This window comes from Pseudomonas sp. 3A(2025), assembly GCF_054589175.1.
The window spans coordinates 56422-114092 of the sequence record NZ_BAAILM010000009.1; the positions used below are offsets into that span (position 1 = coordinate 56422).

Here is a 57671-nt window from a genome sequence, read left to right on the forward strand (position 1 = left end):
GGTGATTGAGTGTTTTGCAGAGGCGTCCTGATATTCATCTGGCTAATAGTCGATAACAGTCATTTGCTATTCATTGCTGACAGCGGGTACTCCTAGAATCGGCCTGACTTTTATCAAGCAGGTACCGCACCATGGCCCGTTCAACCGTTGCAGCCCTTCAAATCGGTTCATTGCCCAGCGGCAAGGCCGACACGCTCGCGCTGATTTTGTCCTATGAAGATGCCATCGTGGCTTCAGGCGCCTCCTTGGTGGTGATGCCCGAAGCGATTCTGGGCGGTTATCCCAAGGGTGAGATCTTTGGCACGCGCCTGGGCTATCGCTTGCCGGAAGGCCGTGAGGCTTACGCGCGTTACTTCGACAATGCGATTGATCCGGACGGCAACGAAGTCCGTGCACTCGCAGGCCTGTCCAGTCGCACAGGCGCCAATCTGGTGGTGGGCGTTATCGAGCGCTCGGGCAGTTCGCTGTTCTGCACCGCACTGTTTTTCGACCCGGCCGAAGGCTTGATCGGCAAGCACCGCAAGCTGATGCCCACCGGCACCGAGCGGCTGATCTGGGGGCAGGGCGACGGTTCGACATTGCCAGTGTTCGATGTGCCAGCCGGACGCATCGGTGCGGCGATCTGCTGGGAAAACCACATGCCGTTGCTGCGCACGGCGATGTACGCCAAGGGCGTCGAAATCTGGTGCGCGCCCACCGTGGACGAGCGCGATGTGTGGCAATGCTCGATGCGCCACATCGCCCATGAAGGGCGCTGCTTTGTGGTCAGCGCCTGTCAGGTTCAGCCGTCGCCGGCCGAGTTGGGCACCGAGGTGCCAGGCTGGGACCGCGAGCGCCCGCTGATCAACGGCGGCAGCATGATCGTGGGGCCCTTGGGCGATGTACTGGCGGGGCCATTGAAGGGGGAGGCCGGGTTATTGACCGCCGAAGTCGATACCGATGAATTGATCAAGGCCCGGTACGACTTCGACGTGGTCGGCCATTATTCGCGTCCCGATGTGTTCGAGTTGACGGTGGATGAGCGTTCGAAAGCAGGCGTTGTTTTTATCAACCGATAAGGCGGGCAGTTAAACAAAGCCCTGTGCCCCTTTTATGCCGCAATGATTCATCTACGCAGCGCACTTTTTTCCTACGCTAACGTCTGAAAAAGATTATTTTGGCAACCTTTCCTACCGACGCGTAACGCGCGCGCAGGAAAGAAGCCATTCAGATTCAATGTCAGAGAATGAGTCAGTGCCAATAATCATGCGTAGGTGGGGGCCGTGCTGAAAGATCTTACCCGGGAAGCACTGGAGGCGGAGGTTGTGCGCCTGCGTGCCTTGCTTGATGAGTCAGGCATCAATGCCGCGCCTGTTGCTGACGGCGCCATTGCCGAACCGTCCAGTGACCGCCACAAGCAATTGGCCGCGCAGACGATCCAGGAAACCCAGGAGCGCTACCGGCTGGCCGCCAAAGCCACCAATGACGCCATATGGGACTGGGACCTGATAGGCAATCACGTGCTGTGGAACGACGCACTTGAAGAAGCCTACGGTCACCGCCTGACGGCAGAGGACATGACCGGTGACTGGTGGATTTCCCAGATCCATCCCGATGACCGGATGCGTATCTACGATTCGATCCATGCGGTTATCGACGGTGATGGCAGCGCCTGGACTGATGAGTATCGTTTCCACCGTGTGGACGGTTCCTACGCCGAGGTGCTTGATCGTGGGCATGTGATTCGCAATGCCGAAGGCCGGGCCATCCGCATGATCGGCGCCATGCTTGACCTGAGCCAGGCGCGCAGTGCGGAAAAGGCGTTGCTCAAGAGTGAAGAGCTCTACAAAACCATCCTTGAAACGATCGAGGCCGCGTTCGCCATCGTCCAGGTCAAGTTCGATGACCAGGATCAGCCGGTGGACTACCGCTTTATCGAGGTCAATCAGGCGTTCGAGCGTCAGGCGGGGGTCAATCTGCGCGGCAAGTGGGTGACCGAGTTTGCCCCTGATCTTGAGTCTTTCTGGTTCAAGGCCTACGGGCATGTGGCCCGGACGGGCGAGCCTGCCAACTTCGAGAACTATGCCGAGGCCTTCGAGCGCTGGTTCGATGTACGGGCCGTGCGGGTCGGCGATCCGGCCGAGCGCAAGATCGCGATCTTCTTCAGCGATGTCACCGAGCGGCGCACTGCCCAGGAACGCTTGCGGGTCAGCGAGTCGCTGGCGCGTGAAAACGTGCAACGGGTGCAACTGGCGCTCGCCGCTGGGGCAATCATCGGCACCTGGCACTGGGACCTGCCGACTGACTGTTTCACCGTCGATGAGGGCTTTGCACTTGCCTTTGGCCTCGATCCGGCGCTTGGCCGTTCCGGGCTGAGCCTGGAGCAGGTGGCGGCGACCGTTCACCCGGATGATCGGGACGGCCTGATCGCAGCAATCAATGAAGTCATCCAGCGCGGCGGCGCTTATGCCCACCAGTACCGGGTGCGGCGCACCGATGGCAACTACTACTGGATCGAAGCCAATGGCCGTGTCGATCTGGCCGAGGATGGCACCGGCTTGAGCTTTCCGGGGGTGGTCATCGACGTTGAAGAGCGCCGTGCCGTAGAGGCAGAGCGTGACCGCGCAACAGCCGCGTTGCGCGCGATAAACGACACGCTGGAGCACCGCGTGGCGGAAAGAACGGCCGAGTTGATGCAGGCCGAAGAGAAACTTCGCCAGTCGCAGAAGATGGAAGCGGTCGGGCAGCTCACCGGCGGCCTGGCGCACGACTTCAATAACCTGCTGGCCGGCATTTCGGGCTCTCTGGAGCTGATCGACATGCGCATCAACCAGGGCCGCCTGACCGACATCGGCAAATACATCGCTGCCGCTCAGGGCGCTGCCAGGCGTGCGGCATCCCTGACCCATCGGTTGCTGGCGTTTTCCCGGCGCCAGACCCTTGATCCACGACCCACCGACGTGAACCTGCTGGTGGCCGGCATGACCGAGATGATCCAGCGCACGGTCGGCCCGGGCATTGTGGTCGAAACCGCAGGCGAGCAAGAACTCTGGCCGACGCTGGTCGATGCCAGCCAGCTTGAGAACGCGTTGTTGAACCTGTGCCTCAACGCCCGCGATGCCATGCCGGACGGCGGGAGCATTACCATCACCACCGCCAACCACTGCATGGATGCGGCGCATGCCCGCGCCTATGACCTGCCCGAGGGGCAGTACCTGTCATTGTGCGTGACCGACACCGGTACCGGCATGAGTCCGGAAGTCATTGCCAAGGCGTTCGATCCGTTCTTTACCACCAAACCGATTGGCCAGGGCACCGGCCTCGGGCTGTCGATGATTTATGGTTTTGCCAAGCAGTCCGGCGGGCAAGTGCGCATCGCTTCAGACGTCAGTCAAGGCGCGAGATTGTGCATCTACTTGCCCCGCTACTTCGGCGACGCGCCTGACCATGAAGGCAGCACGCATCAAGCGCCCACGGCGTTTGCCGAAAACGGCGAGACCATTCTGATCGTCGACGACGAGCCCACAGTGCGCATGCTGCTCGCCGATGTACTCGGTGATCTGGGCTACACCGTGATCGAGGCGGGCGACAGCATGGCCGGACTCAAGGTGCTGCGTTCCGATGTGCGCATCGACCTGCTGGTCACCGATGTCGGCTTGCCCGGCGGCATGAACGGTCGACAGATGGCCGACGCCGGGCGTGAGATTCGTGCCAGCCTCAAGACCCTGTTCATCACCGGCTATGCCGAAAGCGCAGCGCTGGGAGAAGGGCAGTTGGGGCCCGGCATGCTGGTGCTGACCAAACCGTTTACCGCCGATGCACTGGCCGGGCGCGTGCGTGAATTGATGGGGGCGTAAGCTTACGCCCCATTCTCGCGGGTTACTTGCAGTTGCCGGCCTTTCTGTATCCCGCAGCCTGAGCCTGGGATTCGGATTCGAACGCGATCTGGTTCTTCGCCGACACCTTGTCGTAGCTCGGGCAGCCGCTGGGCAGGTGGTAGATCTGGCTGGTGCGGTTGCCGATGATCGAACCGTTCGACGCTTGCGTGGTGGTGGCTGGCTGCGCCGCCGCCTGGGTCGGCGCCGGAATCGGGCTGACCAGGCCGTCGCCGACAGTCTTGTAATCCAGAGTCCAGGTGCGCGCGCCGGTCACGAATGGGTTGGTGTGGCCCATGATGGCGGCAATGCGGTTATTGCGTTCTTTCTCCCAGGCGGTCACCGGGAACTGTTTGTTCCAGGCCATCAGCACTTGCTGCTGTTGACGCGACATGCTCAGGTTATAGCGGTCGAACATATAGAACGTGGTGCGCGCCACCAGGCCTTTGACTTCATCGCGCGGTTCGGCCACGCGCTGTTCGAAGTCCACCTTGGTCTTGCATTGGCCGTATTGCGGCGCAACGCCGGAGACCATGCCGTAATTGTAATTACTGCGATCGCCATTCACTTCACCCACCGATGGGTAAAGATTGAACAGGTTGGCTTCCATGTTGCGGAACACCGGATCATCGTCGACGCAATGCTCGCGTCCGCCATTGGCCCAGCACTGGCGCTGATGGCCGAACGTCCAGGCCGGCACGATATGTTCCCACTCGGTGCGCTCGGCGCGGTTTTCCTGTTTACGGGTTTTATAACCGCACGATTCGGCATCGACCTGGCCGCCGGACTTGCCTACCCAGGCCCACTGGCAGCCGCAATACAACTCGCCCAATGGACTTTTATCCTGATCCATATAGATCTTTTGCTTGGCGATCACTTTAGCGTCGGCAAAGGTTTCTGGCGGGGCGGCAAACGCAAAGTTAGCGAATGAAAGAGACAGGAGTACAGCGAAAAACAGGTTTTTCATAAGGGAATAATGATCAAAAGGAAGGCGAGCGCATTATAGCCAGAATGGGCGCTGGACGGATGAGTGGGAAATTAATGTTGCCCCAACCAGGTGCGTCTTGCGCTGTTTCGGCGCATCAATGACAGGGGTCATGGAGCCTGCGATAAGCCCGTCTGGACACTGCAACCCTTATGTATAAAAGCCTTCAGGTCGTTTCAATGTTATCTGGCACGCCTCTCGCATAGCCCATCATGTGCAGGAGTAGCGCAAGCAGTTTGCACCACAATTTGAAAATGGTTGGCTAGGGTTCCGGCTCGCTGAAAAGCGAGTGTCTGGTCCGAGAGCTGACGACCTCCAGTTCAGGTCACACGGCGGGACAAAAGCCCGGGAGACAGACCACTTGGTCATACAAGTGTTGCGCTGCTCCTTGCCCGTCCACCCTCAACTGGAGTCTTACCATGAGAAAGTCCCTTCTATCCGCTTTCCTCGCCGCAGGCATCGCCCTGTTGACCAGCACCTCGTCCATGGCGGCGGTCAAGACTGATTTCAACGTGTGCTGGACGATCTACGCCGGCTGGATGCCGTGGGAATATGCCCAGGCGCAGGGCATCGTCGACAAGTGGGCGAAGAAGTACGACATCACCGTCAAGGTCACCCAGCTCAACGACTACGTCGAATCGATCAACCAGTACACCGCCGGCCAGTTCGATGGCTGCACCATGACCAACATGGACGCGTTGACCATTCCGGCTGCCGGCGGCGTCGACAGCACTGCGCTGCTGGTCAGCGACTTCTCCAACGGCAACGACGGCGTTGTCATCAAGGGCACCGGCAAGACCGTGGCCGACCTCAAGGGCATGAACGTCAATCTGGTCGAGCTTTCGGTCTCGCACTATCTGCTGGCACGGGCACTGGACACCGCCGGATTGCGTGAAAAAGACCTGAAAGTGGTCAACACCTCCGATGCCGATATCTCCGCCGCGTTCAACACCAATGACGTGCAGGCCGTTACTACCTGGAACCCGATGCTGGCCGACATTCAGGCCCGGCCCGACGTCAGCGCGGTGTTCGACTCCAGCAAGATCCCCGGCGAAATCCTCGACATGATGGTCGTCAATACCCAGACCCTCAAAGACAACCCGGCGCTGGGCAAGGTGCTGGTAGGTGCGTGGTTCGAGGTCATGACCCTGATCAATGGCCAGAGTGCGGCAGGCGATGTCGCGCTGAGCCACATGGCCAAGGCGTCAGGCACCGATCTGGCCGGTTTCAAGGCTCAGTTGGCGACCACCCGTTTGTTCTACACGCCGCAGCAGGCGCTGGAGTTCGTTACCAGTGCGCAACTGCCGGACACTATGGACAAGGTGGCAGGCTTTTCCTTTGATCATGGTTTGCTGGGTGAGGGCGCCAAAGACAGCCACGTGGTCGGCATGAGCTTCGCCAATGGCGTGACCCGCGGCGATAAAACCAATCTGAAACTGCGCTTTGACCCCACCTATGTGCAGCTGGCCGCCGACGGCAAGCTGTAACCAGGAGACCGCGCCATGCAACTGATCAACCGTCACCCCGACCGCCCCACGCGGCTGTTGCTGGTGATCCTGCCGTTTGCGTTGTTGCTGTGTGCCTACTTTCTGGGCTCGGCGCAGCGGCTGGCAGAAAACCCCAACGACAAGCTGTTGCCCAGCGCTGCGCAAATGGGCGATGCGGTCAAGCGCATGGCCTTTACCGAAGACAAGCGCAGTGGCGAGTACCTGCTGTGGAAAGACACCGCATCAAGCCTGCAACGCCTGGGCGTGGGGCTGGCTATCAGCGCCGTAGCGGGGCTGTGCCTGGGCATTGCCGCCGGCACGCTGCCACTGTTTGCCGCACCGTTGTCGCCGTTGCTGGTGGTGCTGTCGATGGTGCCGCCGCTGGCGATCCTGCCCATCCTGTTCATCGTCTTCGGGTTGGGCGAGTTGTCGAAGGTGATGCTGATCGTGATCGGCATCACGCCGATCCTGGCCCGTGACCTGGAGCAGCGTGCGCGGGAAATACCGGTCGAGCTGCTGATCAAGGCGCAAACCCTGGGCGCCTCGACCTGGACGTTGATCCTGCGTGTGGTGCTGCCGCAATTGCTGCCGCGGCTGCTGATTTCGCTGCGCCTGGTACTCGGTTCGGCGTGGTTGTTCCTGATCGCGGCCGAGGCCATCGCCTCCGAGGACGGCCTGGGTTACCGGATCTTTCTGGTGCGCCGTTATCTGGCCATGGACGTGATTCTGCCCTACGTGGTGTGGATCACCGCTTTGGCCTGGTTGATGGACTGGGGACTGAAAACCCTGACCCGGCGCGCCTTTCCCTGGTACGAGGGCAGCCGGCCATGAGCTTTATCGAAGTCAACAACGTCTGGCAGCAATACGGCGAGCATGTGGTGCTCGAGGGCTTGAACCTGAGCATTGCCGAGGGTGAGTTTTGCACCATGGTCGGCACCTCTGGCTGCGGCAAGTCGACCTTTCTGCGCCTGCTGCTGGGCCAGGAACGCGCCAGCAAAGGCCAGATTCTGCTCGACGGCCAGCCACTGGCCGGTGAGCCGGACCCCAGCCGCGGCGTGGTGTTTCAGCGTTATTCGGTGTTCCCGCATTTGAGCGTGCTGGACAACGTCACGCTGGGTCTTGAACTGCCCCAGGCGCCGTTACTCGGGCGTTTGTTCGGCCAGCGCAAGCGTGCCGCCCGCGAGCACGCTGCGCAGTTGCTGCACAAGGTCGGGCTCGGTCATGCCCTGGAAAAATACCCGGCGCAGCTGTCTGGCGGCATGCAGCAACGGCTGGCCATCGCCCAGGCCCTGATCATGAAACCCCGCGTGTTGCTACTCGATGAGCCGTTCGGCGCGCTGGATCCGGGCATCCGCAAAGACATGCACGCGCTGCTGCTGGAGCTGTGGCGCGAGACGCGGCTGACCGTGTTCATGGTCACCCACGACCTGAGCGAAGGCTTCAGCCTGGGCACGCGCCTGATGGTCTTCGACAAGGTGCGCGTCGACCCGCATGCACCGCAGGCTTATGGCGCGCGCATTACCTACGACTTGCCGCTGAACAGCCAGCGCTCTTTAACCGACTTGGAGAAACAGCCATGAATGAACCCCATGTTTTTGCCGATGAATATGTGCCGGGCGGCGGCCACCTGTCGTTTGTACTCAAGCGCGGCCAGTTACTGCGCCTGACCGATCTTGAAGGCGGCGCCAACGTCAGCGTGATGCTGTTCAACGCGCACGAGAAAAGCGAGCGCCTGAACCTGCCCGACAGCCTCAAATGCCAACACACCGCCAAGCTCACCGCCGGCCACTGTCTGTACTCGGACATGGGCCGCGTGCTGGCCGCCATCACCCGCGACACCTGCGGCTGGAGCGACAGTCTCGGTGGCGTGCTGAACGCCGAGGAGGTGCAGGAAAAATACGGCCAGGGTAACTATCAGCAATTGCGCAACGGTTTTTTTCGCAACGGCGCCGATAACCTGCTGGTGGAAATGGGCAAGTGGCAACTGGGCCTGACCGACCTGTCGATGACCCTCAACCTGTTCAGCCGCGTCGATGTCGACGAGCAGGGCGGGCTGCATTTTGCGCCAGGCAACAGCAAGGCCGGCGACTGCATCGAGCTGTACGCGCCCATGGACACGTTGTTCGTCATCACCGCGCTGCAACACCCGATGGACCCTGCGCCCGAGTACGCACCCAAGCCGCTGCAACTGACCTTCATGAGCAGCGATGCCAGTGTTGCCGAACACTGCCGCACCTCGCGCCCGGAAAACCAGCGCGGCTTCATCAATACCGACCGTTTGTTTGCTTGAGGAGGCTGCCATGAGCGCTCATCTGCACCCTGAAACCGCGATTTACCAGGCCACGATTCCGGCCGGCGAACCCTGGCTGACCGAAGTCAAGGCCGGGCAAACCCTGCGCATCCTCGACCTGGAGGGCAATCAGGCCATCGACACGCTGTTCTACAGCGCCGCCAACCCTCGCGAACGCTATGACGTGCAACGCACCTTGCGCCGGCAGAACAACGTTTATCTCGGCGTTGGCAGCGTGCTGTATTCCAACCTCGGCCGGCCGTTGCTGACCATTGTCGACGACAATTGTGGCCGCCATGACACCCTCGGCGGCGCCTGCTCCCAGGAAAGCAACACCGTGCGCTATGCGCTCGACAAGCGCCACATGCACAGCTGCCGCGACAACTACCTGCGCGCCTGCTGCCACGACGGCCGGATGGGCAAACGCGACGTCAGCCCGAACATCAATTTCTTCATGAACGTGCCGGTCACCCCCGAAGGCGGCCTGACCTTCGAGGACGGTATTTCAGCGCCGGGCAAATACGTGCAACTGCGTGCCGAGATGGACGTGATCGTGCTGATCTCCAACTGCCCGCAACTGAACAACCCGTGCAACGGCTACAACCCTACGCCTGCGCAGTTGCTGATATGGGCATGAAACCCTGGCTGAACACCTTGCGCCTGTGGCTACTCGCCGTGTGCCAAAGCCGCGCCGGCTACCGGCCGCCACAAAACGGCCCGCGCAAGCCGTAGCGACTTCTGGTCTGGGGACGGCCCCGAGACCCACCCGAAAAACTGCGGGACGACCCGCAACCCAGCCAGGGCGGACATCTGCCGCCTTCGGGGGACTGCTGATGTTTGACACACTGTTGATTGCCAACCGGGGCGCCATCGCCTGCCGTATCTTGCGCACCCTGCGCGAACTTGAGGTCAAAGGCGTAGCGGTCTACTCAGAGGCCGATCTTGCCAGCCGCCACATTCTTGAAGCCGATCAGGCGCTGAGCCTGGGCGAGGGCGCGGCGGCTGGCACGTATCTGGCCGTGGACAAGATCCTCGCCGCCGCCAAAGCCAGCGGCGCGCAAGCCATCCATCCGGGCTACGGCTTTCTGTCGGAAAACGCAGGCTTTGCCGAAGCCTGTGAAGCCGCCGGCATCGCTTTTGTCGGCCCGACGCCGGAACAGCTGCGCCTGTTCGGCCTCAAGCACACCGCCCGCGCCCTGGCCCGTGAGCAGGGCGTACCGTTGCTCGAAGGCACCGACTTGCTCGACAGCCTTACCGATGCGTTGCAGGCCGCCGAACAGGTCGGCTACCCGGTGATGCTCAAGAGCACCGCCGGCGGTGGCGGCATCGGCATGCGCGTGTGCCGCTCGGCGCAGGAACTGAGCGAAGCCTTCGAGACGGTCAAGCGCCTGGGCCAGAACAACTTCAGTGACGCCGGTGTGTTCATCGAAAAATACATCCAGCGCGCCCGCCATCTGGAAGTTCAGGTGTTCGGCGATGGCGCAGGTGACGTGCTGGCGCTGGGGGTGCGCGATTGCTCGGTGCAACGACGCAACCAGAAAGTGCTGGAAGAAACCCCGGCGCCCAATTTGCCCGACGGCATGGCCGAGGCCCTGTGCACGGCGGCGGTGCAACTGGCGCGCGCGGTCAATTACCGCAGCGCCGGCACCGTCGAGTTCGTCTTCGACAGCGACGAGCAGCGCTTCTATTTTCTTGAAGTGAACACCCGTTTGCAGGTCGAGCACGGTGTCACCGAGCAGGTGTGGGGCGTCGATCTGGTGCGCTGGATGGTGCAACTGGCGGCCGGCGACCTGCCGCCGCTCAGCGAACTGGCCGCCGGCCTGCAACCGCGCGGTCATGCGGTGCAGGCGCGGCTGTACGCCGAAGATCCGGGCAAAGACTTTCAGCCAAGCCCCGGCCTGTTGACCGCCGTGCAGTTTCCCCAGGCCGACGGCCAGGCGCTGCGCATCGACACCTGGGTCGAGGCGGGTTGTGAGATCGCGCCGTACTTCGACCCGATGATCGCCAAGGTCATCAGTTGGGCACCCGACCGTGAACAGGCACGCTTACAACTGCACCGGGCCCTGGGTGAAAGCCAACTGTATGGCGTAGAAACCAACCGCGATTACCTGCGGCAGATTCTGCTCGATGCACCGTTCGCCAGCGGCCAGCCGTGGACGCGCTGCCTGGAAGGCCTGACCTATCAGGCGTCGACCTTCGAGGTGCTCAGTGGCGGCACCCAGACCAGCGTTCAGGATTATCCGGGGCGTCTGGGCTACTGGGCCGTGGGCGTGCCGCCTTCCGGTCCCATGGACAGCCGCGCCCTGCGCCTGGGCAACCAGTTGCTTGGCAACGCCGAAGGCGCGGCGGGCCTGGAAATCACCATGAGCGGCCCGAGCCTGCGTTTCAACACCGAGGCGGTGCTGGCGATCACCGGCGCGGTATTACCGGTGACGGTCGACGGCCAGGCGGTGGCGATGAACACCGCACTGCTGATCAAGGCCGGTTCCGTGTTGAGCCTGGGCACCATCAGCGGTGCCGGTGCGCGCAGTTACCTGTGCGTGCGCGGCGGTTTGCAGGTGCCCGATTATCTGGGCAGCAAAAGCACCTTCACCCTTGGCCAGTTTGGCGGCCATGGCGGTCGGGCGCTGCGGGCCGGTGATGTGCTGCATCTGGCACCGCTTGCCGACACCACGGCAGCTGCGCAACTGGCCGGGCAAGCGCCGTTGCCTGCGCTACGCCAGATCCGCGTGATCTACGGCCCGCATGGGGCGCCGGAATACTTCAGCGAAGCCTACATCGACACCTTCTTCGCCACCGATTGGGAAGTGCATTTCAACTCCAGCCGCACCGGTGTGCGCCTGATCGGACCCAAGCCCGAATGGGCACGGGCCGACGGTGGCGAGGCCGGGCTGCACCCGTCCAACATCCACGACAACCCGTACGCCATCGGCTCGGTGGACTTTACCGGCGACATGCCGGTGATCCTCGGCCCCGACGGCCCGAGCCTGGGCGGCTTCGTATGCCCGGTGACGGTGATCGAGGCGGACCTGTGGCAACTGGGGCAGCTCAAGGCCGGTGACAAAGTACGCTTTGTCGCGACCAATCTGCTGCGCGCCCGTCAACTGGCCACCGCGCCGTTGCTGAGTGAGCAAGCCGTCGAAGTCCCTGAACCCGCACGCTCATCGCCCATCGTGCTCGATCTGGGGCGGGACGATACCCGGCTGGTGGCGCGCGTGGCCGGTGATACTCATCTGCTGCTGGAAATCGGCGCTGCCGAGCTGGATCTGGTCTTGCGCTTTCGCGGCCACGCCCTGATGCAGGCCTTGCAAGCCAAGGCCCTGGCCGGGGTAATCGACCTGACGCCGGGCATCCGTTCGCTGCAGGTTCACTATCAGCCTGAACAACTGCCGCTGGCGCAGCTGCTGCAACTAGTCGCCGGCGAGTGGGACGCGGTGTGTGCCGCCAGCGACCTGCAAGTACCGTCGCGCATCGTCCATCTGCCCTTGTCGTGGGACGACCCGGCCTGTCAGCTGGCCATCGAAAAATACATGACCACCGTGCGCAAGGACGCGCCGTGGTGCCCGAGCAACCTGGAGTTCATCCGCCGCATGAACGACCTGGCGGACCTCGATGAAGTGCAGCGCACGGTGTTCGACGCCCGCTATCTGGTGATGGGCCTGGGCGATGTCTACCTCGGCGCGCCGGTGGCCACGCCGCTGGACCCGCGCCATCGTCTGGTGACCACCAAGTACAACCCGGCACGCACCTGGACCGCCGAAAACTCGGTGGGCATCGGCGGCGCCTATATGTGCGTGTACGGCATGGAAGGCCCCGGCGGTTATCAGTTCGTCGGTCGCACCTTGCAGATGTGGAACCGTTACCGCGACGTGGCGGCCTTCGACGGCAAGCCCTGGCTGCTGCGCTTTTTCGATCAGATTCGTTTTTACCCGGTCAGCGCCGACGAACTGCTGCGCATTCGCCGTGATTTTCCGCTGGGGCGTTTCGATCTGAACATCGAACACAGCCAGTTGCGGTTGGCCGATTATCAAGCGTTTCTCGCCAAAGAAGCCTCTGGGATTGCAGCGTTCCGCGAGCGTCAGCAAGCCGCCTTTGCCGCCGAAAGGCAACGCTGGATCGACAGCGGCCAGGCGCATTTCGAGAGTAACGAAGCGGTGGCTGAGGCCACTGAAGAGGCCCTGCTGCCTGCCCACCAGATGAGCGTCGAAAGCCCGATTGCCGGCAACCTCTGGCAGGTACAGGTCGTGGTCGGCGAGCAGGTGACAGCCGGCACCGCGCTGGTGGTGCTGGAGTCGATGAAGATGGAAATTCCGGTGCTCGCGCCATGCGCCGGCATCGTTCGCGACATACGTGTAGAACCTGGCTCGGCGATACGCGCAGGGCAACGAGTGGTGGTTCTGGAACCGATCAGCGCTACAGGAGAACAAGCATGAACAACGATCTGCAACTGGATGTGCTGCGCGCGGCTTACCTCAGCGGCGAGCAGTCGCCACGCCGTTTGATTCTGGCACTGCGTGAGCGTGCCGAAGCCTTGAACCCTGAGTTCAACATGTTCATTCACCTGCTCAGCGTCGAAGAGCTGAAGCCTTACCTGGCTGTGCTTGAATCGCGCAGCATCGAGAGCCTGCCGTTGTATGGCGTGCCGTTCGCGATCAAGGACAATATCGATCTGGCCGGCATCCCGACTACCGCCGCGTGCCCGGCCTATGCCTATACGCCAACGCGTACCGCGACCACTGTGCAGAAGCTGATCGATCTGGGCGCCGTGCCGTTGGGCAAGACCAACCTCGACCAGTTCGCCACCGGCCTCAACGGCACGCGCTCGCCGTATGGTCCTTGCCGCAATAGCGTGCTGAGCGACTACCCGTCAGGCGGCTCCAGCGCCGGTTCACCGTTGACCGTGGCCCTGGGGCTGACCAGCTTTGCGCTGGGTACCGACACCGCAGGCTCCGGCCGGGTGCCGGCGGCGCTGAATAACCTGGTCGGGCTCAAGGCAACCAAGGGCCTGATCTCCACCGCCGGCGTGGTGCCGGCCTGCCGTACTCTTGACTGCGTGACCACCTTCACAGCCACCGCGCAGGAAGCCAGCCAGTTGCTGGCGCTGACCACTGGTCTGGACCCCGAAGACGCCTACAGCCGTGCCAATCCGGCCTGGAACGGCGCGACCGCGTTCGGTGATGTACGGCCATTTCGCTTTGGTGTGCCGCGTCAGCAGGATTTGCAGTTCTTCGGTTGCAACGAAGGGCCTGCATTGTTCGCCGCCGCCATCGAACGCTTGCAGGCGCTGGGCGGTGAAGTAGTGAGCCTTGACCTGTCGCCGTTTCTGGAAGCGGCCCGCTTGCTGTACGAAGGGCCATGGGTAGCCGAGCGCTACAGCGTGGTCGGTGAACTGGCGCGTACCCAGCCCGAGGCCGTGTTGCCGGTGATCCACGCCGTGCTTGCCAAAGGCCCGGAAGTGACCGGGGTCGATACCTTCCGCGGCCAGTACCGCTTGCAAGCCTTGAAGGCCGAATGCGACCGCGTCATGGCCGGGCTCGATTGCGTGCTGACGCCGACCATCGGCCGTGCGGTCACCCTGGCTGAACTGGCTGAAGAACCGGTGCTGCGCAATTCAGAGCTGGGTTACTACACCAACTTCATGAACCTGCTCGACTACGCCGCCGTGGCCGTGCCCAGCGCGACGATGGCCAACGGTTTGCCGTGGGGCGTGACGCTGTTCGGTCGCGCGTTTACCGACCAGTACCTGCTCAGCCTGGCGCATGCCTATCAACAAGGTCAGGCCGTGGGGCGTGTGGCGGGGCATGATCAGACCCGCCTGGTGGTCTGCGGTGCGCATCTGGAAGGTCTGGCGCTCAACGGGCAGCTCAAACAGCGCGGTGCGACCCTGGTTGAAACCACGCACAGCGCGCCGGCCTATCGGCTGTACGCGCTGGCGGGCGGCCCGGTGCAGCGGCCTGGCATGGTGCGGGTGGCGGAGCAGGGCGTTGCCATTGCCATCGAAGTCTGGCAATTGCCGAGTGCCGAGCTGGGGTCATTCCTCAGTGGCATCCCGGCGCCGCTCGGGCTGGGCAAGGTCGAACTGGCCGATGGCCGTTGGGAAACCGGCTTCATCTGCGAGGGCTACGGGCTGACAGGTGCCGAAGACATCAGCCAGTGGGGCGGCTGGCGCGCCTGGTTGACGTCGCGGAGCTGAACCTGGCCGCAGGTGCGGTATGATCCGCGCCTGCACGCCTTCAGAACAGGAAAACCCCATGACCCTGAGCAACGACCAATTGCAAGAATACCTGGCCTTCGCCCACCGACTGGCAGACGCCTCGGGCACGGCCATCCAGCCTTATTTCCGCGCGCAGATGACCGTCGAAGACAAGGGCGGCGCGCATTTCGACCCGGTGACCGTGGCCGACAAGGCCGCCGAACGGGTCATGCGTGAGTTGATTCTGGCGCAGTACCCAAGCGACGGCATTCTCGGCGAAGAAGAAGAGGACGTTGCCGGCAGCAGCGGCCTGACCTGGGTGCTCGACCCGATCGACGGCACGCGCGCGTTCATTACCGGCCTGCCGCTGTGGGGCACGCTGATCGCGCTCAACGACGGCCAGCGCCCGGTGCTGGGCATGATGAACCAGCCGTTTACCGGCGAACGTTACATCGGCACCCCCGAAGGCGCCTGGTGCAACGGCGTCTCCTTGAAAACCCGCGCCTGCGAAGGGCTGTCGTCAGCGGTATTGATGTCCACCACGCCCGACATGTTCAGCGAGCCCGGCCAGCGCGAAGCCTTTGATCGCGTCGCCTGCCAGGCGCGCCTGATGCGCTGGGGCGGCGACTGCTACGCCTACTGCATGCTGGCCTCGGGATTCGTCGATGTGATTGTCGAAGCCAGCCTCAAACCGTACGACGTCCAGGCACTGATCCCGATCATCGAAGGCGCCGGCGGCGTGATGACGGCCTGGGACGGCGGACCTGCGCAGAACGGCGGCGCGGTGGTGGCGTGCGGCGATCCGCAGTTGCATGCGCAGGTGGTTGAGTTGTTGGGGCGGATGGCGTAATGAGTCGATGACTCTGACTGCAAAAAGGCCCGGCACACTCAGTTGTACCGGGCCAATGATTCTACATCTCGCCTATTGGCCTTTGCTGTCTGCTTCCAGCAAATAGCCCCACAACGCCTCGGAAACCGGGGTCGGCTGGCCGTCGCCAAACAGCGTCTGGCCAATCTGCAAACCCAGTTGCCGATAGCTTTCGAACTGCGCCTCGTTGAAGAACTGGTCGGCGGTGCTTTCGTTGGGGAAGGTCGGGTGGGCGTTGGCGTAATTGAGGACATCGACCGGCAGCCTGGCGGTGACATTGGGTTTGAGCAGCAGAATGCGTGCGTTACGCCTGTCATGGCGATCCATCACGTTGAACAGCATTGCGCAACGCAGGCTGTCGTCCGCGCCAGGTTTGGCGAAGTTTTCGATAGAGCCAAAGTAGGGCGCCAGGTCCGCAACCTGTTGCACGCCGGTGTCTTCCTGGATTTCCAGGCCCTGATCAATGCGCGCCAGACGGATCAGGTTGGCCAGGTCATCGAACTGGTAGGTCGGGTCGGCGCCGCAGTCGCACATGACGATCAGCTCGATCTTGCGTCCTTCGCGGATCAGTTCGTAGGTGGCGGTATTTTCGAAATGGCCGCCGTCGGACAGGTACTGATAGTCGCGGCGCAAGCCGTGAAAGTGGGCGGTCAGTTCATAAAACAGGTAAGTCTGGGTCGGAAAGACCCGAGCCCAGTATTTATCCCTCCAGACCCGGCTGCTGTTGGCGGTTTCGCCTTCCTCAAGGAAATTGCTCGGCCACCAGGTGCCCAGGCGCAGGTTGCTCAGACCCAGTGACAATGAGGTGCCCAGCGTGGTGGCCCGGCCAAGCCCGGTGGATACCGCCGCTCCGGAGGTGGCGATCCAGTGCGCGAGACTGCGGCGCTGTTGGGTCTCACCAATACCCTTGTTCTGATTTGAGCGTTGACGGGTTTCGCCGTCGTAGATGTAACTGACACTGGCCGGAGCCGCCTGGCCACTCGGTGCCAGGCACAGCGGTTTGCCCTTGCGGTCGCGTTGCACCAGTTGCTCGGCAGGGTCGACGGTAAGGTTCAGGGTCACGTTGATCAAATGCACCGGCGCACACGGGGTGGCGGCGTAGTACTGCTCGATAGGCACGTCATCATCGGACAGGGCCTGGGCGACGCTCAGGCGCTGTTTGCGGATATGGCTGGTCTGGCCGGAAAAGCGCAGGCCGTTTGAGGCACCCAGATAGGCGCGGGTCAGCCGGCTGCTGTAGAACGATTGCAGCGATGACAGGTTGATGAATCCGATAAATTTCCCGGCGCCATAGCTCAACATCAGGGTGATAAGCGCCAGGCCTGCCAGCCTGAAGAATGCCTCTGCGGGCAGCAGGTAATAGTTGATAGGCGGTGGGTTGTTGACGAACTGCACCAGCAGCCCCCAGAGCAAGGCCACCAGCATGAAGATCGTAATGCCCGCGACACCGGCAATCACGCTGAGTGGCAGGCGACTCAGCCAACTGCTCGGCGCTTTATCGTCCAGCAAGGTTGACAATGTACGTACCCCGCCGATCAGAAGCGGCAACAGAGCTGCGGAGGAAATCAGGTGGGGGCCCAACGCTTGTTGATAGATCCATTGGGTCAGTGACAGCACCAGAGCGAAAAACACCAGTACCAGTGTGGCGATCAGAGCCTGGGCCAGGTATTGGGTGATCAGCACGCGATAGCCGCGCACGCAGTTGTTGTCCACCAGTGGCTCGTCATTGATGTGCTTGAGGCGCTTGGTCACGCCGAAACAGGTTGCAACCCCAAGCAGGCAGACCATCCCGCAAGCGAACAGAATGATCCGCAATCGAGTGTCCAGTGCCAAGGAAAAAGCCGCGACCAGAACGAACACGATGCCGGCTAAAGCATACATTTTTGTGGCCCGGCTCCAAGGCTCTACTTTTTCATCCTGATTTTCTCGTGGATAAATCATCCAGAACGCCAGCATCAGCGGTACCACCACAAGCATGATTGCCGCCCCCGGCAGCCACCAGAGCGAATTGCACAGGGTGTCATTCTGTTCGCACAACCCAGTGCTCGAAATGCCCTTCTGCACCAGCATGGCCAGGGTTAGCGCACACAACAGCGGCATGCCGATGACGAAATGCACTGCCAGCAGGTTGCGCAGCGACAGGCCCAGCAGATAGAACAGGTCTCCTGAACCATTCGGTGTCAGGTAACGACCGTTCTCGCGCAGCCAGGCCAGCGGCGCGGCACCCACTGGCGCACGGGTGTAGTCGATGCTGGTGCGGATGCGCCCTGGCGGCTCGTAATCGAGCACTTCATAAGCCTCTTGCGCAGCCTGGACTTGCGGATTGGCAACCGCTTGCTTGTTCTCAGGCCTACGCAGTCGATCGGGTATAAACAGGCTGCCAAAAAACGAGCCGATATACCCGCCGCCGCTGACGGTCGACAGGTAGTCGAAGTGCGCCAGCAGGCGCTTGCCGACGCCCGATGTCTCGGTTGTTTCGCAGTCTTCGCTCTCAGCGTCTGGCGCCTTGGCCCGAGCCAGCGCTTGCAGCACGCCAAGACAGAACGTAGCACTGCGAATACCTCCACCAGATAATGCCAAGGCCCAATGTCCGCTACTTTTGCGCGCAAGCCCGAGCAGATTCCGACGTTGATCGATACGCGCATGTTCGGCCTGAAACTGGTCGTTCTGCGCTGAAGAGGGTGGGTTTGCTCTGTCCATGTGCATCCCTTGAAGAGTGAGAGGGCATCGTCCATGTTTATAAATAGTCTGGGAGGTAGCTAGTTGCCAGTATCTTTTTCAGAAATGCAAAACACGCATACCTGCTAGAACCGGCCTTCTGTTGTTGCACAGGCTCCACAGCGCCACCATCGGCGCTGACACAGGAGCCGCACCATGACACTTTCCATCACATTGCTCGGCTTCGGCGAGGCCGGCGGAATTCTGGGCGAAGACCTGGCCGACTCGGGCCTGGATGTTCATGCCTATGACCGTTTGTACCAAGACCCCGCGACCCGCACGCGGCTTGAAGAAAAAGCCTTCAAAAGCGGCGTGCATTTATGCGCCAGCGCTGCGCAGGCGATTGATCTGGGCGACTGGGTGATTTCGACGGTGACCGCCGACACCGCGCTGCAAGCGGCGCTCGATGCCGCGCCGTTGATGCAACCGGGGCAAGTGTTCATCGACATGAACTCGGTGGCGCCGGCGACCAAGCGGGCGGCGTGTGCAGCCGTCAATGAGCCAGGCCATTGTCAGTGTTCAGCGCGGGCTGGTCGATGCGATGCTTGAAGCGGACATCGACTATGCGGCATTAGAGCCTTTCGACTGGCAGCACTTGGTGGATGCCTTGTATGGCAGCCCCCGGCAAGCCACAGGAATGGGGTAAGGTGGCCTTTTGGCCGGGTACGTTGCATGGATCTCAAACAGCTGGAGTGTTTTGTTCGCGTTGCCGAGTTCGGCAGCTTTACCCGGGCGGCGGCTGTGTTGAACCTGTCGCAATCGGCCGTCAGCCGCCAGGTGCGGCAACTGGAAGTCGAGTTGCAGGAACACCTGTTACTGCGCAATGGCCGCAGTGTGCAACTCACCACCTCCGGGCAGCGGCTGTTCAATCACGGCAAAGGCATTCTGCGCCAGGTTCAGGTGGCCCGCGAAGAACTGCGTGAACAGCGTGGCAGCCTGTCCGGCAAAGTGGTGGTGGGCCTGCCGCCGAGTATTTCCAGGTGCCACACCGTGGCGCTGGTGGCTCAGTTTCGTGAGCGTTTTCCGGACTGCACGCTGGGCGTCAAGGAAGGGCTGAGCCATTCCATGCGCGAATGGTTGCTGCTCGGCCGGCTGGATTTCGCCTTGCTGTTCAACCCCAGTCAAAGCGCCCAATTGCAATACGAGCACATTCATTGCGAACCCTTGATGCTAATCGGCAGCGCAGAGGCAGCGTTGCCTGCACAGGTGCGCGTCGAAGACCTGGGCACCTATCCGCTGATCACGCCCAGCGAGCCGCACTCGATCCGCCGATTGATCGAAGCCGAGGCGGCGCGTCGGTCGGTGGCGCTCAACGTTTGTCTCGAGATCGACAGCATTCCTTCGTTGCTGGAGCTGATAAAGCTCGGCATGGGTTATGGCGTGCTGTTTCAGTCCGCGTTGTCCAAGCCGGACTTCATGCTCGAAGGCCTGAAGGCGGTGCCGATTGTCGAGCCGATGATTCAGACTCACCTGTTTTTCGCCACCACCGAGCAGCGGCCCCTGTCGCGCCTGGCCGAGCAGACCATGGCGCTGGTGCGCGAGATTTGCACGCCGCACGTTTAATGCGGTGGTTAAAGGGTCAAGACGCAGGCAAGTCAATTGTCACCGCTGTGGTCGGGCGGGTGCAGCACAGCAGGATATGACCGTCCTCAGGCGTGTCCAGCGGCGTTTCGAAATACTCGACCGAACCTTCGCGAAGCGGCACCTGGCAGGTGTTGCACAGGCCGGCCCGGCAATTGAAAGCAGGGGTCAGTCCCGCCAGTTCAGCCAGTTCCAGCAGCGATTCGCAATGCTCGTTCCAGACCACACGGGTGCCCGAGGGCAGAAACTCGACGCTCAGCGCGTCTGCACTTACATGTGCCGGGGGCTTGGGGGCCGGTGCAGCGGGAGCCGGGGCGTTCTGCTCTTCTTCCAGCAAGCTCGCCGGGCCAAAGAATTCGTAGTGGATACGCTCTTTGGCAATACCAAGGCTGCGCAGCAGACGCCAGTTCGCCTGCATGAACGGCTTTGGCCCGCACAGGTAAACATCGTAGTCGTCCAGAGGCAACAGGGCCTGCAAAGTCTCTCGGCTGATCAGCCCCTGACTGTGAAAGGCGCCGCTGGCATGGTCTTCGGCATCGGGTGTACGGTAGCAGAAGTGCACGTCGATTCCTGAACGCCGACTGGCCAGTGCCAGCACTTCTTCACGAAAGGCATGCACAGCACCGTGCTCGCAGGCATGGATGAAATACACCGGGCGCGCTGAATCCCTGCTCAACCGGTGAAGCATGCTCAGCATGGGGGTTATGCCCACGCCGGCGCTGAGCAGCACCACAGGCTGCGGGCTGTCTTCGTCAAGCACGAAATCGCCTGCGGGGCCGGCGATGTCGAGCGTGTCACCGACCTGTACATGGTCGTGCAGGTAACCGGACCCTTGCCCTGCTGGCAGTTCTGGCCTGTCGACGGGTGCAGGCTCGCGCTTGACCGAAATGCGCACCCGCGAGAGATCGCCGGCATCGGCACTCAGGCTGTAATGGCGCAGCATGGTACTGCCTGTACCCGAGGCAAGGCGCAGGATGACGAACTGGCCCGGACGAAACGATACCGAGGATACGCCATCGGCGGCGGCCAGCACGAAGGAGGTGATGACCGCGCTTTCCTGGTTCTTCTCGACGACCCGGAACGGTTTAAAACTGAGCGTGCCCATTTCAAGCCTCCTGCTGGATGTGCTGTTCCTGAGCAATCAACTTGTCGAGCTGGCGGCGAAAGCGCAGAGGGCCTGAGTCAGAGGCCAGGTCGATATTGGGCGTGCGCTTGTTGGCCATGCCTTTATGCACGGCGGCGAGCACTTCGCGGTCTTCGGCAAAGGCATGGCGCACGTCTTCATCGAACTGGCGAGACACCTCTTCATTGTCGGTATCGAAGTTACGCACCTGAAACCAGTAATAGCGCGTGTTGGCGTCATCAATCGGCGTCATGAAGTTGTACGAGTTCATCAGGAACACCTGCTCGTGCAGTTCTCCGTCATCACGACCGGTGCCGGCCGGGGTGAACAGCGCCTTGATGATGGCCTGCGCGGGGTAATGTACTTCGTAGTGTTGCTTGCGGTCGCAATGGCCGCTGAATTTGACGAACTTGGCGTAGAACGGTGCGACTTCGACATCGCGCATCCACCGCGAGACGATTACGCCCCTGTCAGTGACCGTGGTTTGCAGCGGCTCTTCGGCGCACGCCGCGTTACCAAAGGACGATTGATGCACCCACGCCACATGCGCCGGGTCCAGCAGGTTGTCGGTCATGTACAGGTAATTGCAGGGAATCACCATGCTGTCGCCGCGATTCAGGCCCCAGGCCGGGTCACCCCATTCCGGTACGTGGCAGATCTTCGTTTCGTCGGCCAGATCGGCATCGCCCATCCAGATCCAGATAAATCCGTAGCGCACGGCCAGCGGGTAGCTGCGCACTTTGGCGCCTTGCGGAATACGCCGGCTGCCGGGGGCACGCACGCAGCTGCCTGAGCAGTCGAAGGTCAGGCCGTGATAACCGCACTCGATGTCATCGCCCTGACGGCGGCCCATCGACAAGGGCAGCTTGCGGTGCGGGCAGGCATCTTCGAGGGCGACCGGTGTGCCGTCCTGCTTGCGGTACAGCACCACCGGTTCACTGAGCAGCGTGACGGGGTGCAGGTTTTCTCCCAGCTCGGTTTCGCTGGCGGCGACATACCAGGCGTTACGCAAAAACATGGGCGGGCTCTCCTATAGGTTCACGGTAAAGACAGAGTACGAGGAGGCAGTCAGCTAAGAAAAGATGCCTGAACCTGTTGGTTAGTTTAGTTTTTCTAACAGGTATTACAGGTCGCGTGCCAATGCCGTCAGGGCGCGCGCCCAGATATTCCGGGTGCGGTGCCAGACCACCGCTTGCCAGTCACTGTCGGTGGGGTAGAACTGTTCCAGCAGTTGCAGCTTTATGCGTCTTGCCACGGGATCGGCAAAGTCTCCGTGCAAATGCAGCCACTGGTCATTGCGCAAAATCGTGTGCACTTGCTCGCCTGGATAGGTGCCGCACTCAATCACGAATGGCATCAACTCCACGTGCGGCAGCGCATCGAGCAAGGCTTGTGAGGTGTATCCCGTTGCCGTCGCGGCAACGCCCGTGTCGCTCTGGTTGCCAGCCCCGGTGATCAGGGTGTACAGCCATGGGCCATAAATCGCCTGGGCCTGTTGCAACGCCGGGTAGGCGGATTCGCTGATGGTCATCAGCATCGGATGGCCGTAGTCGCCAGCCCCGGTATGAAGATCAAAACTCATGACCGTCAGGGCATGGCCAAGGTGTTTTTCAAGGATGGCGTGTAGCGTCTTGTTCGACCAGGCGGGTGCCTGCCCACCGTAGAACAGGCCGTCGGGATGGGTGTACTGGCCGGCTTCGACAATCGACATCACCGTCGGCCAGCCCTCGGCAGCAATGCGTGCATCAAAGTGCGCATCGGCGCGCGCGCGTGCAGGGCCTGACACCTCGGTGCAGATGTAAATGTCGTGCAGCGCCGCATAGGCCGGGTTGGTTGGTAGCGCCTGGGTAAAGTCCAGGTAGTTGCGATTCAGGTCGATATTGTCTTCATTGACCCGGCGCATCCAGGCGGTGCCCCAGGGGTTGATCAGGTGGATCATCAACACCGCGACATCGGCCGGCAGCGTGTTCTGGTTGAACCCTTGCAGCCATTGAATCTGGCAGTTCGAGCCATAGAACCCCTCAACCCCGTGAGTGCCACTCAGGGTGACCAGTACCTTGCTGGCCTGCGGGTCGCCGAGCCAGGCGACATCGGTGCTCAGTGATTCGCCAAACGGCCCGCGCAATGGATGCGCCCAGGTTGTCAGCCGGGCACCAGCGGTCTGGGCGGCAGCCAGAAACTGCTCGCGCTGTTGGATGTAACCGAGGTGGGTTGGAAATGCGCTGTGCATGTTTGCCTCTTGTCAAAATATTGAAGGGTCGCCGGCCTACTTGAGATTGCCGGCAAGAAACTGCGTCAACCGTTCACTTTTCGGGTTGACCAATAGGTCAGCGGGGTAGCCTTGTTCCTCGACCCGACCTTGATGCAGGAACATCACAGGGTTGGACAGGTGGTGCGCAAAGCCCATCTCATGGGTGACCATCACCATGGTTCGGCCTTCTTCGGCCAGCGCCTGCATCACTTTCAACACTTCTGCGACTCGTTTGGGGTCCAGTGCGGAGGTCGGTTCGTCAAACAGCATGACCTCCGGTTCCATCGCCCGCGCCCGCGCAATTGCCACACGTTGTTGCTGGCCGCCCGAGAGGTGGGCGGGGTATTTGTTTTCAACGTTCGAGTCCAGACCAAATGCCTCGAAGGTTGAATAAGTTGCCGAGTTCACTTGTGCAAACAGGATGCGCACGAAGCGCTGGCGAGCAGGCGCAACAGCCTGTAACTGCACAGCCTGGCCGAAGCACCGTCCAGGCAAAGGTCTGAAAGTCAGCGGGTAAGCGCAGGGATGACAGGGCTTTGGACCGCTGAATAACCACCGGTCCGAGCCCGTCATAAAGACCATTCAGTGATAGATATCGAAGCTGAAGTACTTCTTCTGGATCGCGTCGTAGGTGCCGTTTTTATGCAGTTCTGCCAAGGCGCCGTTAATGGCTTCGAGCAGTTGCGGGTCATCCTTGCGCAGGCCAATCGCAATGCCCTGGCCCAGAAGCTTTTCGTCCTGGACGCTATCGCCAGCGAAGGCGAACCCGGTGTTGCGTGGTGTTTGCAGGAAGCCCATGTCGGCGACCACGGCATCGGTCAGGGTGGCATCGATGCGGCCGCTGACAAGGTCCGGGTAGAGCATGTCCTGATTGGTGTACGACACCATCGTCACGCCGTTAGGTGCCCATTTTGCCTTTACAAAAGCTTCCTGGGTGCTGCCCTGGGCGACCCCGACGCGCTTGCCCTTGAGGGATTCGGCGGTGGCCACCAGGCCGCTATCGGCCTTGGCAATGAGACGACTGGGTGAGTTGTAGAGGCGGTCGGAGAACGCGATAGCTTCCTTGCGCTTTTCGTTGACGGTCATCGCCGACAGAATGCCATCGAACTTTTTCGCCTTGAGCGCCGGGATGATGCTGTCGAACGCGACCTCGACCCAGACGCACTTGACCTTGAGTTGCGCACAAATGGCGTTGCCCAGATCAATGTCGAAACCGACCAGCTGACCATCGGGCTGTTTTGATTCGAACGGCGCAAACGTCGGGTCGACGCCGAAACGAATGATGTTCGGGTCTTTGGCGAAAACACTGGTTGATGCCAGTGCAAGGGATGCAAGTCCAAGGAATGTGGCGAGGGCTATTTTCTTCATCGGTGTCTGCCTTTGTAGGTCAAGGGGCTACGCGTTAGGCATGTAAGGTCAATCGTTTCAGGCTAATTATGGTTATGGGCCACAGCGCGCTGCAGCAGGATCAGAATACGAGAACCTGAGTATTCGAAAAGATGTTGAAAACTGTTGATTTGTATAGCTGAGCTAAAGTATCAAGCCGTCAGTAACTTATCGGGAGACGCTGATGAACTTGCCATCGCTGCGCGCATTACAGGTTTTTGAAGCGGTGGGGCGCTTTGGCGGAATCGTCGAGGCTGCCCGCCGGCTGGACATTTCAGCAGGCGCTGTCAGTCAGCAAATGCGCCTGCTCGAAGACACGCTGGGCTTGAGCCTGACCTTCAAGGAGGGCAAGCGCATTCGGCTGACGGTCGCCGGGCAGCGCTATCACGACAGTTGCGTGGCGGCGTTCGAAACGCTGCGCATTGCCCAGGTCGAAATCGAGCGCTCCAGGAGCGCCAGCAACCTGCGCATCAGCGCCTTGCCATCGCTGCTTTCAGACTGGCTGGCGCCGTTGATCTATGCATGGCAAAGCGAACACCCGGAACTCAATCTGTTTCTGGATGGCAGCCATGCAGAGCCTGCAGCCGATGGCTATGAAATCGACTTTCGGGTCACTTACGGCGACCACGCTGCCACCGAACACGCCGTCGAACTGTTCCGCGATGATGTGGTTCCGGTGTGCAGTCCGCACCTGCTGCGGGCTGATCTGCCATTGCGCACGCCTGCGGATTTGCAGGCTTACCCGCTACTGTCGGTGGACTGGTTACCCAAGTTTGCCTCACCACCTTCATGGCGCGACTGGTTCGCGGCGCAGCAGGTTGACTGCGCGCACCTGCGCGATGGCTATCGGGTCTATTCCTTGTCTTCGATGGCCATTCAGGCGGCGATTGCCGGGCAGGGCGTGGTCCTGGCGCAATGCTCGATGATTACCGACGCCGTGGCAGACGGGCGTCTGGTCATTCCGTTCGCACAGGGGCTGAAGATGCCTTCATCGTACTTTCTGGTCGGGGCCAGGGATGCATTCGACAAGGCCCATTGCCGCGACTTCCATCGCTGGCTGGTGGCGCGCGGGCGTGATCAGACAGTCATCAATGAGCAACTGTTGAGTCAGCCGTAAAACGTCACTCTTGTATGCGAAACACGCATAGCAGCTAGAAACCGTGTCCGATTGTTGTGCGCAGGTGATGCAGCCACCATCCCACCATCGTTTGCGCCAACAACAAAAAAGGATTCGAGATGAAAAGCTGTCTTGCCCCCGATGCCCATCCCTCCCGGCCTGCTCAGGCCTTGCCCGAAGGTGCCTGGGACGCGCATTGCCATGTGTTTGGCCCGGCTGCGCAGTTTCCCTACGCCGATGACCGCAGTTACACCCCGCCCGATGCGCCGTACGAACGCCTGCGTGCCTTGCATGATCACCTGGGTTTCAGCCGCGCCGTGATCGTCCAGGCCAGCTGCCACGGCAGCGACAACCGCGCCATGCTCGACGCGATTGCACGCAGCGAGGGGCGTTATCGCGGCGTGGCGATTGTCGACGGCAGCGAGTCTGACCGGCAGTTGGCTGAACTGGATGCCGGTGGCGTGCGCGGCGTGCGCTTCAACTTTGTCGTGCATCTGGGTGGCGCACCGGACCTTGACGTATTCGACAAGACGGTCGAGCGCCTGGCCGATCTGGGCTGGCACGTCGTGCTGCATCTGGATGCCCAGGACATCGTCACCTACGCCGACCGCCTGGCGCGCATACCGGTGCCGTTCATCATCGACCACATGGGCCGCGTCAAAGCCCGGGATGGCCTGGAACAACCGGCCTTCAAGGCCTTGCTCGAACTGATGCAGCACCCGCTGGCCTGGGTCAAGGTCTGTGGCGCCGAGCGCGTCTCGATCGGCAAGCGGCCCTTCGCCGACGCCATTCCCTTCGCCGAACAACTGATTCAGGCAGCTCCTGGCCGCGTGCTGTGGGGCACCGACTGGCCGCACCCGAACATCACCCAAGACATGCCCAACGATGGCGGGCTGGTCGACCTGATGTTCGACTTCTGCCCGGACCAGGCATTGCGTCAACAACTGCTGGTGGACAACCCGTTGAAGTTATACGGGCGTTAACATCAGCCTGCGTGTCCTCGCCGAGCCTTTAATAACAAGACCGCCTGTGAGTAGAAATAATGAGCACCAGCCCGCTATCTGCTGAAGTCAACACCTCACCGCCCAGTGCGGTGAAAAGCAAACAGCCCTTTTACCGCGCCATGTATTTTCAGGTGCTGCTGGGCATCGTCGTCGGTATTATCGTCGGGCATTACTGGCCTACGTTTGCCGCCGACCTCAAGCCGTTGGGCGATGCCTTCATCAAGCTGATCAAGATGATCATCGGTCCTGTAGTGTTCTGCACCGTGGTGACCGGTATCGCCGGTATGCGCGACCTGAAAAAGGTCGGCCGCGTCGGTGGCAAGGCGCTGCTTTACTTTGAAATCATTTCCACCGTTTCGCTGATCATCGGCCTGATTGGCGGCCATCTGTTCAATCCGGGTGGCGGGTTCAACGTCGACGTCAACAGCCTGGATGCCTCGGCCGTGACCGGCTTTGCCGAAAAAGCCAGGCACATGCACATGGTCGATTTCCTGATGGCGATCATTCCCTCGACCTTCACCCAGGCGTTTGCCGAGGGCAACGTGCTGTGCATCTTGCTGGTGTCGGTGCTGTTCGGCTGCGCATTGTCAGCAATGGGCGAGAAGGGCAAGCCGGTGTACGACATCATCGAAGGCTTGTCGGGGGTGTTCTTTCGCATCGTTCATATCATTGCCAAGTTGTCGGCGGTCGGTGCGTTCGGTGCCATTGCCTTTACCGTCGGCACTTACGGCGTAGGCTCACTGGTACCGCTGCTCAAGTTGATCGGCAGTTTCTATCTGCTGTGCGTGCTGTTCATCGTGTTTGTTCTGGGCGGCGTGGCACGGTTGTGCGGTTTCAGCATCATTCGCTTTGTCGGCTACATCAAGGAAGAACTGCTGGTGGTGTTGGGCACCAGTTCATCGGAGGTGGTACTGCCGCAGATCATGGAAAAGATGGAGCGTCTGGGTTGCTCCAAACCGGTGGTGGGGCTGGTGATTCCGACGGGGTATTCGTTCAACCTTGATGGCACCAATATCTATCTGACCATGGCCGTGTTGTTCATTGCGCAAGCGTTGAATATTGATCTGACGCTGTCTCAGCAACTGACGCTGGTGGTGGTCGCCATGCTCACCTCCAAAGGCGCGAGCGGTGTGTCCGGTGCCGCCTTTGTGATGCTGACCAGCACGCTGATGGTAGTGCCCATCGTGCCGGTGGCCGGCATGGTGCTGATTCTGGGCATTCACCGCTTCATGGGCACGGGCCTGGCCATGACCAACCTGGTCGGCAACGGCGTCGCGGCGCTGGTCGTCTCGGCTTGGGAAAAAGAGCTGGACCGCAAGCAGCTGGCTCAGGAACTCAGCCGCAAGCGCTGATTCGCCCCGCTACAACCTTCTTCTAAAAACAATCGGCGTCCTGCCCGGTGATACCTCCGGGCAGCGACGCCCTGCGCCAGGAAAACAATAACAATGAATCGCACAGTGTATTGCGCCACCCTCGGTTTCAGCTTGCTCAGCCTCGATGCCGCTCTGGCTGGCGGATTTATCGAAGACAGCAAACTGCGCCTGGAGGCGCGCAACTTCTACTACAACGGCGACTTTCGCGACGGCGTCGGCGTGGGCAAAAGAGAGGAGTGGGCCCAAGGGTTTTTGTTGAACTACGAGTCCGGGTTTACTCAAGGGCCGGTCGGTTTTGGTGTGGATGCCTTGGCGTTTTCCGGCTTTCAGCTTGACTCCAGCCCCGACCGCAGCGGCAGCGGCCTGCTGCCCCGGCGCGCATCCGGTGAAGCCGCAGACGAATACGCCAAAGCCGGCGGTGCGGCCAAACTCAAGGTCTCGAAAACCACCCTGCGTTACGGCTTGTCGCTACCCAAGGCGCCGGTGCTGCAATTCAACGGCAGCCGGCTTTTTCCGCAAACGTTTCAGGGTTTGCAGGTCAATTCGACCGAGATCAACGGTCTGGCCGTTAACCTGGCGCAGTTCGATAAAACCATCACGCCAGACTCCACCAACCTGCAAGACATCAGCCTGGCGGTGAAAGACGGTCGCTACAAGGCCACCGGCATCGGTGATTACTATCGCTATGCCGGTGGCAACTACGCGCTGACGCCAACCCTGTCGGCCAGTTATTACTACGGTGAACTGGATGATGTTTACCGCCAGCAGTTTCTCGGCCTGACCCATAACACGCGGATTGCCAACGGTACGCTGAACACCGACCTGCGTGCATTCGCCAGCAAGGAAATCGGCGCCGCCAAGGTCGGCGAGGTCGATAATCGCGCTTACGCGGGTGCGCTGACGTACACCTTCGATACCGGCCATAGCGTGATGGCGACGTACCAGGTCATGAACGGCGCGACGGGCTTTGCGTATATCAACAACCCGTTCCTGCCCAACTACGTTCAGTACCACGACTTCGGCAGCGCCGGTGAGCGCAGCTGGCAACTGCGCTATGGCTATGACTTTGCAGGATGGGGCATTCCGGGGCTGACGTTTTACAGCGCTTATATCAAGGGCGATCACTTGAAAAAGGCCGGTGCCGATCAGGAGTGGGAGCGCGATATCGACGTGAGTTATGCCTTTCAAAGCCGGTTGAAAGGCCTGTTGGTGCGCTGGCGCAATGCGACGTACCGCAGTGACGACGGGCGCGATATCGATGAGAACCGGTTGATTGTCAGTTATCTGGTTAATGCCCTGTAGGTCGGGTTGTGCGGGCGATGTGATGGGTTGCAATCCTGCGCATCGCCTGACTTCAATGACGGAGTATGGCGCCCAGTAGCTGTGGGAAGCGTTGTTCAAGCTCATCCTTGCGCAGCGAGTTGATATGCGTCGTGCCTACGTTACGCGTGCGCATAAGTCCTGCATCACGCAGTACTCTGAAGTGGTGAGAAACGCTTGATTTGGGGCGGCCGCCGTGTAACTCACCGCTGGTCGCTTCAATTACCTGGGCCAGGTGGCGAACAATTTCCATGCGCACCGGATCGCTCAACGCATAGAGAACACGTTCAAGAACGAAGTCCTCGGCGTCGGGATGTCTGAAAGCTCTCATGATTAATAGCCGATCGCGAGCGATAACCAATCGCCGTACTTATTGTTTGAACGCTTCAATATGTTCATGAAACCAGTCCGTCAGCGAGCGCGGTGGTACACCCGTGAGGTCCTCAACCGTCAGGGTTCGTTCAGTCAGTACGGAGTCATGGAAAATACGATCCAGTCCAACGAGAAGTTCAGCCACGAACGGTGAGACGCCTTCTGCAAGCAGTACCGCGCGCTGTTCGACGGGCGTCCGATGGGTGTAAATAACCGGGCGATCCAAAAGCCGGGTCAGCTCCTCAGCCACTTCAGGCATTGTCCAGTTTTGCGGGCCTGTAAGGTGATAGGCCCGTTTGGAACCTTCGGCCACGTCCTCCAGTAAGGCGATGCGCGCCGCATCGGCAACATCCCGGGTATCGATTAGATTGACACGTCCATGACCCGCAGCGCCGCCCCAGTTGCCGGCCGCTACAGGCGTGCCAGCACGCTTGAGTACGTCCATGAACGTGGTGGGTCTCAATACCGTGGTGGCGATGGGTTGTTGGCTCAAGTGGGCTTCTATCAGTGAATGCCAGGCAAATGGATTGAGCGGTGTTGAAGGTCCCATGACCGAAAGTTTCACGATGTGATGTACGCCAGCCTCTACAGCCGCATCAATGAGTGCAATCTCGTGAGTCACTTGTTGCGGGGAAGTGCCATGGGCAATGAACAGTTTTTCAACGCCTGCAAGCGCTTCTCTGAGCGTCGACGGCTGATCAAAATCCAGCGCTGCAGCCTCGACGCCTTTTGGAAAAGACAGGAATGATTGCTGGCGTGTCAGCGCAACGACGCTAACCGGATCCATCACTAACCGATTGATCAACCGCAGCCCTACACGGCCGGTCGCACCGGCAATAGCGATACGCAGGGGGTGTACCCGATTTGACGACTGGTTGAGCATGCTAACGACTCCGTATCATGGAACGATCATTCCATGTATCTTGGTCCGATCGTTCCAGGTTGTCAACGGAGTGTCCATGAGTGGTAAACCGCAATACGACGAAAGCGCTGTCCTGAACGCGGCGATGCTTGTTTTCTGGCGTCATGGGTATGCAAACGCGTCCGTCAGCGACCTCACGGCAGCTACGGGCTTGTCTCGATCGAGCTTGTACCAGAGGTTTGGCGATAAGGAAGGGCTCTTCAACGAGTCTCTTGAACGCTATACCGACCGCGTACTGACGCGAATGAGATCGGCCCGCGCGCAGACCTCCATGGCGAGCGTAGAAGCACTGCTGCGAGAGTTTCTGCCGAAGAACGCTGAGGAAAAACGCCCCGCCGGCTGCCTGATCGCTCGCAGTAATGCTGAGCAGCAAGACCTTGCTGCTACCGGCAAGATGATCGCCAACGCTGCGGCTTGCCAGCAGCACCAGATGTTCATGGAGATTTTGACTCACGGGCAGTTGCAAGGTGAGCTTGAGCCGGATGTCGATCTGGATGTACTGGCCTGGTATTACTTTGGCGTGCTGCAGGCCATTGTGAATCTACCTGCCATCGGCGCGACGGGGCAGACGCTTGACCGCCTCATCGATGTTGCAATGTCCGCATGGCCGCAAGGCAAGGTATAGGACTCGGGCAGGTTGCCCTGGAGCAACACGGGCTGAGAGTCACTGTCGCTTGATCATCTACGGATCCCGCAAAAGAGGCGCGGCTTTTAACTTGCACTTTCAGATGACTTGCCCACCCTCGTCAAACTTCAATCGAGCCGCTTCAACTTCAGGCAATTTGTCGAGCGTCCATTTATGCAGTTCGCGAAATGGCTGCTGCAGCGTTTGACCCAGCGTGGTGATTTCATACTGGACTGCCACGGGCGAGAACGAGATGACCTTGCGCGAAACGAGGCCATTTCGTTCCAGCCGGCGCAGGCATTGTGTCAGAGCCTTCTGAGTGACGCCTTCCAGGCGGCGTTTGATGGCATTGAACCGATGCGGCCCGTCATCGAGTACCGCCAGAACCATCATTGACCACTTGTCTGCGATCTGGTCGAACAGTGCCCGGCTTGGGCACTGCGATGAAAAACATTGCGGCTTTAATTCCAGCATCACAGTTTCCTTATGTATACCTGGGCGACTCCAGGTGCCTAATTGACATTTGGTTTACAAAATATACTTATATGGCTTCCGAAAGCAAAGGGAGTCCATCCAATGTCAAACCTTGATACCCGCATTCTATTTCGTCCTCTTTCCGTCAGGTCGCTTGAACTGAAAAACCGCATTGTCATGGCGCCGATGACGCGGCAATTTTCGCCAGAGGGCATTCCCGGTAGTGGGAGCGCTGCGTATTACCGGCGGCGTGCTGAGGGGCGTGTCGGGTTGATCCTGTCGGAAGGCACTGTCGTTGATCGTCCCGCTTCACGTAACGGTCCCGGCATTCCTTTTTTTCACGGTGAGGCCGCGCTGGCCGGATGGAAGGACGTGATCGACTCTGTTCACCATGCGGGTGGCCGTATGGGGCCGCAACTCTGGCACACCGGTGCAGTACGGGATGTCAGCGGCTGGGAACCTGATGCGCCGGTTGAAAGCCCCTCTGGCCTCGACTCGCCAAATAACCCTCGTGGTGTGGCAATGAGCGAGGAGGATATTGCCGACGCCGTTGCTGCGTTTGCCAAGGCAGCGGCGGATGCCAAGCGCCTGGGCTTCGACACCGTCGAGATCCATGGCGCTCATGGTTATTTGATCGATCAGTTCTTCTGGGCCGGCACCAATCGGCGCACCGATCGTTACGGCGGACCGACGATCAAGGAGCGCTCGCGTTTTGCCGCTGAAATCGTGTCTGCCGTTCGTCATGCGGTCGGCTCCCAATTCCCGATCATCATGCGCGTCAGCCAGTGGAAGCAGCAGGACTTTAGCGTACGCCTCGCCGAGACGCCTGCACTGATGGAGGACTGGCTGCTGCCGTTGGTCGAGGCGGGTGTGGATGTTCTGCACTGTTCGCAGCGACGCTTCTGGGACCCTGAGTTTCCCGAAATTGACGGTGAGAACGGGCTGAACTGCGCGGGCTGGGCGAAGAAAGTCACTGGCGCCACGACCATTAGCGTCGGTTCGGTCGGGCTGGATAACGATGTTACTCACGCGTTCGCAGGCCAGGGATCAACCTCTGCAAGTCTGGATCGGCTCGTTGAGCGTATGGAGCGCGAAGAGTTTGATCTGATCGCCGTAGGGCGTGTTCTGCTGAGTGACAAGGATTGGGTCGCCAAAGTGGAAGCAGGCGATCACGCGAATCTGAAGGGCTTCAATCCGGCATCGTTGGCCGAATTGGTTTGAGTTGAGAGAGCCTGACAGCCCGGACACCGCCGACTTCATCGTGCGGTTTCACAACGAAGGCCGCCTGCACTCAACGTTTGGGTATGCATGACTCAATCCGTGCGAGTGCCAGGCCGCCTGATCACGCCCGATCAAAAAATCCGGCATAACGTGATCCCCCACCATCTCCCTCTTGACGACCTTCCCGATTAGGCAAATACTTCGCTTCACATTCATACATATGACTAGATAACTATAACAATGACAGCCCCTATCCCCGACGACCGTCTACCCCGTTACCAGCGCCTGCGCGATGAGCTGGCTTATCAGATCTCGATGAATCGCTGGCGCCCAGGCGAGGCGATTCCTACTGAAGCAGCACTGGCCAGCGAGTACGCGATCTCCGTAGGCACCGTGCGCAAGGCCATCGATGCGCTGGTCAGCGAAGGCGTGCTGGAGCGCCAGCAAGGGCGTGGCACGTTTATTCGTCGCCCGCAGTTCCAGTCTTCGCTGTTCCGCTTCTTTCGCTTCCAGGGCCCCAATGGCGAGCGACTGGTGCCTGAAAGCCGGATCCTGACCATTGAGGTGGTCGAGGCGCCTTCGGCGGTCAGCCAGGCGCTGGCACTGGCGCCGGGCGCCGAGGTCATCCGCCTGGTACGTCTGCGTTTGCTCGACTCGACGCCGGTGCTGGCCGAGCAAATCTGGCTGCCGAAAAGCCTGTTCCTGCCGTTGCTGAACGTCGATCTCGATCGCCAGGGCGCGCTGCTTTATCCCATCTATGAATCGCTGTGCGGCCAGGTCGTGGCCAGCGCCGAAGAAACCCTCACCGCAGAAGCCGTCAACGAGGTGTATGCGCGTTTGCTGAACATCGATGTGCACAGCCCTGTGGTGGTGATCGAGCGTCTGGCCCGCGACTACGCCGGTAAACCACTGGAATGGCGGCGTTCGCGCGGCCATGCCAGCCATTTCAGGTACAGCGTCGACATCCGCTGATCGCAGTGCCCTTACATCCCGATAGAAGGATAAAAATAATGTTCAGTTGGTATCGCGAAATCACCGCCAAAGAGCGCAAGACGTTCTGGGCCTGCTTCGGCGGCTGGTCGCTGGATGCACTTGAAGTGCAGATGTTCGGTCTGGCGATTCCGGCGTTGATTGCCGCTTTCGCGCTGACCAAGGGCGATGCGGGGCTGATCAGCGGCGTAACGCTGGTCACCTCGGCCATCGGCGGCTGGCTGGGCGGAACGCTGTCGGACCGTTATGGCCGGGTCAGAACCCTGCAGTGGATGATTCTCTGGTTCTCGTTCTTCACGTTCTTGTCGGCCTTTGTCACCGGCTTCCACCAGATGCTGATCGTCAAGGCCCTGCAAGGCTTTGGCATCGGCGGCGAGTGGGCGGCGGGTGCGGTGCTGATGGCTGAAACCATCCAGGGCAAATACCGTGGCAAGGTGATGGGCGCCGTGCAAAGCGCCTGGGCCTTTGGCTGGGGCGCGGCGGTGGGCGTGTTCACGCTGGTCTACACCTTTGTGCCGGAAGATATCGCCTGGCGGGTGATGTTCCTGGTGGGTCTGGCGCCGGCGATCCTGGTCATTTACGTGCGTAAAAACGTCGAAGAGCCGGATGGCTCGATGCAGAAGCGCAAGGCGGCGTCCGAGAAAAGCTTTTTTGCCTCGATGGCCGGGATTTTCCGCCCCGAGTTGATCCGTGTGACCTTGCTGGGCGGCATTCTGGGCCTGGGCGCGCACGGCGGTTATCACGCGGTCATGACCTGGTTGCCGACCTATCTCAAAACCGAGCGCAACCTGTCGGTGCTCAGCTCCGGTGGTTATCTGGCCGTCATCATCGCTGCCTTCTGGCTGGGTTGTATCGTCAGCGGCCTGTTGATCGACCGCATTGGCCGGCGCAAGAACATCATTGTCTATGCGCTGTGCTGCGTGATCACGGTGCAGTGCTACCTGTTCCTGCCATTGACCAACACGCAAATGCTGTTTCTGGGGTTTCCGCTGGGCTTCTTTGCCGCCGGTATCCCTGCCAGCCTCGGTTCATTCTTCAACGAGCTGTATCCTGCCGATGTGCGCGGGGCAGGGGTGGGTTTCTGCTACAACTTCGGTCGCGTACTGTCCGCCGTCTTCCCGTTTCTGGTCGGCCACATGAGCGGCTTCATGTCGCTGGGCAGCGCCATCGGCATCGACGCGGGCATTGCGTATGGTGTCGCGGTACTGGCCGCGCTGGCCTTGCCTGAAACCAAAGGCCGTAACCTGAACGATGCTGTTGAGTCTGCCAGCCCCGATACTGCTGCGCAGAAAGCCTGACCATTGAAAGAGAGCCCCATGCCACAGACTTACTCCGTGCCGCTAAACGGCATTGACGGCCATGCACACGTATTCGAGCGTCGCCTGGAACTGGCCGAGACCCGTCGTTATGCACCGGGTTACGACGCTACTCTGGCTGATTACCTGGCGCAGCTCGATCGGCACGGCTTGAGCCATGGGGTGCTGGTGCAACCCAGTTTTCTCGGTACCGACAATAGTTATTTGCTGGAGGCGCTGGCCCAGGCTCCGGAGCGCTTGCGTGGCGTTGTGGTGGTCGATCCCGACACCCCGGTGCAGGAACTACAGCGCATGGCCGCGCTCGGTGTACGCGGTGTGCGTCTGAATCTGGTGGGGCGCGAACTGATCGATCTGGGCGAAGCGCGCTGGCAAGGCTTTTTCAAGGTGCTGAAAAGTCTGGGCTGGCACGTGGAGTTGCATCGTCAGATCGAGGATATCGCGCAGTTGATCAAGCCGCTGCTGGCGGCCGGCTGCAAGGTGGTGATCGACCACTTTGGCCGTGCCGATGCGCGTCTGGGGCTCGACCAGCCGGGCTTTGCACAACTGCTGACGCTGGGCCGCGAGGGCAATGTCTGGGTCAAGGTTTCCGCGATGTATCGCCTGGGTGGCAGTGTGGGCGAACAACAGGGTTTTGCCGGGCGCGCGCTGGCCGCGCTGGCTGAACACCTGGGCGCCAATCGCCTGTTGTGGGGCAGCGACTGGCCGCATACGCAGCATGAACAGCAGATGAGTTTTACCCGGTCGCTCGAAGGGATGCAGCGTATTGCCAGCGATGCCGGCATCTTGTCGCCCGTGTTTCGCGACAGTGCGGCAGAACTGTTTGGTATTGATTAATTACGCCCGGCCGGGCGCCCACGGCCTGCGGGTTTGACCGGCAGGCTGGCCCCATAAGTCTGCCACCACACCGTCAGTGCCTCCATGGTCGGCCCCAGCGCGCGGGCTTTGTCGGTCATTGCATACTCGACCCGTGGCGGCACTTCGGCGTACACCGTGCGCGATATAAGGCCGTCCATTTCCAGTTCGCGAAGTTGCGCGGTGAGCATGTGCTGGGTAATACCGGGAATGGTTTTTCGCAGTTCGCCAAAGCGATAAAGCCGCTGGTTCAGCAACCACATTATTTCCAGTTTCCATTTGCCCGACAGCAGCGAAAACGCGCGGCGCATCTCTTCGTGCATGGTGATTTCATGCTGTTCATTAGTCTGGTTTTCCATACTGACGGCCTCTAATTCATCCTTCTTGCTGGATTTCAGGTTGCAGGACATTCTCGCCGAAACTTGCTGGCAACGTCTTATAAACCGGAGCGTATCGAGATGTCCCGATTGAATGGAAAAGTAGCGATTGTCACCGGCGCAGGCCGAGGTATTGGCCGTGCCACGGCCAGGCTGTTTGCCGAGCAGGGCGCCAAAGTGGCGGTGCTGTCGCGCACGCCGGAAAATGTCGAGCGGGTGGTGGCCGAGATCGAGGCGGCGGGTGGTACGGCCTTGGGAGTGGTGTGCGATATCGCCGATGCCGGGCAAGTCACGGCGGCAGTGGAAAACGTAGTCGCGACCTTTGGTCGCCTGGATATCCTGGTCAATAACGCCTTCGATCCATCGGTGGTGGTTTCTTCGATTCTGGAGCTGCCAGTGGAGCAGTTGCAGCGCAACTTCGAGATGGGGCCCATTGCTTATCTGCGCACCATGCAGGCTTGTTATCCGCACCTCAAAGCCAGTGGTGCCGGGCGGGTGATCAACTTTGCATCGCTGGCCGGCGTGCTGGGCATGAGTGGTTATGGCCCGTACAACATGGCCAAGGAAGCGGTGCGCGCACTGACGCGCAGTGCGGCGCGCGAATGGGGGGCAGACAGGATCACGGTCAATAACCTGCTGCCCGTGGCCCAGACCTGGGGCGATATCGATGTTCCTGCGCCGACCAATGCCTTGGGCCGTTATGGCTCACCTGAAGACGATATTGCCCCGGTGGCGCTGTTTCTGGCCAGCCAGGATTCCCAGTACCTGACGGGCTACAGCCTGACACCCGATGGTGGGCAGATTATCGACAGCGCCCGCTGAAGAGCGTGACTCAATGCATCTCTGAGCGGTTCTTGTCACCGGCATACATCCAGCGCATCAACGAGTGCCGGCCGCCGATGCCCAGTTTGATCGACGCGCGCTTGAGGTAACTTTCCACGGTGTTGACCTTCAACTGCAGTTGCTCGGCCAGTTGCGGCGCGGTCTGGCCGGCGAGCAGGCCGACGCACACTTCACGTTCGCGGGTTGACAGGTCAAGCCCTGACTGGCGCAAGCGTTCAGAGAAGCGCAGGCACAGGTTTTGCGGCTCGCAAGCGTCATCCGGATGAGGTGGCAACACCTGGGGCGTGCTCGGTTGCAGGGCGCTGATGTGCTTTTCGACCATGGGCAGCAGCAAGGGCGAGATGTCTTGCAGCAAGCTGCGCTCGCGGAATGAGAAGCCCTGCGGCTGGCCGGCACGGTACACGGAGATTTCATAACGATAGCCATCGCTGTGACGCGACAGGTGCAATTGCGCCGCCTCTTCGGCTCGCGGCGCATGGGCATCCTGTTCCCAGAAAGCCGCCTCGGAGAGGATGGCCATCTCGTCGCGGGTCCAGGCCTGGCCTGATGCTTCAGCCTGCAACTGGCGGATATGCGTAGCGTCCACCGACAATTGGGTCTGGATCAAGTCATGCAACAGGCGCGGGAAGTGTCGGCTGCCGGTGCTGGCAATCACTTTGCCAATCTGGGGAAAGAGAGCATGTGCGTTCATTGTTTCATCCATGAGTTTCAAAAGTGGAATATCACCCTGATGGACCGTCGCCCGTCATCCTGGGTAAACGGTAATGTGTCAGAGACTGCAGTACTTCATGAGTCGACCGTGGCATCGGGCTGCGGGCCGACTGCGATTCAACTTTCACCTCCATGGTAGCGGGTTCCGGTGACAGGTTTGTCACTGATGTTGATCTAAGCATAGGTCTGTTAGTGCATGGACTGCTCGGCCTTTGGGTAAGTAGAGAAGTGTTCAAAAAACGGGTTGCTTTGAACTAACGAACGAGCGTGAGCGCTGAATAATCAGCTGCCTTGCAGGACACTGCGCTGCACCTCGGCTTCTGTGGCGCCGCCCCGTAAGGCTGGCGATCAAAAAATGGCGTCAAGAAAAAAACGCCATCCGACGAATGACATTAATAGCATATTGCCTTAGTGATGGCTCAATGACATATTCGCACCACCTCCAACCCCCTCCCCAAATGTGAGCCGCATGAACCCCCTCAAGTCACTTCTGGCAGCCTGCGCGCTGATCAGCGGGTGCAATGGAATGTCCACCGCGTACGTTACGGAACCTGTTAAAGACCAAGCCTTTGTCGTGCATGCCGGAGGTCCACTCGCTCTGGTGATGATGGCCAGTGCCGTGCAGTGGAACGATGAATACGCCGTGACGGTCAAGCATCTTCCCTATGTATCGGGGTCGGTTTTCCAGGGGCGCGGCGATGTTCAGTTCTTCCGCCACAAGGCCGGTCAGCGCGCACCGATGTGGCGCCAGTACCGTCCGGGCGAATCGCTCACGGCGGTCGGTTATAACTCCATGTACATGAAGAGCGAAGCCCGTGGCCGGGCACTCAGCGCGATGGTGCGCCTGGATGCCAAGGATGGGGGCGTGATGTACGGCACCCACGATGGCACCACGGTGCAAGGCATGTCGGGCGGCCCGGTGTTTGCGGCTGATGGCACGGTTGTCGGTATCAACGTCGCCTACCTTGAGCAGGACGACCTGCAAAAGCTCAAGCGTGCCGACCTGCCGGTTCAGGAGCAAGTCAGCATCTTCCTTCCCTACGCCGAGATCAGCCGTGAGTGGCAGCGTTACGCCAGCCAGAAGGGTGGCGCTAAAGCCGTGCCCGCGCCGGTCGGACTTTCAGTCGCTGCGGCGCACTGATAGCGCTTAACGTTCGCGCAGGGCTTCCTTGGCCCTGTTCAACGGCTTGATCAGGTAATCCAGAATCGTCTTCTCTCCGGTGCGGATATCCACCGTGGCGATCATGCCGGGGACGATGGCGAACGGTTTGCCGGCCTTGTTGTACAGCACGTCGGCATCGGTGCGGATGAACACCCGGTAGTAGAACACTTCGGGTTTGAACTCATCCTGGATCGTGTCGGGCGAAATGGTCACGACCTTGCCGTCCAGGCTGCCGTAGATGGAGTAGTCGTACGCCGTGATTTTGACCTTGGCGACCTGATCGGGGTGGATAAAAGCGATATCGCGGGGGGCGATACGCGCCTCGATCAGCAACTGGTCATCCTGCGGCACGATCTGCATCAGTTTGCCGTTGGGTGGAATCACGCCGCCGATGGTGGTCACTTCGATGTCCTTGACGATGCCGCGCACCGGGGAGCGCAACGTCAGGCGCGTCAGTGAGTCGGCGCGACCGCGCACGACCTCGGCCAGCGAATCGGCTTCGGCACTGGCCTTGGCCAGGTCCTGGCGAGCCTGCACCATGTAGTCCGAACGGGCCTCGCTGGCCTTGAGTTCCAGTTCCGAGCGCTGGCGGTTCAGGCGGATCACTTCGACCCGGCTGGAGGCTCCGGCCTTGGCCAGGTTTTCAGTAATGGCAAGCTCGCTGCGCACCAGCTTCAGCGACTGCTCGATACCGGCCAGGGTTTCCTTGAGGCCGCGCTGGCGGGTCTGGTACAGCTCGGTTTCGGCGCGGATCAAGGCCGGCCAGGCCTTTAGCGACTCGGCAAACACCAGCGGCTTGCCACTGACTTCGGCTTGCAGACGGCTGACACTGGCCTGGGTGGCGCGGTATTTGGCTTCGCTTTCGCCGACATTGGACTGGGTCTTGATCGGGTCCAGTTGCGCCAGCACATCGCCACGCTCGACACGCGAGCCTTCGCTGACATTGATTTCGGTGATGATCCCGCCTTCAAGCGACTGAATGACTTGTTCGCGAGAGCTGGGCACCACCTTGCCGGTGCCACTGGACACTTCCACGACCGAAAAAAACGCCGCCCAGAGCAAAAAGCAGCCCAGCATCAGCGCACAGATCCACACCACCCGGGTGGCGCGCAGCACCTCGGATTCGTCGGCACCGTCCAGATACGAAGCGGGCGCCTGGGGCATGTGGATCGCGACGTCGCGGCTCATGGGCGCACTCCGTTGGGTTGCCTGAGTTGCGCCAGAGCGACTTCGCGCGGCGCATCGATGACGATGTGGCCGTTGTCGACCACGATGATGCGCTCGACCCGTTGCAACACGCTGAGCCGGTGGGTGGCCATCACCAGCGTGCGGCCTTCGCACCACAGCAGCAGGTCATCGAGCAGGCGTTTTTCAGTGACATCGTCCAGCGCGGCGGTGGGTTCATCGAGCAGCAGCACTTGCGGCTGGCGCAACAGCAGGCGCGACAACAGCAGGCTTTGGCGCTGGCCGCCGGACAGGCCCAGACCCCCTTCCAGAATCAGATGATCCAGACCCTTGGGCAGGTGACGGATGAACTCCAGCGCGCCGCTGATCGACAGCGCCGCCAGCAGTTCCTGATCTGTGGCGCGCCCGGCGCCCAGCACCAGGTTGTCGCGCAGGGTGCCGTGGAACAGCCGCGCATGCTGCTGCAACAGCCCGACATCGCGACGCAGGTCGGCAGGGTCGATGTGGCTCATGGCAATGCCGTCGATGCTCAATTCGCCGGTGGCCAGGTCCATCGCGCCGCCCAGTGCCTGCAGCAGGGTGGATTTGCCCGCACCATTGCGCCCCAGCACCGCAATGCGCTCGCCGGGGCGAATGCGCAGTTCATCGATGTGCAGGGCGACCGGTGCCATCGGGTCGTAGCGCAGCGCCGAGTCCTTGATATAAAAGTCGCCGCGAATCGCAGGCATGTGCACCCGCTTGCTGTTTTCCGGGTGATCGACCGGCAATTGCATCAGGTGGTTGAGGCCCTTGAGCGCGACTTTGGCTTGCTGCCAGCGGGTCAGCACATGGTTGAGCTGGGCCATCGGTGCCATCATGCGTGAGGCCAGCATGGAGGCGGCGACCAGGCTGCCGGTGGTCAGGTCGCCGGCAATCACCATCGGTGCGCCGAACACGATGACGATGGCAAACACCGCGCCTTGCACACTCTGGGTCCAGGTCACCAGGCCGTTGGTCAGGCTGCGCAGTTGCAGGCCGGTGTCGGCGGTGGTGGCGTTGAAGCGGTTCCATTGCTCCTGAAAACGCTGCTCGGCCTGCAAGGCCTTGATGTCGTCCATGCCCTGAATGCTTTCGACCAGCATCGCATTGCGCAGCGCCGACTCGCGCATGTTGGCGTTGGCCAGCCGCGCCAGCTTGCGCTGGTACAACAGGCCCGGCAGTAGCATGAACACCAGCGCCACCAGCGGAATGGCCACCAGCGGCCCGGCAATCAGCCAGAACACCAACAAAAACAGAAAGAAGAACGGCAGGTCGGCCAGCGCCGTGGCGGTGCTGGAGGTGATCATGTCGCGCACTTGTTCCAGCTCGCGCAACTGGGCAATGAACGAGCCCGTGGAGCGCGGCCGTACCGAATTGCGCAGGCGCAGGGCATGGCCATACACCAGGTCGGACACCCGCAGGTCGGCGCGCTTGCCGAGCAGGTCGGTGATGCGCAGGCGCATGATGCGCAAGGTGAAGTCGAACAGCACCGCCAGCAGCACACCGGCAAACAGCACGTACAGGGTCGGCAGCGACTCGGCCGGAATCACCCGGTCATAGACCTGCATCGAAAACAGCACGCCGGCCATCGCCAGCAGGTTGGCGACCAGGGAGGCGATCATCACATGGCCGTACGGCTTGAGGTCACGGATCACGATGCGCCGGAACCAGTGCTCATCGAACGGTTGCACATAGTCGTCGGTGCGCACATCCGACAGTGGCCGGGCCGGGCGCATGATCACCGTGCGCCGCAGCCGCTCGCCCAGTTCCTGCAAGGGCATGCGCTGCTGCAGGCCCTGATCGCCCGACAGGGCAATGCCGACTTCGCCGTCGCTGAGGCTTTGCACCACGCCGATCTGGCCGTCTTGCAACTCGACCACCAGCGGCGTGCGCCAGCGGCCGATATCGTGGGACTTGCGCCCGCCGAACTTGATGGTCAGGCCGGCCTGGCGGGCCATCTGCCGCACCACGTCTTCGACATCGCGGTCGGGGCGCTGGGCGGCAATGCGCACGGTTTCTACGGAAACGTCCATGCGGTAATGGCGGGCGACCAGCAGGATCGCGTCCATCCATTGCTGATAATCGGGCGGCGGTTCGTCCTGGCCGGCAGCGGGGGTGGTGATGATCACGGCGTCGTTCATGGCAGTATCCTCACGCCCTGCACCGTGCGCGCTTCAAGGTCGAAGGCGCGGCGCAGGCCGCCGCTGTTGTACAGGCAGTCGATCTGCAGGCGGCGCAGGTCCGCCTGGGTGCCGGCCAGTTCGAAGCGTGACTGGTGAATTTCCTGCTCGGCGTTAAGCAAATCCAGCAAGGGCCGGGTGCCCAGGTCCAGGTACTGGCGGCCATACAGCTCGCGTGCCTCGCTGATGCTGCCCTGGCGACGTTGCAAGGCATTCTGGCGCAGTGCCAGGCTGGCGGTTTGCGCGCGGGCCTCGGCCAGGCTTTGGGTCGCTTGCAACGTGGCCACGTCTTGCGCGGCGTCGGCGGCACTCAAGGCATGGCCGGCAGCGCGGCTGCGGGCACTGATCGCGCCGCCCTGGTAGATCGGCACCTCGAAGTTCAGGTAGATGCCGGCCTGGGTGCGCTTTATCGCCGGGTTGTTGTCGTTGTAGCCGCTGTCCAGATAGTGGTTGACCGTCGGTTCCAGCGACAGGGTCGGGTAGGCCTCGGACCGGGCGCTGGCCAGTTCTGCCTGCGCCTGGGTGCGCTGGGCCTGGGCGATCAGCACGGCGGGCAGAATATCGAGTGGACGTTGCGGCTGCGCGCAGGCGGTGATCGAGTCTTGCGGAAAGTCATCGGTCACCTCGACCGTCGTGGTGCGGCCTGTCAGGCTGCTCAGCGCGGCCTGCCAGCGGGCATATTGCGCCTTGTAATCCTGCAAGGTGGCCATCGCGCCTTCGGCCCGCGATTGTGCCTGCACCAGGTCAGAGCGGGTGCTGGCGCCCATGTCGCTGCGCTGGCGCGCCAGTTCGACAATGTCGCCGACGCCTTCAATCTGCTTGCGGGCGATTTCGCTCAGGTTGCGATAACGCTGCACCTCGACCCAGGCATAGGCCGTGTCGCGGGCGATCTGGTCGATGCTCAGCAAAATCTGCGCCTGGCTGCGCGCTACCCGTGCCTGAGCGATCTGCACCGCGTTGTCGACCTTGCCGAAGTCATACAGCATCTGCTTGAGCGAAATGTTCAGCGCCTGGGTGCTGGAGTCGCCGCCATAGCCGGTGTTCAGGCCGCCGCGCACGCCGCCGCTGATCTGTGGGTAGTAACCGGCTTCGGCGACATTGATGCCTTCGCCTTGTTGATACAGGGTAGATACTGCCTGGCCGATGTCCGGGTGCCAGGCCACGGCCTGACGAATCGCATCGCCGAGCGCCAGACGCTGACCGGTCGGGGTGCTGTCGGGACGTGGTGGTGCGGCTTTGAGAGCAGGCAATGGTGACGCGGCTTTAGGCGCCGGTCGCGGTGTTGCTTGAGGTGTAGGTTGCGGCGCGGCTTGTGGTGCTGGTCGCGGCGCTGGCTGAGGTTCCGGTTGCAGCGCCGTTTGAGGGGCCGGTTGCGCGGCGGGCGCCGGTGCAAGCGCGCCTGGTTCCTGCGCTGTGTTTTGTAAACGACTAGGGCTGACCTCCAGTAATTCGGGGTCTATCGGTGCTTCTATGACACGAGCCCGGTGCCGGTTGAGCAGCGTGCCCATGATGCCTTCGCCTTGCTGATAGATGGCCGAGACGTCCTGCACGGTGTCGGGCTGTTGCGGTTCTGGAGCTGGAGCGGCTACTGATGATTGTGCACCGTGAGCCTGGTGGCTGTTGAGCAGCGTGGCCATCGCCAACAGGGCGACGGGCGCATGTCGGGTAATGCAGGCATAAGCTGACTTCACAATATTCCCTTACTGACGGTCACCTCTAAAAACTACCTGCGTTGTCATCGCGGCGTTAAAAACCGACTCGCAATGCTCATGTACTTGAGTACATTGCGCGTGCTCGCCTGTTTTTGCCTTGCGCTGACTGCCTCGCCTACGTTTTTAGAGGCGCCCTGATTAATACCGGCGCACTGCCCCCGCAGTGCGCCGTGTCCTGGCGTCACACCACGTGAATTCCGTTCTGCACCCAAAGGTGGTGAGTCGGGTCCTCCTGTGGTGTGTACTGGGTATATTGAAGACCATCTGCCAGCTGTGTGCCATCAGCCGACCATGTTCCACCCAAATGCACGCTGTCTTGTGCGTTGCCCTTGATCAGCAGCGTGCTGTTGTCAGCCTCGGTGACGGCCACCAGGTCGGCCAGGTTCAAGGTCAGGTTGACCGAACTGGTAGTGTTCAGGTCGATCACCTCGATGTTGCTCAGCCGGCCGTGCAGGTTGGCCAGGTTGATGCTGGCATCGCCACCGGCCCACAGCAGGGTGTCGGTACCGGTGCCACCGTCGACCGAGGCAAAGTTCAGGTCGCTGATGATCAGGGTGTCGTTGCCGGCGCCGCCATGCAGGGTCACCGCACCACCGGCCGAGCCGTCGAGGGTGTCGTTGCCGCTGGTGCCGATGTGCTCGGCACCGCTGCTGGCCGCCAGCGTGCTGGTCGACAGATCGTCGCTGTCGGCACTGGCCAGTGCCATCCGCGAACTGGCCGCGCTGGCCTGATCCAGGTCGATGGTCAGCGTGGCGGTGTCGCTGCTGCCGTTCGGGTGGGTCAACCGGTAGGTGAACTGCTCGGTCTGGCCGATCAGCGCATCGCTTTGTCCGGCGTTGAGGGTGTAGGTGTAGCTGCCGTCGGCATGCACCAGCAGGTTGCCGTAAGTACCGGCGATGGTGGTGCCGTTGTAGCCCGGTTGCACATAGGTATTGGCCGCCGCCAGCACGCTGAGCACGGTAAGGGCCGACCCCAGTACATCGGCGCCCAAGCCTGCCGTGCCGGTGAGCAGGTTGCCCGTCACCGGGGTGTAGCTGCCGACCACGAACTGGTTGGTGTGGGTCACGGTGTTGATCAGCCCGATCGTGACACTCAGGCCCACCGACACGCCGGTATAGCTCAGGCTGACCCGATAGGTCCCGGCGCTCTGGTCGTCCGCCGTCACACCGTACAGATTGCCGCCCAGATTGATCAGCGAGCCAGTGCCTGACCAGGTTTTCACCACATCGTACTGCGCGGCATTGGTCGCGTTCTGTTTGTACAGGGTCACGGTCACCGCACTCAGCAGCGACAACAAACCGCCCGTGCTCAGGGTCAGGGTCAGGTCATTGACCGTGTTGGCGCCGCTGATGACGAAGTCGTGCGAGCCCGATGCCCCCAGGCTGAGCAGACCGGCGTTCACTGTGCCGATGGTCGAGGTGTTGGTGGTCACCAGATTGGCCAGGGTGATGTCGGTGCTGGCCACATCATCGGTGGCGTCGAGCAACAGTGCCGGTGCCGCCAGGTTGGTGCTGTTCCAGACTTCCGTGGCCTGCGGGCTGTCGATGCGCACATACAGCGTGGCCGTGTCGGACAGGCCATTGCTGTGCAGCAGTTGATAGTTGAACACATCGACCTTGCCGACGCTGTCGGCGCTGCCGGTGGCCCGGTAGCTGTAGTTGCCTTGTGCGTCGATGGTCAGCGTGCCGTACAGCCCCTGAACCACAACACCGGTGCCGGCATTGGTGTAGGTGGCCGCGCCATTGCTGGTGCCGGTCTGGATACGCAGCACCGCGCCGTTATCGGGTCCTGTGATGTCGGTGGTACCGTCGGTGCCGATATCGCTGATCACGTTACCGGTTACCGCCGCACCGGCTGCGCCGTTGAACTGGCTCAGACTGTTGACGTCCAGTTGCAGCGTGCTGTTGATGCTGGTCACCAGGGTCAGGCTGTTGCTGGCCACGGTCAGCCGGTAACTACCCGCCAACAGTGTGCCGATGTCCACGCGCAGATCGGTGGGCGACAACAGATTCAGGTTGATCAGCCCGCCACTGGTCGAGGTACTGAGGGTCACCCAGGCGCCGCTGCTGTCTTGGACCTGCAAGGTAAAGGTGGCCTGGGTGCCCAGCTCCAGCACGCTGCCGCTGGTCAGGGTCAACAACGGGTCGGCGGTGGTGCCGCTGTCGACGATAAAGTTGAAGCTGTGAGTAAAGCCCAGGCCGATCACGGTCGGGAACGACTCGGTCAAGGTTCGCGTGGTGGTCACCGCCGCCAGGTTGACGGTGGCGGTGGTCAGGTTGTCGCTGGCCACCACCGGCAGGTTGGCGTCGATGTCGGCGGCCATCAGCGTCACGGTCGGCGCCTGGTTGCCACTTCTGTCGGCGACGCCGACGGTCAGGGTTTCACCGTTGATCTGCGCCCCCGACAAGCCGATGCTGAAGCTGCCGTCGGCCAGCGCGGTGGTGCTGCCCAGGGTGACACCAGCGGCGTTTTTCACCGTCACGGTGGCGAGGCCCTCGGCAGTGCCGGTCAGCGTCAGGCCGTCGGCCGACAGCAACAGGCCGCTGGCGGCCGGCGGCGGGGTCAGGTCCGGTGCGGTGACGGTCAATGCAGGGGATGCGTTGTTGGCGGCGTCCAGTTGGGTGACGCTCAACACCTGGCTGTCGATCAACGCCGGGCTGAGCACCAGCGACCAGGTGCCGTTGGCGGCCACCAGCGCAGTGCCCAGGCGAGTGCCGCCGGCGTTGGTCACCGCAATGCGGTCGCCGGCAATGCCGGTGCCGCTGATCAGGCTGCCAGTGGCATTGATCGTCGCCGTGGCCGGCGCAATCGGTGGCGTGGTATCGGGTGCGATCACCGTGGCCGGCAACGACACGTTTTGTGCGGCGTCGGTGAGCCTGACGCTCAACACCTCGCCATCGGTCTGTGCAGGACTCAGCGCGATGGTGAACAGGCCATTGCTGCCGACCGTGCCGCTGCCCAGCAGTACATTGCCGGCATCGCGGACTTCGACCCGCGCACCGGCTTCACCGTTGCCGCTGAGGCTGGCGCCACCGGCGGCGACCACCAGGTTGCTGGCAAGCACCGGGGCGACGGTGTCGCCCGCCGTGGCGGTGATCACAGGCGACGAATTACCTGCGCCGTCGGCCTGGCGCACACTGAGCACCTGACCGTTGAGCTGCGCGGTAGAGAGCTGCACGGTGAAGCTGCCATCGCTACCCACCACGGCATTGCCCAGGGCATTGCCAAGCCCACTGGTGACAAACACCGTGGCCCCGGCTTCGCCATTGCCTGTCAGTTGCAGGCCGCTGCCGACAATGGCCAGGTTACTCGGGGCGGCCGGCGCGGTGACGTCCGGCGCGTTCACGCTGGCGATGGGCGAGACGTTTTGCGCCGCATCGGTCAGCGTGACCCGCAACACTTCACCATTGAGCTGAGGCGCGCCGGTTAGCGTCACACTGAAGGTGCCGCCTGCAGTGACGACCCCGTTGCCGATAACCGTGCCGGCGGCATTGAGCACCTGCACGCTGGCGCCGGCTTCACCGTTGCCGGTCAGCAGGGTGCCGGCGCCGGTAACGGCCAGGTTAGTGGCCAGCAGCGGCGCAATGGTGTCGAGCGCATTGACCTGCACCGGTGTCGAGCTGTTGCCGGCGGCGTCGCTTTGCACGGCATCCAGGACCTGGCCATTGGTCTGGGCGCTGCTCAGGGTCGCGCTGAAGCTGCCATTGCTGGCCACTGTCGCCCGACCCAGTTCCACACCGGCCGCATTGCTGATAATCACCGTGGCGCCGGCTTCACCGGTGCCCGTCACCACGGTGCCTGCCGGGTTGAGTACCACGTTGGCCAGCGGCAGCGGATCGGTGCTGTCCAGTGCATTGACGAACACGGGACTTGAGTCGCCACCGACGGCCAGGTTAGCGGTGACCTTGATCTGCTCACCGTTGACCTGTGCCGGCAAGGTCAGGCTGAAGCTGTTGTCGGGCAGCACGATGGTGGTGCCCAGCAGGGTGCCGTCTGCCGCGTTGACATTGATCCGCACCCCGGCCGTGCCTTGCCCGGTAAGGACGGTGCCATCGGCCGACAACTGCACATTGGTCGGCGCTTGCGGTGGTGGAATCAGCGGTACGATCACCGTGACCGGCAACGACACGTTAGGCACAGGTGCCGTGTCGGCCTGGGTCACGGTCAGCACTTGCAGCGGCGATGCAGCGGCATTGAAGGTGACGGTGAAGGTGCCGTCGGCGGCCACCAGTGCAGTGCCGATGACCTCGGTACCGCGCGTCACCGTCACCGTGGCGCCGGCCTCGCCCAGCCCTGAAAGCTGGGTATAACCCGAGTTGAGGGCCGCGTTGGTGACCAGCAATGGCGCAGTGGTGTCGACCGAGTTCACGGTCAGGGTCGCGGCGTTACCGGCGCCGTCGCTGGCGATCACGGTCAGTGGAGCGCCGGTAATCTGTGGTGTACCCAGGGTGATCACTGTCGCGCCGGGCACGCTGATCAGTGCCGAACCCAGCGTCGTGCCGTCAGCGGCCTTGACGGTCACGGTGCTGCCGACTTCGGCAATCACCGTGACGGTGCTGGTGGTCGGCAGGCCGACAAGCGACAGGTTCGGTGCGGTGATGTCTGTTGCGGTCAGGGTTACAGCTGGCGAGGGCAGGTTGGCGCCGTCGGTCTGCACCACGCTGAGCAACTGGCCGTTGAGCTGTGGAATGCCCAGGTTGACGCTGAAAGTGCCGTCGGCACCCACCACAGTCGAGCTGCCCAGCACCGTTGCACCGACTTGCACCACCACCGTGGCGCCGGCTTCACCGGTGCCGGTCAGTACCAGGCCGTTGGTGCTTAGCGCGAGATTGGCGACCGCCGCAGGCGGGGTAATGTCCGCCACCGGCAGGCTGGCATCGGCCGAGACATTGCCCGCCACATCGGCCTGGCGAACGCTCAGCACGCCGCCATTGAGTTGCGCGGCACTCAGGCCAATGCTGAACGTGCCGTCGCCGGCCACGGTGCCGATGCCCAGTACGGTCTGGTCGGCATTGCGCACCGTCACGGTGGCGCCGGCTTCACCGACGCCGGTGACGGTCAGGCCATCGACACTCAGCACCAGCGTGCTCGGCGCGTTCGGCGCCGTGGTATCCGGTGCTGTGGTGATCACGGTCGGCGAAGGGTTGCCCGCCGCATCGGTTTGCACCACGGTCAGGGTCTGGCCGTTCAGTTGCGGGGTGTTCAAGCCCACGTTGAAGGTGCCGTTGGCGGCCACCAGCGCGGTGCCCAGGCTGGTACTGCCATTGAACACCTGGACAGTCGCCCCGGCTTCACCGGTACCGGTCAGTTGATTGCCTTGAGCGTTGACTTGCAGATTGGCCACGGCTGCCGGCGGGGTGAGGTCCGGTGCGTTGAGGGTCAGCACGGGCGAAATGTTCTGCGCGGCGTCGATTACGACCACCTGCAGCTGTTCTTTATTGATCAGCGGCGGATTGACGGCGATCACGAAGCTGCCGTCAGGGTTGGCGGTCACACTGCCCACCAGCGTGCCATCGGCACGGGTGACGCGCACGGTGGCACCGGCTTCGGCGACACCGCTGATGGCGCTGCCGGCCGCATTGATCGCGCCGGTGGCCACGGCCGGTGGCGTCAGGTCCGGTGCGACAGGGTTGCTGACCAGGCTGAGGTTACCGGCCGCGTCGGCCTGCTGGACGCTCAGCACTTGCAGATTGATCTGCGCAGGCGTCAACGACACGCTGAACGAGCCGTCGGCCATCACCGTTGCGGTGCCCAGCACGGTGCCGCCGGCATTGCGCACGGTAACCAGTGCACCGGCTTCGCCGTTGCCGGTGACCCAGGTGCCGGTCGGGTCGACCTGCACGTTCTGCAAGCCCAGCGGGGCGGTGCTGTCCGGTGCGATCAGGCTACTGGCGGGCGAGACATTACCGCTGCTGTCGGCCTGGGTCAGGCTGATGGTCTGGCCATTGAGCAACGGTGTGGCGAGCACCAGGGTAAAGGCCCCGGTCGGGCCGACGACCACGCTGTCAGCGCTGTTGCCCACCCTCACAGTGGCGCCGGGTTCGCCGCGCCCGGTAATGGTCACGCCGTCGCTGGCAAACACCAGGTTGCTCAAGACCAGCGGCGCGATGCTGTCCTGCGCGGTGAATGCCGCAACCGGCGACACGTTGCCTGCGGCATCGGTCAGGGTCACGGCCAATTGTTCGCCATTGAGCTGTGGCGTGTTCAGGGTGATCTGGAACGTGCCATCGACGCGCACCACGCCAGAACCCAGCACGGCGCCGGCGCCATTGCTGACACTCACGGTGGTGCCTGCTTCGCCGCTGCCGGACAACAGCGTGCCGGTGCTGCTCAAGGCAAGGCCAGTGGCGGCCAGAGGTGCGATGCGGTCGGCAGCGATCAGGCTGACCGCCACCGACTGGTTCTGTGCGGCATCGGTCTGGGTCAGGTTCAACACCTGGCCATTGAGTTGCGCTGCCGACAGGGTCGCAGTGAAGGTGCCATTGGCCGCGACAATCGCCGTGCCCAGATCGCTGCCATTGGCGGCGCTGACGGTCACGGTGGCGCCGGCTTCACCGCGGCCGGTCACCACCAGGCCGTCAGCCGACAAACGATAGTCGGTCAGCGCGTTCGGGGCGGTGACGTCCGGTGCCAGCAGTTGTGCCGGCAGTGAGTTGTAGCCGGCGTTGTTGCTGGCCGAGACGCTCAGGGTCTCGCCGTTGAGTTGCGCACTGCTCAAGGTCACGCTGAACGTGCCATCGGCTGCCACCGGGGCGGTGCCCAGCACTTGCCCGTTAAGGCTCAGTACGACCACGCTGGTGCCGGTGCCTGCCGTGCCGCTCACGATCAGGCCATTGGCGCTCAGGCTCAGGTTGCTTGGGGTATCGGGTGCCAGATTGCCAGGCGCGGTAACGCTGGCATTGACCGAGTCGTTGCCGGCCGCATCGCTTTGCACCACGCCGAGCACGCTGCCAGCGACGGCTGCCGGGCTGAGGGTGACGATGAAGGTGCCATTGGCCGCCACGGTCGTGGTACCCAGCACGGTGCCGCTGGCGTTGGTGACGGTCACGCTCGCACCGGCTTCGCCCAGCCCGGTCAGGGTGGCGCCGCTGGAGGCCACGGCCAGCGCGGAGACAGCGGCCGGTGGTGTCAGGTCGGCGGCCAGCAGGCTGGCAGTGCCCGAGACATTGCCGGCGGCATCGCGGGCATTGACGCTCAGGGTCTGCGCATCGAGTTGTGCCTCGCTCAGCGTCAACTGGAACAGGCCGTTGGCGGCAACGACGCCGGTGCCGAGTACCCGGCCACTGGCATCGCTGACCGTAATGGTGCTACCGGCTTCGCCGCGACCGCTCACTTGCAGGCCGGTGGCGTTGAGCGCCAACTGATCCGGGGTGGCCGGTGGGGTGATGTCGGGCGCGGTCAGGGTAACCGACGGCCCTTCGTTACCCGGTGGGTCCTCCTGATTGACAGTGAGCAACTGGGCATTCAGCTGCGCGCTGGTCAGGGTCACGCTGAACCCGCCGTTGGCGGCCACCAGGGCGCTGCCCAGTACGGTGCCGCTGACGCTGCGCACAAACACCGTGGCCCCCGGTTCGCCGTTGCCGCTCACGGTCAGGCCGTCGGCATTGATCGCGACATGGGTCAGTGCGGCCGGCGGCGTGATGTCCGGGGCGTTGAAGTTGACCTCGGGCGAGACGTTGCCGGCCGCGTCGGTCTGGGCGACCTCAAGGGTCTGGCCATTGGTCGGCGCAGGGTTGAGGGTGACGCTGAACGTGCCGTTACTGGCGACGGTTGCATTGCCCAGCACACTGCCGTCGGCCGCACGAACAGTGACGGTCGCGCCGGCTTCGCCTCTGCCGACCAGCGAGGTGGCATCCGCGCTCAGGACCAGATTGGTGACCGCTGCCGGTGGGGTTTGATCCACGGTGGCCAGGCTGGCGGCCGGTGAAAGGTGATTGGCCGCGTCAGTCAATTGCACCTGCAAGGGCGCACCGGTCAGTTGCGGTTGCGGCAGGCTGACCTGGAAGTTGCCACTACCATCGACCACGCCGCTGGCCAGCAGCGCACCGTTGGCATCACGGATTTGCACCGTAGTGCCGGCTTCGCCTTTGCCAGTGACCACGGTGCCGGCGGCATTGATGGCCAGGTCGGTCGGCGCGGCAGGGGCTTGCAGGTCCGGGGCATTGGTGGTGGCCGCTGGCGAAGTGTTGTTGCCGCCGTCGGTTTGAGTCACCGACAGCAACTGCGCGTTCAACGGCGCAGGGCTGAGGGTGGCGGTGAAGGTACCGGTGCTGCTGGCGGTGGCAGTGCCCAGCACGCTGCCATCCGGGCCGCGCACGGTGATGCTGGCACCGGCTTCGGCACGTCCGGTGATAAAGCTGCCGTCGGCGCTGACCACCAGGTTGGTGGGCGCGTCGGGCGCGGTGGTGTCGGCAGCAATCAGCGTGGCCGGCACCGAATTCTGGCCGCCGGCACTGGCGGTGGCAGACAAGGTCTCGCCGTTGGTCTGGGCCTGGCCCAGGGTGATGCTGAAGCTGCCATCGGCCCCGACCACGGCCGAGGTGCCGAGCAAGACGCCGCCGCTGCCAGTGACCCGCACCACGGTTCCCGCCGCGGCAACCCCGGTCAGGGTCAGGCCATCGGCCGACAGTTGCAGGCCGGTGGGGCTGGCCACGCTGTTGGCGTCAGGACCGGCCAGGGTCACCGCCGGTGCCACGTTGCCGGCGCTGTCGCTGGCCACCACGCTCAAGGTATCGCCAGTCACGGCTGCCGGGCTCAGGGTAACGGTGAACGTACCGTTGCTGCCGACCGTGGCGCTGCCCAGTGAAGTGCCATTGCGCGTCACGTCGACAATCGAACCGGCTTCGCCCGTCCCCGAGACGGTCAGTCCGTCCGGACTGATCGCCAGGTCGCTGACCGCCGCCGGTGGTGTGCTGTCCGGGGCTGTGTATTCCAGTGGCGGTGAGCTGCGGCCATTGCCGTCGCTGACCACCAGTTCCAGCAACTGACCGTTCAGTTGCGCGCTGCCCAGGGTCACGCTGAAGGTACCGTCAGGCTGCACCACGGCGCTGCCCAGCGAACTGCCATTGGCCGCATTGACCTGCACGGTGGTGCCCGGCGCGGCGGTCCCGGTCAGAGTCAGGCCGGTGGCATCGATGGCCAGATCATCGGGTTGATCCAGCGCGCCCAGCGTCGGTGCGCTGAGGGTCAGGGCCGGGGAGACGTTATTGCTGCCATCCGTCAAGGTGACACTGAGCAACTGCCCATTGAGTTGGGCAGGACTCAAGGTCACCGAAAAACTGCCATTGGCGGCCACCAGCGCTTCGCCGAGCGCCACGCCGCCAATGCCGGTGACCTTGACGGTGGTGCCGGCCTCGCCGGTGCCGGTCAGGGTCGCGCCATTGGCGCTGATCGCCAGATCGGCCACGGCCAGCGGGGCGGTGCTGTCCGGGGCGAGCAGGGCGGTGGCCGGCGACTGATTGTTGCCGCCGTCGGTTTGCACCACGCTCAGGCTTTGGCCATTCAGTTGCGCGGTGGTCAGGGTCAGGCTGAAGTTGCCATCCGCGGCGACCACGGCCGTGCCGATCCGGGCGCCGGTTGCGTCACGCACAGTGATGGTTGCGCCGGCCTCACCGCTGCCGGTCAGGCTCAGGCCATCGCTGGCCAGCGACAGATTGCCCGGCGCTGCAGGCGGTTGAATGTCTGGCGCATCGAGGCTTGCGACCGGCGAGACATTGCCTGCCGCATCGGTCTGGGTAAGGGTCAGGGCCTGACCGTTGCTTTGTGCCGGGGTCAGGGTGATTTCAAAGCGGCCATTGAGGCCGACCAGCGCGGTGCCAATCTGGGCCCCCGACTCATCGAGCACCAGCACCCGCGCGCCGACTTCACCGTTGCCGCTGACCACGCTGCCATTGGCCGAGATCGCCAGATTGGTCAATGGGTCGGGCGCTGTAGTGTCGACCGGCACGGTGGTGACCGGGTCGGAAATATTCCCGGCGGCGTCGGCCTGTACCACCTGCAAGGCTTCGCTGGCGCCCGGAACCGGCGACAGGGTCACGCTGAAGGTGCCATCGGCGGCCACCACCGCGGTGCCCAGCGAGGCGCCGCTGGCATCGCGCACGGTGACCCGCGCGCCGGGTTCGCCTTCACCGGTCAATTGAGTGCGGTCGGCACTGAATGCAAGATCGCTGACAGGTTGTGGTGCCTGGGTATCGGGCACCTGGAAGTTTACGGGCGTAGCGCTTTCGCCCGCGGCCGAAACGGCACTCACCTCCAGCACCTGGCCGTTGTTCTGCATGCTGGCCAGGGTCACGCTGAACGTGCCGTCGGCGCCGACGATGGCGCTGCCCAGCACAGTGTTGTTCTGATCGGTGACGGTGATGGTCGAGCCGGCACGACCGGTGCCGCTCAGCAATGTGCCGCCGGCGTCCAGCGCCAGATTGGCAGGTTGTAGCGGCGCTTGCAGGTCAGGTGCTGTGATGTTCGAAGGCGTCGAGGCATTGCCCTGCGCATCGGTCAGGGTGACTTGCAACACCTGGCCCTGATTCTGTGCGCTGAGCAGTGGTACCGAGAAGCTGCCTGTGGCGTTGACTGTGGCCGAGCCGAGCAGATTGCCATCGGCATCACGCACTGTCACCGTGGCGCCCGGTTCGCCGCGACCGCTGATCACCAGACCGTTGGGGTTGATGACCAGGCTGTCGGGCTGCGCTGGCGCCGTGGTGTCGAACGCCGTCAGCGCCGTCGGAATCGACTCGACCCCGTTTGCGATCACCACGACATCCAGCACCTGGCCGTTGGTTTGCGCCGTGCCCAGCGGCACGCTGAAAGTGCCATCGGCGGCGACTACGGCACTGCCCAGCACGCTGCCATTGGCATCGCGTACCTCAATGGTCGTACCGGCCACACCCGTGCCGCTGACCACAGTGCCTTGCAGGTTGATGCTCACCGAGTCGGGTGCAACGGGGCCGCTGCCATCCGGTACGGTCACAGTGCTCTCTGGCGAAGTCAGGCCTGAGGCGTCGACCTGAGTCAGGTGCAATACCTCGTTTTCAGCCACCGCCGGGTTCAGCGCAATCACGAAGCTGCCGTTGGCCGCAACCACGCCGGTCGCCAACACAAGCCCATTGGCATCGCGCACGGTGACAGTCGCACCGGCCTCACCTTTACCGGCCACACTGCTGCCGTCAGGGCTGACCACCAGCGCGGTGACCGCGGCCGGTGCGGTGATGTCCGGTGCTGAAACCACCACGCTCGGCGCACTGTTGCCCGCCGCATCGCTGGCGGTGACGTCGAGCAGTTCACCATTGATCTGCCCTGGAGTCAGGGCCACGCTGAAGGTGCCATCGGCGTCGACGACGGCAGAGCCGAGCATCAGGCCCGAGGCATTGCGGACAAAAATGCGCAGGCCGGAAAAGGCCCGGCCGGTCAGGAACAACCCGTCAGCCGACACCGCCAGATCGACCGGTGGGTCGATCTGGCCAAGGTCAGGCGCTGTGACAGTGACGCCGGGCGACGCATTGCCGGCCGCGTCGGTAAGCACCACATTCAGCGTTTGCCCGTCATGCTGGGCCTGATTCAAGGTAATGCTGAACGTACCGTCACTGCCGACGATGCCGCTGCCCAGCACGGTGCCGGCAGCATTGGTGATCGCCACCTGCGCGCCGACCTCGCCACGCCCGGTCAGCACGGTGCCGTTGGCATTGATCGCCAGGTCAAGCGCCGGGGCTGGCGGTGTAGTGTCGACCGGGGTGTCCGGTGCGGTGACCGTGCTGATCGGCGAGATATTGCCTGCCGGGTCTTGAGCCGACACGCTGACCACCTGGCCGTCGTCCAGCGCCGGGTTGAGGGTAATGGTGAAGCTGCCGTCGGCGGCGGCCACGGCGCTGCCGATCAGCGTGCCGTCGGCGGCCCGAACCTGGACGGTCGAACCGGCTTCGGCCTGACCGCTGATCTGGCTGCCATCGGCATTGAACTGCACGCCGGCCGGTGCCACAGGCGCGGTGACATCCGCCACGGTCAGCGACGTGGACGGTGACGTGCCGCCGGCATCGGTCTGCACGACGCTGATGGTTTCGCCATTCAGTTGCGCGTTGTTCAGGGTGATGTTGAACGTACCGTCAGCGGCGACTACCGCGCTGCCGAGAACTGCACCGTTGGCATCGCGCACAGTGACGGTCGCACCGGCTTCACCGGTACCGCTCAGAGTCAGGCCATCGGCGCTGAGTTGCAGGCCGCCAGGTGCAGCAGGAACATCGACACCATCCGGTGCGATGGCCGAACCTACCGGCGACACATTACCGGCGGCATCGGTTTGCACGACGCTCAGGGTCTGGCCGTCCAGTTGCGCAATGCCCAGGGTAATGCTGAAACTGCCATCGGCGGCAACCAGGGCGCTGCCCAGCACGCTGCCATTGGCATCGCGCACGACAACAATGGCGCCGGCTTCGCCACTACCGGTCAGGGTCAGGCCATCGGCGCTGACCAGCAGATTGCCCGGTGCATTTGGCGCGGTGACATCGGGAGCGGTCAACGAAGCGGAAGGCGAGGTGCCGTCGGCATCGCTTTGCACAACGGTCAGGATTTCGCCATTTAGTTGCGCGCTGCCCAAGGTGATGCTGAAAGTACCGTCGGCAGCAACAACAGCGGTGCCGAGAATTGCACCGTTTGCATCACGCACGGTGACAGTCGCTCCAGCCTCACCAGTACCGCTCAAGGTCAGGCCGTCGGCGCTGAGTTGTAAACCGGTTGGTGCTGTTGGAGCATCAACGCCGTCTGGCGCAGTGGTCGAAGCAGTTGGCGAGAGGTTGCCTGCCGCATCGGTCTGGCTGACGGACAGGATCTGCCCATCCACCTGAGCGGCGCCCAGGGTAATGCTGAACGTGCCGTCAGCCGCCACAATCGCGCTGCCCAGCACGCTGCCGTCAGCCGCACGAACAGTGACAGTAGAGCCGGCTTCGCCAGTACCGGTAAGAGTCAAACCGTCATTGCTGACCAGCAGATTGCCCGGAGCGTTTGGCGCGGTGACATCGGGAGCGGTCAGAGAAGCGGAAGGCGAGGTGCCGTCGGCATCGCTTTGTACAACCGTCAGGATTTCCCCATTCAACTGGGCGGCGCCCAGCGTGATGCTGAACGTACCGTCGGCAGCCACGACAGCGGTGCCGAGAATTGCACCGTTTGCATCAC

The 57671-nt window shown here is 62.2% G+C and carries 39 protein-coding genes, 1 pseudogene and 1 riboswitch (2 of these 41 only partly in view); of the genes and pseudogenes, 24 read left to right on the plus strand and 16 right to left on the minus strand.

The annotated features are described in order from the left end of the window. The 3 genes from ACYP2A_RS03460 to ACYP2A_RS03470 all read left to right on the plus strand — a co-directional run. Positions 1–31, plus strand: partial view of a LysR family transcriptional regulator gene (locus ACYP2A_RS03460; RefSeq protein WP_459742798.1) — the final stretch only. The gene continues 887 nt to the left of window position 1, outside the view; 31 of the gene's 918 nt are visible here — the last part of the coding sequence; its start codon lies beyond the left edge, outside the window; its stop codon occupies positions 29–31. Between the two features lie 100 nt (positions 32–131). Then, positions 132–1058 carry a carbon-nitrogen hydrolase family protein gene (locus tag ACYP2A_RS03465; RefSeq protein WP_459742800.1) on the plus strand — a complete coding sequence of 309 codons (927 nt, stop codon included), beginning with the start codon at positions 132–134 and terminating at the stop codon, positions 1056–1058. Positions 1059–1304: 246 nt separating this feature from the next. Beyond that, positions 1305–3836: a PAS domain-containing protein gene (locus ACYP2A_RS03470; RefSeq protein WP_459742857.1), complete on the plus strand. Its 2532-nt coding sequence runs from the start codon at positions 1305–1307 to the stop codon at positions 3834–3836. A 22-nt stretch (positions 3837–3858) separates the two neighbouring features. On the opposite strand, the gene ACYP2A_RS03475 is transcribed toward ACYP2A_RS03470, so the two are convergent. After that, positions 3859–4821 carry an endonuclease gene (locus ACYP2A_RS03475; protein ID WP_459742802.1) on the minus strand — a complete coding sequence of 321 codons (963 nt, stop codon included), beginning with the start codon at positions 4819–4821 and terminating at the stop codon, positions 3859–3861. A 269-nt stretch (positions 4822–5090) separates the two neighbouring features. Beyond that, positions 5091–5193: riboswitch (guanidine-I (ykkC/yxkD leader) on the plus strand. 65 nt (positions 5194–5258) lie between these two features. Between ACYP2A_RS03475 and ACYP2A_RS03480 the strand changes: the two genes are divergently transcribed. The 8 genes from ACYP2A_RS03480 to hisN all read left to right on the plus strand — a co-directional run bounded on the left by ACYP2A_RS03480 (position 5259) and on the right by hisN (position 15659). Next, on the plus strand, positions 5259–6326 hold the full coding sequence (locus ACYP2A_RS03480; protein ID WP_459742804.1) for a putative urea ABC transporter substrate-binding protein: 1068 nt from the start codon (positions 5259–5261) through the stop codon (positions 6324–6326). Between the two features lie 15 nt (positions 6327–6341). Further along, complete coding sequence (locus ACYP2A_RS03485; RefSeq protein ID WP_459742806.1) at positions 6342–7157, plus strand: ABC transporter permease; 816 nt, start codon at positions 6342–6344, stop codon at positions 7155–7157. After that, the gene (locus ACYP2A_RS03490; RefSeq protein WP_459742808.1) at positions 7154–7906 is read left to right on the plus strand and encodes an ABC transporter ATP-binding protein; all 753 of its coding nucleotides are present in this window, start codon (positions 7154–7156) and stop codon (positions 7904–7906) included. The genes ACYP2A_RS03485 and ACYP2A_RS03490 overlap by 4 nt, the downstream gene beginning before the upstream one ends. Next, entirely contained in the window at positions 7903–8616 is a 714-nt protein-coding gene (locus ACYP2A_RS03495; RefSeq protein ID WP_459742810.1) for an urea amidolyase associated protein UAAP1, read from the plus strand. The genes ACYP2A_RS03490 and ACYP2A_RS03495 overlap by 4 nt, the downstream gene beginning before the upstream one ends. A 10-nt stretch (positions 8617–8626) precedes the next feature. Further along, a complete protein-coding gene (locus ACYP2A_RS03500; RefSeq protein ID WP_459742812.1) occupies positions 8627–9253 on the plus strand; it encodes an urea amidolyase associated protein UAAP2 in 627 nt (208 codons plus the stop codon). A 196-nt stretch (positions 9254–9449) separates the two neighbouring features. Continuing rightward, complete coding sequence (gene uca / locus ACYP2A_RS03505; protein ID WP_459742814.1) at positions 9450–13049, plus strand: urea carboxylase; 3600 nt, start codon at positions 9450–9452, stop codon at positions 13047–13049. Further along, positions 13046–14809, plus strand: coding sequence for an allophanate hydrolase (atzF, locus tag ACYP2A_RS03510; protein ID WP_459742816.1), 1764 nt, complete (start codon positions 13046–13048; stop codon positions 14807–14809). Before uca ends, atzF begins: the two co-directional genes overlap by 4 nt. Before the next feature lie 58 nt (positions 14810–14867). After that, positions 14868–15659 (plus strand): histidinol-phosphatase, encoded by a 792-nt coding sequence (gene hisN / locus ACYP2A_RS03515; RefSeq protein WP_459742818.1) that lies wholly within the window; start codon positions 14868–14870, stop codon positions 15657–15659. 72 nt (positions 15660–15731) lie between these two features. Here the strand turns inward: hisN and ACYP2A_RS03520 are convergent, their stop codons facing one another. Continuing rightward, positions 15732–18257, minus strand: a complete 2526-nt coding sequence (locus tag ACYP2A_RS03520) for a hypothetical protein (RefSeq protein ID WP_459742819.1) — start codon at positions 18255–18257, stop codon at positions 15732–15734. A gap of 294 nt (positions 18258–18551) precedes the next feature. Here ACYP2A_RS03520 and ACYP2A_RS03525 point away from each other — a divergent pair, with 294 nt between their 5' ends. Next, the gene (locus ACYP2A_RS03525) at positions 18552–18944 is read left to right on the plus strand and encodes an NAD(P)-binding domain-containing protein (protein WP_459742821.1); all 393 of its coding nucleotides are present in this window, start codon (positions 18552–18554) and stop codon (positions 18942–18944) included. Between the two features lie 123 nt (positions 18945–19067). Beyond that, positions 19068–19958 carry a LysR family transcriptional regulator gene (locus tag ACYP2A_RS03530; protein ID WP_459742823.1) on the plus strand — a complete coding sequence of 297 codons (891 nt, stop codon included), beginning with the start codon at positions 19068–19070 and terminating at the stop codon, positions 19956–19958. 16 nt (positions 19959–19974) lie between these two features. On the opposite strand, the gene ACYP2A_RS03535 is transcribed toward ACYP2A_RS03530, so the two are convergent. The 5 genes and pseudogenes from ACYP2A_RS03535 to ACYP2A_RS03555 form a co-directional block, all read right to left on the minus strand. Continuing rightward, positions 19975–21081, minus strand: coding sequence for an FAD-binding oxidoreductase (locus ACYP2A_RS03535; RefSeq protein WP_459742825.1), 1107 nt, complete (start codon positions 21079–21081; stop codon positions 19975–19977). Between the two features lies 1 nt (position 21082). Continuing rightward, positions 21083–22117 (minus strand): aromatic ring-hydroxylating dioxygenase subunit alpha, encoded by a 1035-nt coding sequence (locus ACYP2A_RS03540; protein ID WP_459742827.1) that lies wholly within the window; start codon positions 22115–22117, stop codon positions 21083–21085. Positions 22118–22222: 105 nt separating this feature from the next. Next, positions 22223–23329, minus strand: a complete 1107-nt coding sequence (locus ACYP2A_RS03545) for a DUF2817 domain-containing protein (protein ID WP_459742828.1) — start codon at positions 23327–23329, stop codon at positions 22223–22225. 36 nt (positions 23330–23365) lie between these two features. Continuing rightward, a pseudogene (locus ACYP2A_RS03550) lies at positions 23366–23701 on the minus strand (ATP-binding cassette domain-containing protein); the annotation flags it as partial. A 231-nt stretch (positions 23702–23932) separates the two neighbouring features. Next, positions 23933–24718, minus strand: coding sequence for an ABC transporter substrate-binding protein (locus tag ACYP2A_RS03555; RefSeq protein ID WP_459742829.1), 786 nt, complete (start codon positions 24716–24718; stop codon positions 23933–23935). Positions 24719–24920: 202 nt separating this feature from the next. Between ACYP2A_RS03555 and ACYP2A_RS03560 the strand changes: the two genes are divergently transcribed. The 4 genes from ACYP2A_RS03560 (at position 24921) to ACYP2A_RS03575 (ending at position 29532) form a co-directional block, all read left to right on the plus strand. Further along, a complete protein-coding gene (locus ACYP2A_RS03560) occupies positions 24921–25853 on the plus strand; it encodes a LysR substrate-binding domain-containing protein (RefSeq protein WP_459742830.1) in 933 nt (310 codons plus the stop codon). Positions 25854–25972: 119 nt separating this feature from the next. Further along, entirely contained in the window at positions 25973–26836 is an 864-nt protein-coding gene (locus tag ACYP2A_RS03565; protein ID WP_459742831.1) for an amidohydrolase family protein, read from the plus strand. 59 nt (positions 26837–26895) lie between these two features. Next, positions 26896–28209 carry a dicarboxylate/amino acid:cation symporter gene (locus ACYP2A_RS03570; protein WP_459742832.1) on the plus strand — a complete coding sequence of 438 codons (1314 nt, stop codon included), beginning with the start codon at positions 26896–26898 and terminating at the stop codon, positions 28207–28209. Positions 28210–28302: 93 nt separating this feature from the next. Next, positions 28303–29532, plus strand: a complete 1230-nt coding sequence (locus tag ACYP2A_RS03575) for an OprD family porin (RefSeq protein ID WP_459742833.1) — start codon at positions 28303–28305, stop codon at positions 29530–29532. Between the two features lie 52 nt (positions 29533–29584). On the opposite strand, the gene ACYP2A_RS03580 is transcribed toward ACYP2A_RS03575, so the two are convergent. Together ACYP2A_RS03580 and ACYP2A_RS03585 are read right to left on the minus strand one after the other, a co-directional pair. Beyond that, positions 29585–29881, minus strand: coding sequence for an ArsR/SmtB family transcription factor (locus tag ACYP2A_RS03580; RefSeq protein ID WP_459742834.1), 297 nt, complete (start codon positions 29879–29881; stop codon positions 29585–29587). A gap of 39 nt (positions 29882–29920) precedes the next feature. Further along, positions 29921–30805, minus strand: coding sequence for an NAD(P)H-binding protein (locus ACYP2A_RS03585; RefSeq protein WP_459742835.1), 885 nt, complete (start codon positions 30803–30805; stop codon positions 29921–29923). A 76-nt stretch (positions 30806–30881) separates the two neighbouring features. On the opposite strand from ACYP2A_RS03585, the gene ACYP2A_RS03590 reads away from it, so the two are divergent. Next, positions 30882–31469, plus strand: coding sequence for a TetR/AcrR family transcriptional regulator (locus ACYP2A_RS03590; protein ID WP_459742836.1), 588 nt, complete (start codon positions 30882–30884; stop codon positions 31467–31469). A gap of 99 nt (positions 31470–31568) precedes the next feature. Here the strand turns inward: ACYP2A_RS03590 and ACYP2A_RS03595 are convergent, their stop codons facing one another. Beyond that, positions 31569–31943 (minus strand): winged helix-turn-helix transcriptional regulator, encoded by a 375-nt coding sequence (locus ACYP2A_RS03595; protein WP_459742837.1) that lies wholly within the window; start codon positions 31941–31943, stop codon positions 31569–31571. A 102-nt stretch (positions 31944–32045) separates the two neighbouring features. Between ACYP2A_RS03595 and ACYP2A_RS03600 the strand changes: the two genes are divergently transcribed. The 4 genes from ACYP2A_RS03600 to ACYP2A_RS03615 all read left to right on the plus strand — a co-directional run bounded on the left by ACYP2A_RS03600 (position 32046) and on the right by ACYP2A_RS03615 (position 36304). Beyond that, entirely contained in the window at positions 32046–33164 is a 1119-nt protein-coding gene (locus ACYP2A_RS03600) for an NADH:flavin oxidoreductase (RefSeq protein ID WP_459742838.1), read from the plus strand. Between the two features lie 240 nt (positions 33165–33404). Continuing rightward, positions 33405–34136, plus strand: a complete 732-nt coding sequence (locus ACYP2A_RS03605; protein ID WP_459742839.1) for a GntR family transcriptional regulator — start codon at positions 33405–33407, stop codon at positions 34134–34136. Positions 34137–34174: 38 nt separating this feature from the next. Further along, entirely contained in the window at positions 34175–35452 is a 1278-nt protein-coding gene (locus tag ACYP2A_RS03610; protein WP_459742840.1) for an MFS transporter, read from the plus strand. Positions 35453–35470: 18 nt separating this feature from the next. Continuing rightward, a complete protein-coding gene (locus ACYP2A_RS03615; RefSeq protein WP_459742842.1) occupies positions 35471–36304 on the plus strand; it encodes an amidohydrolase family protein in 834 nt (277 codons plus the stop codon). Here the strand turns inward: ACYP2A_RS03615 and ACYP2A_RS03620 are convergent. Next, positions 36301–36681: a winged helix-turn-helix transcriptional regulator gene (locus tag ACYP2A_RS03620; protein WP_459742843.1), complete on the minus strand. Its 381-nt coding sequence runs from the start codon at positions 36679–36681 to the stop codon at positions 36301–36303. The genes ACYP2A_RS03615 and ACYP2A_RS03620 overlap by 4 nt on opposite strands. A 99-nt stretch (positions 36682–36780) precedes the next feature. On the opposite strand from ACYP2A_RS03620, the gene ACYP2A_RS03625 reads away from it, so the two are divergent. Further along, positions 36781–37521: an SDR family NAD(P)-dependent oxidoreductase gene (locus ACYP2A_RS03625; protein ID WP_459742845.1), complete on the plus strand. Its 741-nt coding sequence runs from the start codon at positions 36781–36783 to the stop codon at positions 37519–37521. 10 nt (positions 37522–37531) lie between these two features. Here ACYP2A_RS03625 and ACYP2A_RS03630 read toward each other — a convergent pair whose 3' ends face one another. After that, positions 37532–38233 carry a helix-turn-helix transcriptional regulator gene (locus ACYP2A_RS03630; RefSeq protein WP_459742847.1) on the minus strand — a complete coding sequence of 234 codons (702 nt, stop codon included), beginning with the start codon at positions 38231–38233 and terminating at the stop codon, positions 37532–37534. 546 nt (positions 38234–38779) lie between these two features. Here ACYP2A_RS03630 and ACYP2A_RS03635 point away from each other — a divergent pair. Then, on the plus strand, positions 38780–39394 hold the full coding sequence (locus ACYP2A_RS03635) for a S1 family peptidase (RefSeq protein ID WP_459742848.1): 615 nt from the start codon (positions 38780–38782) through the stop codon (positions 39392–39394). A 6-nt stretch (positions 39395–39400) separates the two neighbouring features. Here the strand turns inward: ACYP2A_RS03635 and ACYP2A_RS03640 are convergent, their stop codons facing one another. From ACYP2A_RS03640 to ACYP2A_RS03655, 4 genes are all read right to left on the minus strand, one after another. Continuing rightward, positions 39401–40603 (minus strand): HlyD family type I secretion periplasmic adaptor subunit, encoded by a 1203-nt coding sequence (locus ACYP2A_RS03640; protein WP_459742850.1) that lies wholly within the window; start codon positions 40601–40603, stop codon positions 39401–39403. Beyond that, a complete protein-coding gene (locus ACYP2A_RS03645) occupies positions 40600–42759 on the minus strand; it encodes a type I secretion system permease/ATPase (RefSeq protein ID WP_459742852.1) in 2160 nt (719 codons plus the stop codon). The genes ACYP2A_RS03640 and ACYP2A_RS03645 overlap by 4 nt, the downstream gene beginning before the upstream one ends. Continuing rightward, positions 42756–44048, minus strand: coding sequence for a TolC family outer membrane protein (locus tag ACYP2A_RS03650; RefSeq protein WP_459742854.1), 1293 nt, complete (start codon positions 44046–44048; stop codon positions 42756–42758). The genes ACYP2A_RS03645 and ACYP2A_RS03650 overlap by 4 nt, the downstream gene beginning before the upstream one ends. 643 nt (positions 44049–44691) lie before the next feature. Beyond that, a protein-coding gene (locus ACYP2A_RS03655) for a BapA/Bap/LapF family large adhesin (RefSeq protein ID WP_459742856.1) crosses the window boundary here: on the minus strand, positions 44692–57671 show its 3' portion. The gene runs 2356 nt beyond the window's last position; only the last 12980 of its 15336 coding nucleotides appear in the window; its start codon lies beyond the right edge, outside the window; its stop codon occupies positions 44692–44694.

Excerpts from the sequence above, each read along its gene's own strand:
- ACYP2A_RS03495 (WP_459742810.1), top strand. The coding sequence starts at position 7,903 with ATGAATGAACCCCATGTTTTTGCCGATGAATATGTGCCGGGCGGCGGC.
- ACYP2A_RS03540 (WP_459742827.1), bottom strand. The coding sequence starts at position 22,117 with ATGTTTTTGCGTAACGCCTGGTATGTCGCCGCCAGCGAAACCGAGCTG.
- atzF (WP_459742816.1), top strand. The coding sequence starts at position 13,046 with ATGAACAACGATCTGCAACTGGATGTGCTGCGCGCGGCTTACCTCAGC.
- ACYP2A_RS03545 (WP_459742828.1), bottom strand. The coding sequence starts at position 23,329 with ATGCACAGCGCATTTCCAACCCACCTCGGTTACATCCAACAGCGCGAG.
- ACYP2A_RS03475 (WP_459742802.1), bottom strand. The coding sequence starts at position 4,821 with ATGAAAAACCTGTTTTTCGCTGTACTCCTGTCTCTTTCATTCGCTAAC.
- hisN (WP_459742818.1), top strand. The coding sequence starts at position 14,868 with ATGACCCTGAGCAACGACCAATTGCAAGAATACCTGGCCTTCGCCCAC.
- ACYP2A_RS03645 (WP_459742852.1), bottom strand. The coding sequence starts at position 42,759 with ATGAACGACGCCGTGATCATCACCACCCCCGCTGCCGGCCAGGACGAA.
- ACYP2A_RS03570 (WP_459742832.1), top strand. The coding sequence starts at position 26,896 with ATGAGCACCAGCCCGCTATCTGCTGAAGTCAACACCTCACCGCCCAGT.
- ACYP2A_RS03635 (WP_459742848.1), top strand. The coding sequence starts at position 38,780 with ATGTCCACCGCGTACGTTACGGAACCTGTTAAAGACCAAGCCTTTGTC.
- ACYP2A_RS03575 (WP_459742833.1), top strand. The coding sequence starts at position 28,303 with ATGAATCGCACAGTGTATTGCGCCACCCTCGGTTTCAGCTTGCTCAGC.
- uca (WP_459742814.1), top strand. The coding sequence starts at position 9,450 with ATGTTTGACACACTGTTGATTGCCAACCGGGGCGCCATCGCCTGCCGT.
- ACYP2A_RS03485 (WP_459742806.1), top strand. The coding sequence starts at position 6,342 with ATGCAACTGATCAACCGTCACCCCGACCGCCCCACGCGGCTGTTGCTG.
- ACYP2A_RS03555 (WP_459742829.1), bottom strand. The coding sequence starts at position 24,718 with ATGAAGAAAATAGCCCTCGCCACATTCCTTGGACTTGCATCCCTTGCA.
- ACYP2A_RS03580 (WP_459742834.1), bottom strand. The coding sequence starts at position 29,881 with ATGAGAGCTTTCAGACATCCCGACGCCGAGGACTTCGTTCTTGAACGT.
- ACYP2A_RS03595 (WP_459742837.1), bottom strand. The coding sequence starts at position 31,943 with ATGCTGGAATTAAAGCCGCAATGTTTTTCATCGCAGTGCCCAAGCCGG.
- ACYP2A_RS03525 (WP_459742821.1), top strand. The coding sequence starts at position 18,552 with ATGACACTTTCCATCACATTGCTCGGCTTCGGCGAGGCCGGCGGAATT.
- ACYP2A_RS03630 (WP_459742847.1), bottom strand. The coding sequence starts at position 38,233 with ATGAACGCACATGCTCTCTTTCCCCAGATTGGCAAAGTGATTGCCAGC.
- ACYP2A_RS03565 (WP_459742831.1), top strand. The coding sequence starts at position 25,973 with ATGAAAAGCTGTCTTGCCCCCGATGCCCATCCCTCCCGGCCTGCTCAG.
- ACYP2A_RS03620 (WP_459742843.1), bottom strand. The coding sequence starts at position 36,681 with ATGGAAAACCAGACTAATGAACAGCATGAAATCACCATGCACGAAGAG.
- ACYP2A_RS03610 (WP_459742840.1), top strand. The coding sequence starts at position 34,175 with ATGTTCAGTTGGTATCGCGAAATCACCGCCAAAGAGCGCAAGACGTTC.
- ACYP2A_RS03490 (WP_459742808.1), top strand. The coding sequence starts at position 7,154 with ATGAGCTTTATCGAAGTCAACAACGTCTGGCAGCAATACGGCGAGCAT.
- ACYP2A_RS03590 (WP_459742836.1), top strand. The coding sequence starts at position 30,882 with ATGAGTGGTAAACCGCAATACGACGAAAGCGCTGTCCTGAACGCGGCG.
- ACYP2A_RS03560 (WP_459742830.1), top strand. The coding sequence starts at position 24,921 with ATGAACTTGCCATCGCTGCGCGCATTACAGGTTTTTGAAGCGGTGGGG.
- ACYP2A_RS03530 (WP_459742823.1), top strand. The coding sequence starts at position 19,068 with ATGGATCTCAAACAGCTGGAGTGTTTTGTTCGCGTTGCCGAGTTCGGC.
- ACYP2A_RS03465 (WP_459742800.1), top strand. The coding sequence starts at position 132 with ATGGCCCGTTCAACCGTTGCAGCCCTTCAAATCGGTTCATTGCCCAGC.
- ACYP2A_RS03535 (WP_459742825.1), bottom strand. The coding sequence starts at position 21,081 with ATGGGCACGCTCAGTTTTAAACCGTTCCGGGTCGTCGAGAAGAACCAG.
- ACYP2A_RS03615 (WP_459742842.1), top strand. The coding sequence starts at position 35,471 with ATGCCACAGACTTACTCCGTGCCGCTAAACGGCATTGACGGCCATGCA.
- ACYP2A_RS03585 (WP_459742835.1), bottom strand. The coding sequence starts at position 30,805 with ATGCTCAACCAGTCGTCAAATCGGGTACACCCCCTGCGTATCGCTATT.
- ACYP2A_RS03605 (WP_459742839.1), top strand. The coding sequence starts at position 33,405 with ATGACAGCCCCTATCCCCGACGACCGTCTACCCCGTTACCAGCGCCTG.
- ACYP2A_RS03500 (WP_459742812.1), top strand. The coding sequence starts at position 8,627 with ATGAGCGCTCATCTGCACCCTGAAACCGCGATTTACCAGGCCACGATT.
- ACYP2A_RS03640 (WP_459742850.1), bottom strand. The coding sequence starts at position 40,603 with ATGAGCCGCGACGTCGCGATCCACATGCCCCAGGCGCCCGCTTCGTAT.
- ACYP2A_RS03625 (WP_459742845.1), top strand. The coding sequence starts at position 36,781 with ATGTCCCGATTGAATGGAAAAGTAGCGATTGTCACCGGCGCAGGCCGA.
- ACYP2A_RS03600 (WP_459742838.1), top strand. The coding sequence starts at position 32,046 with ATGTCAAACCTTGATACCCGCATTCTATTTCGTCCTCTTTCCGTCAGG.
- ACYP2A_RS03480 (WP_459742804.1), top strand. The coding sequence starts at position 5,259 with ATGAGAAAGTCCCTTCTATCCGCTTTCCTCGCCGCAGGCATCGCCCTG.